This is a genomic window from Sedimentitalea todarodis, assembly GCF_032595355.1.
GTDB lineage: Bacteria > Pseudomonadota > Alphaproteobacteria > Rhodobacterales > Rhodobacteraceae > Sedimentitalea > Sedimentitalea todarodis.
This window is the reverse complement of the sequence record NZ_JASMWN010000021.1, coordinates 1-56,549: the sequence shown is the minus strand read 5'-3', so window position 1 is coordinate 56,549 and position 56,549 is coordinate 1. Positions and strand designations below refer to the sequence as shown.

The following is a 56,549-nucleotide window of genomic DNA, read 5'->3' as shown; positions in this document are numbered from 1 at the left end:
ACCGCAAAGCCAGCCAGGGCTGCGATAATTGAGGTCTCCGCCCTGTCAGGCTTTGCTCCCCTCAGCGCCCTTTGGTGACATTTCTACTTTGCAGATCGGGTGACATTTCTACTTGGTTGCAACATCAGCGCGTTTTTGGGCAAGTTCAGTTGCGGGTTGGAAACTCTACCTCACCCCATTGCGCCGTTTTTGCAGAGCCGCAACGCTTGCATCAAAGTCCAGCCTTCCTGCCTTGGCTCGACGGATCAGTTCGCGCATCAAACCGCCAGGATTGCGAACAGGGTAACTCGGGTGATCTCGCTGCGCATCAACCAATAGTAGGCAGAAAGCCAACCCGTGGTCGCCCAAGGTGCTCTGGCCCTCGTGCCAAACTGAAGTATGGATGTCGAGCATCGGCAGCAACGCCCAGGCCGCCTCGATGATGTCGCGCTCTTTGAGAGGTCGGTTTTGATCTCTGCTCGCGTCAAGCATCATGCGCAAGCCGTCGCCGGCAATGCGATATAGATTCTCTGGCGTCAGAGCGGGTGGCGCGGGGCAGGGAATTGATGATGGCGATTCACTCTGTGCGATTTCCGCGTGTCTTTCAGAGTTATCCACAGCGGGCGGCGTCTTTACAGTTTGAGTTTCTTCTCTGGTGTTTTGTGTAAAGGGCCGGAAGTTTTCCGCTGGCTGGTCGGAAGAAAGCCCACGTTTTTCAAGCCAGTCATCAAGGCTGCTGCACAGATCGGAACTGGCCTTCAAATGGGCGTTGAGCCGCTCCAGACCGAGACGGCTTAAAGCATCGCTGCGTGGCCATTTATCGAAACTGGCGAGAATCTTGACGATCTCAGGATCTTTGATAGCCGAGGAGGGCAGGGCGGCGATGCACCGTTTCATGTGACGCAAACGAAGGGACCGAAGATCCTTCAAAGCGCGCAAATGCCTCCGTTCCGCACGGAGCCGATCGCGAAGGGCTATGAACTCTTCCAGTCGCGCGATCAGCGGAGTCAGTATCAAGCCTAGGCCAGCGCGACCATAGCGGGCCCCATTCGCCGCGACACGTTTCACGATCAGCCCAAGCTTGGCCAGCGCGGCCTCATCCGTTCGCAACTGGCGCGACGTCTTGCCAAGTTCGACCGCTGCGAGATCTTGCGCGCCAAAAAACACCGGTTCACGATGGGGAGAGGTCCAGTCGGATGCGCGGGTGCGCCCGATGATGTAGTTCAGAACTGCCAAGCGCGCCGGGCGCAGGCCTATATGCGGGGCAACCTCTGAAATTAGCGCCATGACAGCACCTTTGGTCCAGCCTTCCGGCAGGGTGAGATGGGTTTGGATCACGTTCACTGTCTAGTCCTTGTGAATTGGAACAAGGCTGCAACAGGGCATCCGTGTCCCCGCGAGCGACACGTTTTTTCATTGCCTTGACTGTCGGGACTGCTAGAACGAGATCACAGTTTGATTTGATCTGACGGAACGCCAATTCCGTTGTTCTTTGAGCCCCTCGCTTGGTTGCCGCCTTGCGGGGGTTTCTTCTTTTTTATCGTTTGCCTGTGACTGTTTGAGATCAGTAGTTGACTTGTTCGAAGCCATAGGCGCCCTCAAAATCCTCCCAATCGACGAACACAGCACGGACCCAGATATCGGGGCAGTTCTGGCCGTATCGCTCGGCCCCTCGGAAGGCTGGAGGAAGGGCACTTATCGAGCTGTTTTGCCACCGGAATTGGCCGTCTTGATCATACGTGCCACGCCGCACAGAAGCATATCTGTTGCAATCGTCACGGCCCTCCCTCTGACGTGCCGTAACCTGAAAGACATCTATGGAGCGGACGAAATCAAAAGCAGGGTCCGTCACATCGATATCGGCGGCACGCCCGACAGCTTGGGCGAGCTGGAGCGTTTCTCGCTCTCGGGGCAGGGAGACTGCTTGACCAGGATTGAACCCCGCCAACCTGTAGAGGCGCTCAACCGGGTTCGGCGCCTCGAACTCAGCACGCATTGGACAACGCCAGATCTGCAGCGGTGGTTCGACTGGCCAGGGCGTGATCCGGCGGATGAACTCCGCGCGCGCACGGGCGCAGGGAACCGACGCAGGCCAACCGCCTGCGAGGCACAGGAGGATCGCACAATCGATCTGGTAGCCTTGTGCGGTGGCAGGTTTGGCAGCAAGCGGTGTAAGCCCGATCGCGATGATCGCGGCAGTTGACACAAGCCGCCTCATGACAGAGCGCCGCCGCTAACCTGTTGGCGTATAATCAGACTTATGTTAATTGTGTCATAATTGCTGACATATTTTGCGCGTCGTTTCATTGGAACATCTCCTGGTAAGCGTCAAGCACAAGACGGACTTCGGCCTGCGCGGAAGCTGATGCTGCGGCGAGGCAATTCAGATAGGTTTGTGCCTCATCGAAGTAGGTGTTGAACTCGGCTCTGATGTCGTCGCCGTACTCGTTCAGGAGCGCAGGCGAGGCCGCCAGCTCCGGCCGCAACGGCAACACGCAGTCCATCGCCAGCGTCTCGGCGGTTGCTGGGATCGCTAGGGCGATGAATGTGCTACATGCCAGCAACCGCGACATCTGGTGGTCTCCCGACAATCTGGGGGCGAATCGTGTGTCGGACCTATCACTGAAAAAATATCTTAATCAATCAAAAGATATCTATTGACCATCTAAAGGATTTTCCGCTACGTCGCCGCATATCTTGTGACATGCACTGTTTGAAGCGGTGCAAAAGCAGGTTACTTCCGTAGGAAATTCTTTCCTTCGGAGGCAAAATGGCAGGAACAAAATACCCCGTGATCCTAACATCGCACATGCAAGAGGCGATCGAGGGTGGGGCATGGATCGAGGTGGAATGCGTTGAAGCCCCGGAAAAGGGCGGCAACACGCATAGGGGTGGCTGGACGGTTTTCGTCTGCTCCAATGACGGTCAAGGCGGTGTGCACCGGTCGGTCTATGTGACCAACCGGGATCTTAAACCACGCGTCTTCAAGACCGCAGCAGGGCTCATGAGCTTCTGCCTGGAGCTCGACGCAAAGGTATTCAGCTGCCCTCTCCGAGAAGGTGAGAGAGGCACGTGGGAGTTTGAGACGACAAGGTATCCTACCAGCGGCTAGCCTCGTTCTCTGGGGGCTTTCAGGCCCTTCCACTTATGCACAATCCGTTATCGATCTCGATGCTCCAGACCGTGTTGGTCGACTGACCAGTAGCGTTCTCGACTTTGCAAGACCCCAACCCGAGCAAAGCGACGGTGTCGCACGCTCTGAGGTCGTCCCTCTCGATTCACCACGCCTGTCTCCGCCTCGGGTCCCATCGGGCCGCCCTTCGATCGAGACTATGATCCTTGATGTGGGGTCGGTTTACGTGGACCACCCGGCCCTGCGGAGAGCCGGGATGTCCTCTCGCGATTGGCTCGCATTCTTTCGCGCGAACATCGCTATTGAAAGCGCATTTGATCCAGGCGCGCGATCGCATGTCGGCGCAATCGGGCTTGGGCAGTTGATGCCGGACACTGCGCGCGTGCTTGGCGTCGATCCGCATGATCCTGAGCAAAACCTGCATGGATCCGCCCGCTACTTGCTGACACAACTTGATCGTTTCGGCACGCCGCAGCTTGCGCTTGCAGCCTATAATGCCGGCCCCGAAGCCGTGGCGCGCCATGGCGGGATTCCCCCCTACCGCGAAACCCAAGGCCATGTCCGCAAGGTCATGGCCGTCTATGCCCAATCCATCGGAGACCAGATATGAAACGCATCGACTATACCCGGGCGGCATTGGCCGCGTTGCTGATAGTGGCCGCCGCCCCGGCGCTCGCACAAGACCTTAGCCCGGTCTCTGACATGATCGACAACATCATCGACGCGGTGACGGGTCCGATCGGCCGTGGCCTCGGCGTGCTCGCTCTTGTGGGGTCCGGTGTCATGATGTTTTTCGGGCGTCTCAACTGGCCGATCTTCGTCGCCGTGTTTGTCGGCGTGGTGCTGATCTTTTCGGCCGAGACCATCATCGACGGCTTTGCGGCTCCTTGATCTGACCGGCCGCAGAGACCTTCATGCGCGACACGCCACTCTTTCTGGGGCTGACCAAGCCGCCACGGATATTCGGTCTCCCGATCGGATATTTCGTGGCGCTGGTCTTCGCATCCGTGATCCCTTTCATTCTGGTTGACGACATGCGGTTCCTGCTGGTTTTCCTCGCGGGCTACCCACCGCTTTGGCTGGTCGCAGACCGCAATCCACATCTGTTCCAGATTTTGAACGTGGTGATGTCGCGCACACCGCGAACGAGTGTGCGATCCCGCGATGGGGGCGATCTCTATGTCGCATGAGTTTCGGGGGTTGATTGCAAACAACGCTGTTCGGGATGCACTTGGGGACAAGGTCTTGAAAGCCGAGCGTCTTGGGCGGCACCTACCTTACATTGCTGCGGTGCGAGACAATGTCATCCTGACGCGGCAGGGTGATCTGATGGCGTCGGTCACGCTTGGCGGGATCGACAGCTTCACCAGCGATGACACCCGGATCGATGAGATCAGTGAAGGCTTTGCCCGGATCGTCAGTCAGTTGGGCGAGCGTTTCGGTTTCCACATCAGCAAGGTATCACGCCCGGATGTCGCGGACCTTGCTGCGCCTGACGGTATGCCTTTTGCAAATGCGGTAGACGCGGCGTGGCAGAGAAGCCTGCGCGCACGTGACCTGAAAGCCCGCACCTTGATGCTGACAGTATTGATGCGTCCGTCGATGCCGCAGGCATTCTCGAAGGTTCTGGGTGCCCTAGGCGGGGGCCGCGATTTCCAGAAAGACATCGATACGCGAATTGTTGCCCTAGAAGAGGCCATGACGCTGCTCATGGCGATGTATTCCGACGCAGGCGCAGCGCGCCTGACAGTCTCGAGCGGGGACTGGCTTGCAGTGTTGGCCGCGGTACACGGACAGAGCTACGGCAAGATCATCGCGGCCCCCGGGCAACTGTTGGCTGACACGATGAGCAATTTCGACGTCAGCTTTCAAGGCAAAACCATGCGGCTGGAAAGCGGCGACAGCGCACGATACGGCGCGATTTTCGGGATAAAATCCTATCCCAGTCGCACCTGGCCAACCATGCTTGACGCGTTGGAACTGCCCTATGACATCACGATCACCAACTCTTTCACGCCGCGGCGCGCCAATGAGATGGTTGAGCGCATTCAACGCACCTTTCGCCAGCGGGGTGCCTCCGACGATGCTGGTGTCAGCCTGACAGAGCAATTGATCGAAGCCGCCGACGCCGTGGCATCCGGCCGGTCGACCTTTGGGACACACCATGCATCCGTGCAGGTCTTCTGTGACAGCGCCGAGGAACTGGAACAGGCAGCTTCCGAGATCTGGCGGGCGGGGCAAGAGACCGGTGCCGTTCTGGTAAGGGAATCCTGGGCCGCAAAGGCGCTCTATTTCGCGCAAGCGCCGGGAAACTGGGCCTACCGGATCCGTGACGGGATCGTTTCGTCGCACAATTTCGCGGAACTTGCAGCGTTTCACAAGACAAGGCCGGGGCGCGGACCCGAGGCCAGCCCATGGGGCAAGACGATCACGGCCTTCCCGACCGTGACCTCCAGCCTCTACCGGTTCAACTTTCACGAAGCGGGGCGCCGGACCGATGAGCCAAGCGTCGGGCACACCCTTGTTCTGGGCCGCACCGGGTCCGGCAAGACACTCGGCACGGCTTTTCTCATGGCACAGGCCCGAAGAGTGGGTGCGCGAGTCATCGTTTTCGACAAGGATCAGGGGTTGGAGATGGCGATCCGCGCTTTGGGTGGCAGCTACAGCGAAATCAAGGTGGGCCAGCCCACCGGCTTTAACCCGATGACCACGGAGACCGATGCGCGGGGGGCCGCCTGGCTGACAGATTGGCTCGGCGACATTCTGGCCCGTCACCGTCCATTTGAGACGGTCCAGACCGCAGCACTGAACGAGGCGGTTCGTCAGATCGCCGCCGCGGAGCCGGGCCTCAGAACCTTCGACGGTTTGGCAAGTCTCGTGGCCTCCACCGATGATGATGGCGACCTGGTGTCCCGCGTGCGGGAATGGACAGAAGTCGGCCGGTACGGTTGGCTTTTCTCAAGGCCCAGTGCCCAGGCGATTGCCATTGGCGAGGATGTCCTTGGTCTCGACATGACCGAACTTCTGGACCAGGACGCAGAACGCTCCGCCCTGCTCGCCTATCTCTTCCGCCGTATCGAGCGCGTGATCGAGGATCGCAGACCAACAATCATTGTGATCGACGAGGCGTGGAAGATGTTGGCTGACGATATCTTCGTCAAGCGCCTCCATGACTGGCTGGTTACCATGCGCAAGCGCAACTGCGTGGTGATGATGTTGACCCAGACACCGGGCCATCTGGACCAAAGTTCGGTCGGCCAGATCATCGCGGAAAGTGTGGCAACCCAGATCCTGTTTCCCAATCCACGGGCAAATCCGGAGGATTACAGCATCCTGCGCCTGAACGCGCGCGAGGCGGATTTTCTTTCCAGCCCGACAGCCGGGTTGCGGCTGGCATTGATCCGTTCTGGCGCCGACAGCGTGTTCGTCAATACCGATCTCGCAGGCTTGGGCGGTCTGGTTACTGTTCTTGGTGGCGGCAAGACCGGCGAGGAAAAGGCGCCTGCTGATTGGCGCAAGAAAGAAGAATTCTGGAAGGACATGATGTGAAAGCACGATTTTTTCTGTTGGTCGCCATGACGGTCCTGAGCGCTTGCGAAGGTGCATCAACAGGCGTGCGATCGCCCTGTTTTGAGCGGCCCGTTATGGCGTTCTCGGCCCCTGCTCCCGACCTTGTTTCACGGAATGCGCATTGTGATTTCCAGAGCTTCTAGAATGGCGATTCCGTTGGCCTTGGGTCTTGGCTCGCTTGCCTCCGCGCAGGGCGTGCCAGTGATCGATGGCTCCAACCTTGCCCGCGCTGTGTCTCGCGTCGAAGAGCTCGCACGCGACGCCTTGCGGCAGGGCCAGAAGCGCGATGCCCGCGAGGAACAAGCGGATATCTATCAAGAGCAGCTTGAAGCCTATGAGCGTTTCCTTGCGGAGACCACCGGTGTCACCGACCTGAGTGGGTTCGAGGCTGGTGGGCCTGGCTGGGCGAGCGCTGCAGAGACTTACCCAGCCCAGGAAGATCATCCTGATGCCGATCGCCTCTTCGGTGAGCCAAGCGACGTGGAGCGCATGATCATCACGGTGGCGCGGCGCTATGAGGGTCATCCCGGTGTTGCGGCCGCCGGTCTGACGCCACTGACATGGCGTATCTTGTTTCAGTCACTGATCAAGCAGGAAAGTCGTTTCAACAATGCAGCCGTCTCCCACGTGGGTGCGCGCGGTTTTTGCCAGCTGATGCCGGGCACAGCATCGGATCTCGGTGTGAACCCGTATGATCCTTGGGAAAACCTGGACGGTGGCGCACGCTACATTCTCACGCAACTGAACCGCTTCGGTCGGATTGATCACGCTCTGGCGGCCTATAATGCAGGCCCCGGCCGTGTTCTCGAATATGGTGGTGTGCCTCCTTTCGAGGAAACCCAGACCTACGTCCGGCGCATCAACGGCTATTACAACGACTATCTTGGCACCATCACCGGCGTCGACATGACGGGGTCACTGGCGGGCTTCGATGGTGCCTCGGCCGCCTGGGGCAACTGGGCGGATGCCTCGGTCGGCTATGGCGCCTACATGGGCACCCAGATCGATCAGGCCATGACGAGGATCGCGGCGCTTTTGCGTGAAGATCCGCCCGATAACGCAAAAGAGGCGCTGGACCGCTCCACCTATATGCTTGCTGAACGGGCGCGGCTCATGGCGCTGACGCTGCGTCTGCGCGCGGCCCACGTGAAAGTCGAAGCGGCACAAGGTTTGACCGAGGCCGCCGATCACCTGGAGCAATCCACTTTCTGGAGGTATTCCGATGAGGGCTGACACCCGCATTGCCGCAATTATTGTCGCGGGCACGCTCATGGCGGCACACCCGCCCCCAGCCTTCGCTCAGGGTGTGCCTGTGATCGATGGATCGAACCTCGCGCAGAATATCGAGCAGCTGCAGGCCGCGCTGCGCGATGCGGAAAACCAGCTCCAGCAAATCGAGGAATTGCGTACCCAGATCGAGCGCCTCACTGATATTCAGGGCCTTCTTGATGACGTCCTGGGTTCAATTACCGGCCTGAATGAAATCGCAGCCCTCTACAACGATGTGGAGGACCTGCGTGCCCGTGCCCAGAAGATCACCGATCTATCGGGTTTCATGGACAGTCTGTCGCTCGGGGATTTTGACAGCCTGCTGGACGATCTGCTCGATGGCGACGTCACCATGGGTGAGCGCCGCGCCGCAGATGCCATGCGCGAGACCATGGCCAGTGCGGGGTTCACCTCGGAAAAGCTCACCGAGCTGAACGACGCCGGGAACCCGCAAGGCGCTGCCATAGCCGATCTGGCGGCTGCCAATGCCATGGTTATCGGGCAAGCCCAAATTTCCTACGAGGAAGCCGCCCAGAGCATCGAGCGTATCGATGGGCTGGTGGAAGCGATTGGCGAACAGGAAACGCTCAAGGAATCGATCGATCTCAACACGCGTATGGCCGCGGAGACGAATTACATGCTGGGCCAGATGTGGCGCCTGAATGCCGCCCAAGGCTTGGCGCAAGGTCAAAACGGCATTGATTTCGCGGCCGAGCAGGCCCGCACACGCTCCTTCTTTGATTTCTCCGGCGCCGAGGACTGACCCTTGAATACATCACTCAAAGCACTTGCAGTTTTCATCGCCCTAGCAGGCAGTGCCTGGGCGGAAGACTTGCAAGACCTGCCCGACGATACGTTGCTCGGGGAGGTCGTCACTGCCACCGAAAATGGGGAGGAAGAGCGCCTCCTCGATCTCATGCGCGAGGTACAGGCAAGAGGGCTCTTGATGTTCCCGAAGCCGCAAACCTGCACCTTCAGCTATCCGGACACTGAGTTTTTCGGCAACGAGATTTTTCGAGGAGCGGTTCGGTGGGGCTTCGGCACCGACCTGAGAGAGCTTGCAATGTCGCAGGGCTTCTGCGGCTGCATCTATGATCTCGGGTCGCTCGATGCGTTTACGCAGGAACGGATTGGCAAAGCGGCGCAGGATGCAACTACCAGCGATTTCAGCGTCTTTCGCAAATACCGTCGCAGCGATTGGTCAGATGTAAACGAGCGCTATCAGAACTTCCAATTGGAGCGGTGTGGTAGTTAAGGATGGCCATAATCGCTGAGGTTCTGGCATTGGTAGATGCCACTGTCGCGGGCGTGGCAGCTGACACGTATGCTGATACGGTTGCCGCAGTACGCCCGGTTGTACAGACCGCATCTGTGTTGGTGGTCGTTCTTGTAGGCGCAAATGTGGGTCTGCAAGCCGTGCCGCTCTCGGTTTCCACAATCGTGTCGGTAGGGCTGCGCATTGTGCTGGTCAATGTGTTTTTGATCTACGCAAACCTTTCTGTTCCGTACGATGCGCTGACAAATGCTCCTGCCGAACTTGGTGCAGGTATTCTCAACTCCCTCTCAGGTGGTGATGTCACAAACCTTTATGACGGCATAGACGATCTCTACTCCCAAGCCCTGAATGTCGGGCAGGCGATCAGCCAGAATGGAGGCTGGCTGGCCGGTGCCATGACCAGCGTGGTCATGTTTCTTGTGGCCGCCGCCATGGCGACGATCACCATCATCGTTCTGTCGGCCGCCAAGATCATGTTGGCGGTATTGATCGCCATCGCACCTGTGGTCGTGGCTTGCACATTATTAAAACAATCGGCGCCGCTGTTCGAGGCATGGGTCAAACTCGCCATCGGTTTTTCCTTTGTGCCGCTGTTAGTGGCTGCCATGGCTGGCTTCACCATAGCGACGGGTGAAGCTGTCGCACCTGATAGCCTCGACAGCGTCGAAACACTCGGGGACGCGATTTCGTTCGTCGTGGTGATGATGATCGGCGCTGGCCTGATGTTGCTCGTGCCAACTTTCGCGCAAGGGGTTGCCGCCACGAACATCGGCCTCGCCTCGATCGGTGCAAATGCCGCGCGGATGCCCGGGAACGCGTGGCGCAATACCGGTGCCGCGATCCGGGGCGGAGATGACATGCGACGGGGCTTCAATGCAGGACTTCAGGGACAAGGCGTCTCCGACCGATCGTCCAGCGCGGCCCGTGCCGGGAGCTATGCGGGCGGTGCGGTCAAGCTCGCCGGAAAGATGAAGAAGGGATAGTCATGAGTGATTTCGATATCGATTTGGTGATGGGTCCGCGCCGGGCAGCGCGCGCCGCATGGATCGTTGCGGGCTGTTCCTGCGCCGTATCCGTGCTGTTGGCCCTGACCATTACGGTTATGTTGCCCCTGCGCGAAACCGAAGTGTTTACCGTCCTCGTCGACAGCACGTCGGGTGCAGCAGAACGCATCTATCAGGTTCAGCCGACTGGTATCACCGATGAGGAAGCGATCAAGGAATCCCTGCTTGTCAGTTATATCAGCGACCGCGAAAGCTATTTCAGGAACGGCATTCAAGAACGGCTCGAAAGTGTCCAGCGGCGCTCCAGCGGGCCCGCCCGCGCCTCGCTGATAGAACTCTGGACCGCGGGGGCCGAGAATTATCCACCGCGCAGCTACGGCGCGAATGCGCAGGTCGATGTCCGCGTGCGGGCGATCACCTTCCTGCAGGACGAAGTGGCTCAGATCCGGTTCGACAAACGCCTCACCCGACCCAACCAGACCCCCGTCACGCAAACATTCATCGCCACCGTAGGGTTTGAATTTGCCCCCCGCCGCGAACGCTCCCTGACACGCGTTTGGGAAAATCCCCTTGGCTTCTCGGTGACCGCTTACCGGGTCGATGCCGAAACACTGACACGAGAATAGTTCATGAAAACCTTCATAATTGCCATCGCAACGGTCGGCGGGTTGCTCGGAACGCCCGCCTTGGCCGAGCGCGCACCGGTCACCATGGGTCAGGACGCCCGCGTTCGCCACGTGACCTTCAACCCTACGGATGTGATCCGGATCGACACCCACCTTCGGGTAAACACGTCAATCGAACTCGGTCCCGGCGAACGGATCAATCAAGTCCTGATCGGTGACTCCGCGTCCTATGAAGTGGAGGTTCTGTCAAACCGCAATACGATCTCGATCAAGCCTGTCGAGGCTCGGGCCACGACAAACCTGACGATCTTTACCAACCGCCGCGCTGTCGCCTTCTATCTGACAGAGGGACGCTCGCGGACACAGTCTTTCCGGGTCGTCGTAAACTTTCCCGACGAGCGCCCCGCCGGGCGCCAGCTTGCGGCTGGAGGCCGAGATACCGGCTATCAGTTCGCGGGCAGCGGTGCGATCCGCCCGGTGAGGGTCTGGAATGATGGGCGCTCGACCTTCTTTGAATTCCGGCCCGGCGTGCGGCCCTCGATCTTCGGCTTGAACGCCCAGGGCTACGAGATCACCCAGAACAGCCAGACGCAAGGTGCGGTCGTGCGGGTCACCGGCGTGCGGGACGCCTACACGATCCGCATGGGCGACGATCATATCTGCATTACCCGTGAGACTGGTGGGTTCACGACCGAGGCTGCTGCCGTGGCCGCCCTGCGTGGACGGGAGTTCTGATCATGAGCGACGAGAAAACCGGGGAAAAGGAATACAGCTTCGCACCCAAGCGGCGCGCATCTCTCGGGCTCAGGCTTGGTTTGGGTGCATTGCTTGTGGCAGGGACCGCCATCATTGCCTACCCGCTTGTGCAAGGCAGCGGCATCACTTCTGCCGTTGAAACATCGAAAGCCGACGACTTTCAGGATCAAGTTGACGGTGACGGGTTTGGCCGCATGACAGCCGACGCTGAACCGACCGAACAAAGATCAGAGCCGAGGTTCGATCCCGGACCAATCGAGGATGAACTCGCGGCGCAGCGCCAAGCTCTCGAGGAACAGAACGCCAAGCTTGCGAGCGACGTGGTCGCCCTACAAGCCCAGTTGGCAAGACTGGCCGAGGCCCCTGCCCCCGACAATTCCGCCGAGCTGGCCGAAGCGCTGCGCTCGGTCCAGGAACAGAACACGGCGCTCATCGCCCAGATGCAAAGCGAGATGGACACCCGGTTGGCAGAAGCCGATCTTGAAGCGCAAAAGCGTATCGCTGATGAGGTTGCCGCACGCGCGCGTGTTGCCGATGGCCGGATGGAGCAGTTGATGGAGCAAATGCTCGGACTGCAGCGCCAGAACGACGCCCTGCAACAGCAGATCGATGACGGTATGAGTGACGCTCTACGCGCGCAAACCGAGAGGGATCAGCTCGCCGCCGAGGAAGCCGCGCGGCGGGCTGAACTGGACCGTCGGCGTGCCGAGGCGGCGGCGCTGCGCGACACACAAATTCGGTCCGAAGGGGTGATCTTTGATGCGGGCGGCCAGACGGGCAGTCCGGCATCTGACCCTGAGAGGGGACCTGCGGTCGGAGATGCGGCGGCGCGCGCCTTCGTGTTGGACGGTGCCCAGCCCGTTCAAGTCGCAACAGCGGAGGTTATCGCCAATCCTTCCAATACGGTGCTGCAGGGCACGCTCATTCAAGCGTCACTGGAAACCGCCATCGAATCCACATTGCCCGGACAGATTACCGCCATCGTGAACTACCCGGTCTGGAGTTTCGATCAGTCCCGCGTTCTCATTCCCGAAGGCTCCCGCCTCTTCGGGACCTACAATTCGAATGTCTCTTTGGGCCAGGCCCGCATTCTGGTTGGCTGGTCACGCATCGTCACACCCGAGGGGCAATCGGTTCAGCTCGCCGCATTTGGCGCGGACGATCAGGGCCGCTCGGGCGTGACGGGCTCCGTGAACTCCCGCTTTGGGCTGCGCTTTGGCGCAGCCGCATTGCTCTCGATCATCGGCGCAGGACCGGCAATCGACGCATCCGAGGCCAGCTCCGAGACCAGATCAGAAATTGCCGAGGATGTCGCGGGCAGTTTTGCGCAGGCCACCGATGCGGTGATCGGCGAATTTGCCACCCTGCCTCCGGTTATCTCGGTCCAGCCGGGCGCTGCGATCAGTGTGATCGTCGACCGTGATCTTGAGTTCTATTAAGTGCGTTTCGGGTTCGACAAAACATTCAGGTGTCGAAACACGCGTTCGACCGAAGGGAGAGGCCGCGTGTCTCAAAGCAACACAAACCTGAAACGCACAGGCGGCCACCCATGAACCAGGCGGCAGAAAAAGCCAGTTTTCTTTCGACCTATCTAAAACCTCTGGCTGCACCGCTCGCCGATCCCTGCGTGGTCGAAATAGCGGTCAATCCCGATGGAAAGGTCTGGGTGGAAACCCGGGGGGCTGAGCATATGGTCGGCCTCGAAGGTGTGTTTTACTCCCCTTCCCAAGCTCGGGACCTTGCAACATCCATTGCCAGCGCCACCCACGGACAGATCAGCGAGAAAAAGCCGCTCGTCTCCGGCAAGATCGAGATGAACGGCAAGCCGATCCGGGCACAGGTCGTCTATCCACCGGTCGTGGATGGCGGGCCGTCGATCACCTTGCGCCGCTACAGTGAAGACCAACTCACCTTGGGCGACATCGGTCTGTTGCACGGTGCACTGGTGGATTTGGATGCCGAACGACAGGCAAAAGCCGAACGGGTGATCGCACTGACGCAGGCGGGGGATATTCGAGCCGCCATGAAACTCTGCATCGATGAGCGGTTGAACATCATGATCAGCGGCGGGACGTCCACGGGCAAAACGACTTTTGCCCGGGCACTTCTCGCGCTGGTGACCGAGGCGGAACGTATCGTGACCATCGAGGACGCATTCGAGCTCTTTCCTCCACAGCCCAATCGCGCGATGCTCAAGGCTGACCGTATCCCCTCAAGTGAACGCACCGCGGCCAAATTGCTGGAGACCTCTTTGCGCATGCGTCCTGACCGGATAATTCTTGGCGAATTGCGCGGCGATGAGTGCAAGACCTTCCTCGACGCGATCAACACCGGCCATTCCGGCTCTTTCACCACAATTCACGCCGATACCGCGCAGAAGGCGCTCGACCGCCTTGCCCTCATGGTCATGTCGGTGGGCATCAATATGAGTTTTGAGGAGGTAAGGCGCTATGCCGCCTCCAGCATCGATGTCGTGGTGCAGCTTGGTCGGAAAGACGGAAGACGTGGGGTCGAACAGGTGTGGGTGCCTGGTATCTTAAAATCAGAAGTGACCAGCTGAGGGATGTTTGGAAGGGTGCGCATTGAGCACTATCGGACGGTAACCTCTCCCGTCTTGTCACAACATGAACGCGTTTGCGCTTGATCGCATTGATTGCGATGATTACACTCCTCTCAGGAGGACATCATGGCAAGCATTACCATCCGGAACCTTGACGATGACGTGAAGCGCCGCCTTCGCATCCGCGCAGCCGAACATGGCCGTTCAATGGAAGAGGAGGCGCGCGAGATCTTGCGCCACGTCGTCGGCGAAGCGAAGCCCTCCCACGATCTTGCCGCGGCGATACGTGCGCGGGTCGCGCCTCTGGGCGGCGTTGATCTGGACCTTCCGCAGCGTGAGGCCATGCGTGAACCACCCGCGTTCGACCGGGCCTGACGCATGATCATCCTCGACACGAATGTCATCTCCGAGCTTTTGCGCCCGGCCCCGGAGCCCAAGGTCGAACACTGGTTGTCGGCTCAGGAAGGGCTCAACGTTTACCTGACCTCGATATCGGAGGCGGAACTGCGCTTTGGCCTCGCAATCATGGGGAACGGCAAGCACCGCGCCGCGCTGGTTGACGCCGTGGACCGCATCCTGCGCGAAGACCTGGCCGGGCGCATTCTGCCCTTCGACAGCAACGCCGCGCAGTCCTTCGCTACCATAGCAGCGGCACGACGGTCCGCCGGGCGACCGATCGCTCAGGCCGATTGCCAGATCGCTTCCATTGCCCACGCCTGCGGCGCCACCGTCGCCACGCGCAATACGCCTGACTTCGAGGGTTGCGAGATCGACCTGATCAACCCCTGGACAGCCGCATGAACGCCGTTGAAATCGAACAAGCTGTTTCCGAACTCGCCGAGCAGCCCTTTGATGCTGCCGAGTTCCCATATGCCTTCCTCATGGCCTTCGGCAACAAGGACACGACCATCAAGCGGCTGCGCACCGGCGCGTCGAACAAGTCCGACCTCGGCGGCGTCCTGCAGACCAACAACATCCACCTTGCGACCTGTGCGCCGGGCGATATCGCGGCAACGCTCACCGCCTTGCGCGACAGCCCAACCACCACCCGCGCTAAGGCCAAGTTCATCCTCGCTACCGATGGCATTGATCTGGAAGCCGAAGATATCACCACTGGCGAGACCATCGCCTGCCGCTACACCGATTTCCCCGACCATTTCGGCTTCTTCCTGCCGCTCGCCGGTATCTCCACCGTCAAGCAGATCCGCGAAAGCGCCTTTGACATCCGGGCGACCAGCCGCCTCAACCGGCTCTATATCGAGCTGATCAAGGACAACCCCGACTGGGGCAGCGCGGAAAAACGCCACGACATGAACCACTTCATGGCGCGGCTGATCTTCTGCTTCTTCGCCGAAGACACCGACATCTTCGTCAGCGACAACCTGTTCACCGCCACCATCGACCAGATGGCTAACCGCGACGGGTCGAACACGCATCAGGTCATCGGCGAAATCTTCCGCGCGATGAACACCGCCATCCCCAAACGGGCCGAGGCCAAGCTGCCCCGCTGGGCCGACACCTTTCCCTATGTGAACGGTGGGCTCTTCTCGGGGTCCACCGAAGCCCCGCGGTTTTCCAAGATCGCGCAGCGCTACCTGTCCCATATCGGCAGCCTCGACTGGACCCAGATCAACCCCGACATCTTCGGCTCCATGATCCAGGCCGTCGCGGATGAGGAGGAACGCTCGGTCCTCGGCATGCACTACACCTCCGTGCCGAACATCCTGAAGGTGCTGAACCCGCTCTTCCTAGATGACCTGCGGACGGAACTGGAGGCGGCGGGCGACAACGCGCGGAGGCTCTCCAATCTGCGTGCGCGCATGGCCAAGATCCGCGTCTTCGATCCCGCCTGCGGGTCGGGCAACTTCCTTGTCATCGCCTACAAGGAAATGCGCGCCATCGAGTATGAGATCAACAAGCGCCGGGGCGAGCCGCTGCGGCGCACCGACATTCCCCTGACCAACTATCGCGGGATCGAGCTGCGGGATTTCTCGGCCGAGATCGCGCGGCTGGCGTTGATCATCGCGGAATACCAATGCGACGTGACCTATCGCGGCCAGAAAGAGGCGCTGGCAGAATTCCTGCCTCTGGACGCGCAGAACTGGATCACCTGCGGCAACGCCCTGCGGCTGGATTGGCTGTCGGTCTGCCCGCCCACGGGGACGGGGGTGAAGTTTCAGGCCGATGACCTGTTCATGTCCCCGCTGGATCAGGCGCAGATCGACTTCGCGAATGAAGGGGGCGAGACCTATATCTGCGGGAATCCGCCCTATCTTGGGTCAACCTGGCAAAGCACCGAACAGAAAGAGGATTTGCAGCGCATTTTCGACGGGCGCACGAAAAGCTGGAAATCGCTCGACTATGTTGCAGGCTGGTTCATGAAGGCCGCCGATTACGGGCTGCACACGCCCACCGTGTCGGCCTTTGTGTCCACCAACTCGATCTGTCAGGGGCAGCAGGTGCCGATCCTGTGGCCGCTGATCTTCAAGACAGGGCACGAGATCGCCTTTGCCCATACGAACTTCAAATGGGCGAACCTGGCCAGCCATAATGCTGGCGTGACCGTGGTCATAGTTGGAATATCAAACCGCGCTGGTCACACCAGAAAGCTGTTTTCGTTAACTTCGGACGGTGAAACCGAAGTCAAAGAGTCCGGATTCCTGAACGCTTACTTGATCAATGGTGCAAACGTAATCGTAGAGAAGCGGTCAAAGCCACTATCCTCGCTGGCCGAAATGACATTCGGTAGTAAGCCTGTTGACGGGGGAAATTTGCTGTTTAGTTCAGACGAAGTTTCAAGCTTGGCTCTAACCCCAGAACAGCGGCGAAAATTTATTCGCCCCATTCTTGGTTCTGAAGAGTTTATTGCGGGGAAGCAGCGATACTGTCTTTGGATAAAGGATGCCGAGGCAGAACAGGCCAAAGAAATCCCTGCAATTGGGAAGCGACTTGAGGCTGTGCGCGCAATGCGCCTCGCCAGTACAAAGTCGGCAACACAGAAAGGGGCTAAGTGGCCCCATAGATTCGATGAACGTCGCCAAACGGGCGATGAGAAAGTGATCGCGATCGCAGCGATTAGTTCCGAGAACCGCGACTATCTCCCATGTGGACCTCTCCCTGATGGAACCATTATTTCCAACAAACTTTTTGCCCTCTACGACGCTCCGCTCTGGAACATGGCGCTGATCGCCTCGCGTCTGCATTGGGTCTGGATCGGCACGGTTTGCGTGCGGATGCGAACTGATTTCAGCTATTCCAACACCCTCGGCTGGAACACCTTCCCCGTCCCGAAACTGACCGAAAAGAACCGCGCCGACCTGACAGCGGCGGCAGAAGGCATCCTTCTGGCCCGCGAGGCGCATTTCCCCGCCACCATCGCCGACCTCTACGACCCCGAGAAAATGCCCGCCAACCTCCGCGCAGCGCATGACCACAACGACGAGGTTCTGGAACGCATCTATATCGGCCGCCGCTTCCGCAACGACACCGAACGGCTGGAAAAGCTGTTCGAGATGTATACGAAGATGACGACGAAGGTGAGCGTATGAGCAACTTCAATAGCATGACGCTGATGGCAGCGGGCGAGATGATTGCTGAAATGTCGACGCAAGCCGCGTTCTCATCTCTTATTTTAGGGTGGGGTGTAGAGGAATTCTGTGGCTCTGGATCGGTAGCATCGAAGGCCAATGATTTGGTTAGGTTCGCCAAAAGCAGTATGGGACAGCGTTCTGTTCCGACGGTCAATGGGAACTGCGACCTGCGTAGGGCGATGGTTGAACATGCAACTACCGCGTCCGATCGAGACAAACAAAACAAGCCTGACGTCTGGTTGCGTCTTGTTGCTGGTCTGAAAATGGATGGCTTCGAACTTGTGGAAGAAAGGGTTCCGGATCCGATGGGCGGAACTTCAATCTTCGACGATGCTCCAAGGATGATCAAAAAAATCGTCCTAAGGCGGATGCTACCTGAGGATGTGCCTGAGGCAGACTTTCGTGAAGCGACAAGCGAAGTTGAGGCTCTGCTTGATCGGCATGGGTTTAATGTGGCCAAGGGACACTTGGCGCAAGCAACTCAGAATTTTTCGCAAGGGAATTGGTCATCTGCAAACGCGATGATCCGAGATTTCTATCAGGAACTGCTGGACAAAATTGCGGAGTATTTTGGATGTGATCCTAAGGTTAGTGATGATGCGAAGAGGCAATATCTTGCAGATACAAAATCGGGACCATTCCTACTTCACGAATACAATGAGTGGGAGAACGACAGAGGCAAACCCGCATACGTATTGGGGTTGTGGGCAAGATTGCATCCGCACGGCAGCCATCCGGGTCTATCAGATGAAGAAGATTGTGCTTTTCGGTTTCAAATAATCCTGATCACAGCCCGCATATTTTTAAGACGTTTTGATAAGCGAGTGAAAGGTCAATGATCAAAGGTTTTTCCTCCATTTCGATTATTTATGCCACCAACGGTAGCCCGGCCAAGCCGAACGATCAGCGTCGGCGGGCAATACAGGAATGCGCCTACGAGAAACGCTGCCCAGGCGTGGTGGGTCAGAAAGTGGACACACTATGACCCTTGACCCTGTCATGAGCGCGGAACGCACCCGCAGGTTGGTGGACGATCTGCGTGCCAAACCAGCGGAAACCACATGGATCGAGTTCAAGGAAAACAATGCCGACGGGCCGTTGATCGGCAAGCTGATCTCGGCCTTGTCCAATGCCGCACGTCTGGCCGATCAGCACTTTGCCTATGTGGTTTGGGGGGTGCGAGACGGTGATCATGCGGTTGTCGGCACGAGTTTCGAGCCGACCGTGAAAAAGGAGAAGGGGCAGCCGCTCGAACTGTGGGTGGCCAACCACCTCCAGCCGGGCATCGAGTTCCGGTTCGAAGAGGTCGAACATGACGGGCAGCGCCTGATCCTGCTGACTATCCCCGCCGCCGCAACCGCTCCGGTAGAGTTTGACCGGACCGCCTATTTGCGCATCGGCAGTGCCACGCCGCGCCTGTCCGACCATCCGGAACGCCTGCGTGCCCTCTGGAGCAAGTTGCAGCCCTACGCTTGGGAGACAGGCGTCGCGGCGCAGTTCCTGTCCGGCGACGACGTTCTTGCGCGGCTGAATTACGCCAACTACTTCGATCTTACGGGCCAGCCCTTGCCGGATAACAGGCAGGGGATCTTCGACAAGCTATTGGCAGATCGTCTGATCCAGAAAGATGTAAGCGACCGCTGGAACATTACCAATCTGGGCGCAATCCTGTATGCCAAGAAACTTTCCGATTTCGGCCCCTCTGTAGAGCGCAAAGGCGTCCGTTTCGTGGCCTATGCTGGCACCGGACGTGCAGATGACGTGAGTCACCGCCAGGATGGCCAGCGCGGCTATGCAGCGGGTTTTCAGGGTTTGGTGGACTATATCGACGGTCTTCTGCCCCGCAACGAACTGATTGGTAAAGCGTTCCGCGAGGAGCGACCGCTTTACCCGTCGATAGCGATCCGCGAATTGATCGCCAACGCATTGATCCACCAAGACATGACAATCACCGGCGCAGGACCACTCATCGAGTTGTTCAGTGATCGAATGGAGATCACGAACCCGGGCGCCCCCTTGGTTAGCCCCGACCGGTTTTTGGACTCGCCGCCGCGTTCCCGAAATGAAGCCCTTGCGTCGTTGATGCGGCGGATGAAACTTTGCGAAGAACAAGGCACCGGCATCGACAAGGTGATCTCGGCGGTTGAGCTGCACCAGTTGCCTCCACCGGATTTCCGCATGGAGGGAGACGCCGTGCGCGTGGTTCTGTTTGCACCACGCCGATTTGCGGACATGACACCGGAAGAAGCCGTGCGAGCGTGTTACCAACATGCCGCGCTCAAATACGTAGGCGGTCAAAAGATGACGAACGCGACACTTCGGGAGCGGCTTGGCATCGACGACCAGAACGCTGCGCAGGCATCGCGGGTTATTCGCGCAACGCTGGATGCTGATCTGATCCGTCCTGCGGATGCTGAACGCCCTCGGGCCGGATATGTCCCCTCATGGGCGTGACAGGGACAACATTTGATCGGGTTTTGATTGTGCGTATGTGGGCTAGAGGGCGTAAATTGGAAAATAAATATAAATCATACTGTTACGATAGGCAGGGTGCGGTATCGCTACTTGATCGGGTTTTGATTGCCTGCCCCAAAGCGAATGATTCCGCGCCCCTCAGAAGGAAAACATCATGACGCAGCAGGTTCCTTCCGTCTCTGTCAATTACGCGGCCAATGGAAGCTCGACCAAATCGAACGAGCTTGGCATGCGCGAAATGCAAGAGGGTGCCTATGAGAAGCGGGGCGAGCAATACCTGCTGATCAAGTCGCCCCCGGCCTCGGGCAAGAGCCGCGCGCTGATGTTCATCGCGCTCGACAAGCTGCACAATCAGGGCCTGCGCCAGGCCATCGTCGTGGTGCCGGAAAAGTCCATCGGGTCCAGCTTCAACGACGAGCCGCTGAGCAAGTACGGCTTCTGGGCAGACTGGACCGTGCAACCGCGATGGAACCTATGCAACGCTCCCGGCGGGGATGACGGCAAGGTCGGCGCTGTCGGCAAGTTTCTGGCGAGCGACGACAAGATTCTGGTCTGCACCCACGCGACCTTTCGGTTCGCCGTGGACAAGTTCGGGATTGAAGCGTTTGATGATCGGCTCATCGCGGTAGACGAGTTTCACCACGTCTCTGCCAACCCTGATAACAAGCTGGGCACGCATCTGGGCGCACTGGTCGCGCGCGACAAGGTGCATCTGGTTGCGATGACCGGGTCCTATTTCCGCGGCGATGCCGAAGCCGTTCTGTCGCCCGAAGATGAGGCAAAGTTCGATACCTTCACCTATACCTACTATCAGCAGTTGAATGGTTACAAATACCTCAAGACGCTCGACATCGGGTATTTCTTCTATTCCGGGTCCTATGCGGACGACATCCTCAAGGTTTTGGATCCGACCGAGAAGACAATCCTTCACATCCCGAACGTGAACTCGCGCGAAAGCACTAAGGACAAGCATCGCGAGGTCGAGCATATCATTGACGCCCTGGGCGATTGGCAGGGAGCGGATCCCATCACAGGCTTTCAGCTGGTCAAGACGCCAGACGAACGAGTCTTACGCATCGCCGATCTGGTGGACGACGAGCCATCCAAGCGTGACAAGGTTTCCGCCGCGCTGAAAGACTCCACGCAGAAGAACAACCGCGATCATGTCGACATCATCATCGCCCTGGGTATGGCGAAAGAAGGGTTCGATTGGATCTGGTGCGAACACGCCCTGACGGTGGGTTATCGCGCCAGCCTGACGGAGATCGTGCAGATCATCGGCCGCGCCACCCGCGATGCCGAGGGCAAGACCCGAGCGCGGTTCACCAACCTTATCGCGGAGCCCGACGCCGCGGCCGAAGCCGTGACCGAGGCAGTCAACGATACACTGAAGGCGATCGCTGCAAGCCTGCTGATGGAGCAGGTGCTGGCCCCTCGTTTCAACTTCACGCCCAAGACCGTGAAAAGTGGCCCTGTCGAAGGGTTCGATTACGGCGAGGGCGGCTATGACCCCAACAAAGAGAACGTTGGCTTCAGCGAGGCCAGCGGGCAGTTCCAGATCGAAATCAAAGGTCTGGTCGAACCCAAGAGCAAGGAAGCCAAGCGCATCTGCCAGGAAGACCTCAACGAGGTGATCACCGCTTTCGTTCAAGACAAGACCACGATCGAACGCGGGCTCTTCGATGAGGAGCTGGTGCCCGAGGAACTGACGCAGGTTCGCATGGGCAAGATCGTGGGAGCAAGGTTCCCGGAGCTGGACGCCGAGGATCAGGAAGCCGTGCGCCAGCATGCAGTGGCCGCGCTGAACCTGACCCAGAAGGCGAAGGAGATCGCTCTGTCGAGCGGCGATGACACAGAAACAACCGGCAATACCGCCTTGATCGACGGGGTGCGCAAATTCGCAATGGACGTGCGCGAACTCGACATCGATCTGATTGATCGCATCAACCCGTTCGGCGAAGCCTACTCGATTCTGGCAAAGACGATGAGCGAGGAAAGCCTTCGGCAGGTCCAGGCCGTCATATCGGCGAAAAAGGTGCAACTGTCACCGGACGAGGCGCGAGATCTGGCGAAACGCGCCGTCAAGTTCAAGCAGGAGCGGGGCCGTCTGCCTTCCATCACATCGCCTGATCCGTGGGAGAAGAAAATGGCCGAAGGCGTCGCCTATCTCGCGCGCATGAAGCAGGAGGCTGCCAATGGCTAAGGGTTTCACGGACGAAGACGACGCCCTCCTTACTGAGCTTGGCGTCGAGGTCGAGGTCAAGAAGCAGCTCAGCCGCACACCACGCGAAGAACGCATCATCGCAGGTTTCGAGGAACTCTTGCGATTTGCAGATGAGCATGGCCGGCCTCCCCAGCACGGGGAGGATCGTGATATCTTTGAACGCCTCTATGCGGTGCGTCTTGACCAGATCCGTCAATTGCAGGAGTGTCGCGACTTGCTGGGCCCACTGGACGAGCACGGTCTCCTAACAGACACCCCTCCGCCTTCAGCGTCAGACTCCGATGACCTCGATGACGATGCCCTCCTCGCTGAACTGGGTGTGGAAGTGGCTAGATCACCCCTCACGGAATTGAAACATGTCCGGTCGACAGCCGAGAAAAAGGCTGCCGATGAAGTCGGAAACCGCGAGAAATGCGAGGATTTCGCGACGTTCAAACCCTTGTTCGAGCAGGTCCAGAAAGAACTGGATAGCGGCTTGCGCGAAACTCGCCCGTTCGAGATGAAAGCCGAGATCGAGAAGGGACGCTTCTTCATTGTCAGCGGTCAAAAGGCCTATGTCGCCGACAAGGGCGAGACCATCACCAACGAGCAAGGTCGCACGGATGCGCGTCTGCGGGTGATTTTCGACAACGGGACCGAGAGCAACATGCTGATGCGCTCGCTTCAGCGCGCGTTGAACAAGGACGACGCCGGACGGCGGATCACCGACCCATCGGCAGGGCCACTTTTTTCCGATCAGACAATCGATGGCGACGAGGCGAGCGGGACAATTTATGTGCTTCGCAGCAAGTCCGATCATCCACTTGTGGCCGAAAATCGCGACCTCGTACACAAGATCGGCGTCACCAATATGAGCGTTGAAAAGCGGATCGCTGGCGCACATCTGCAACCAACGTTTCTGATGGCGAACGTCGAGGTGGTTGCGACTTATGAACTCTACAACATCAATCGGACAAAACTGGAGAACCTGATCCATCGCATCTTCGAGCCCGCGCGGCTCGAGATTGAGATCATGGATCGCTTTGGTAGGCCCGTGATTCCGAGAGAGTGGTTTCTCGCGCCAATATTCGCGATAAAGGATGCAGTTGAACGGATCAAGGACGGGACGATTTCGGGCTATGTCTATGACCCGAAACAGGCGCGATTGGTATCTGTCTCATAGCTGGCGCATGGCAGAACAGCACAGCCACATTCGATTTCCAGATCATCCCCTCGCCTTTGCGTCCGAAGAGCGCGCCCGACCACCGAAACGTGTTTTCTTTGGCTTTGCCCTCGCGGCTTCTGCGTATCCCTGTAGCGCGCCTGTGTAGGTCTGCACCGCAGTCTCGAATTCCTTGTCGCCCATGGAGATCGCCGCGGGTGCTGCGGGTTCTGGTTGCTCGAGGGTGATTTTCTTCGGCCTGTTCGAGACTGGCGCTGCAGCAGGAGGATAGGGCAAGGCATGCCCCTGCCGTGCTTTGTCGATCTTCTCAAAATGCCGGTCCGCATAGTAACGGATGTGATCCGCCTTGATGGGATATTGCCCCTCGGGCAGGACAAGGACCTTGTCGAGCGGGAAACGCAGCAATTCAGCGGGGGATACCAGCGCCCGTTCTTCCGAGCGACGGCTGATATTTGCGCTTTCCGAGAGCTTGCGCACGGTTGCCTGTGATCTGGTCTTGCCCACGATCGTGCGCTTGCCCAGGGCTGCGGACAGCACGTCGGCGGTGCGATCATCCTGCGGGGTCATGTAAATCTGTACACCCGCACCGGCCTGTAGCGCACGACGGTCGGTTTCGCCGTAGATGCCCTCAAGACCGGGGATCGACTGCGAGATGATAAAGAGCCGCCCGCCATAGGAGCGGATCGTCTTTATGCTCTGCAAGACCAGGGGTTGTTTGCCCAGTTGGTCGAATTCATCCATCAGGAACATGACGGGATGTGCCTCGTCCGGTCCGGGATGCGCGCGCTGCAGACATGCGATGGCATCGGCGAACAGGAGCCGGATCAGGGGGGCCAGTGTTTTCAGGTGCTCCGGCTGCACGACAATATAGAGCGACTGTGGTTCTCGTCGGAACGTGCCGAAGTCGAAATCGCTTACCTGTGTCGCCCGGTCCACCGCCGGATCGAGCCAAAGCTCCAATCCGGCCCCGCGGATCACACTGACATAGGAATCGAGAATCTTGTCCACTTCGTCGGCCATGCTCAGGAAAATCTCTGCCACCACCGGGTTTGCGGTCTGCATCGCGGCCCGTTTGTAGAATTCCTTTTTATTGCCGCCGCCAGTCATGATCCGCAGCGCCTCACCGATCGTCGGCTTGCCGGTCTCGATGGCGTAGAGGCAAGACGCCACGAACAGGCTGCGTCCGGCCTGGAAAAAGCTCTGCGCGTTCACGCTTTCGACGATGAGGAATAAGTCCGCCATGGTGTTGACGGCGGTGTATTGCTGCTCGGGGCTGGGCAGATCGGCAATGCGCTGGAGAGGATTGAACCGGTGCGTGCGGGTCAGGGCGGGCCCGTTCTTGCCCTCGGGCTGAACGTAGTCATAGGGCGAAAAGTACCAGACCTGATTGTTCAGCGCCTTTTGGCGGTGGATGGATGTCTTCTCGAAATTCTCGCCCTTGACGTCGAGGATCACGGCGCTGCCCTGGAAGTGCAAAAGGTTCGGCAAAACGAAGCCTACCCCTTTGCCCCGGCCCGTTGGCGCGATCATCATTGCGTGCGGGAAGCGATCTGGCGTGGCAGACACGAAAGGCGCGCGGGACGCAGGTGACCCGAGCTTGCCGAACAGAAAGCCGTTCTGGGAAAGAGACGCCGACATACGGTTGCGGCGGAGCTCGGGACGCGACTGGAAATGTGCATCATCATAATCGGTGAGCGACCCGCGATGAACGGATGTCGCTCCTGTCGCCGCCAGAAGCAGGGCAGGAAGTGCCGTGATGAGCCACGCAGTATGTTCCACCGCAGGGTTTGCCTTGATCCGTGGATCAGACAGATTGAGCAGCCAAAGTTCGAAAATATCGAACCCACCCAGGTCTTCGCCAAATCGCGCCATCAGATAGAGCGTGGCGATCGCGGCACCGATCCAGGTGCCAACACCGAGACCGAGCAGGATGGCGATCGGATACCGCCAACGGCTTTCCATTGCATGCAGCATGTTTTGAATCCTCTAGAGGCCGTAGTCGCCACTGGTATCGTCCCGGTCGCGCCCCCGCTCCTCGGCGCGCTCGAAAGCTTCGATCCGGGTCCGGTAGGTGGCGGCGGGTTCGCTGTCGCGCCCGGCAATGTCATCATCCGCATCCACTGCGGCGATGGCCTTTAGCTCCGAGAACACGGCTTGTCGCAGACCAGGGTCTTCGATGCGGTCCATGAGCGGATCGATCCGGCCCGCTGCCAACTGATCCATATCCCCGTCGCGCAGGTCTTGCCGCAAGTCGGAGATCAGCTTGTCCAGCGTGGCGATGTCGGCAAGGCGGCTGCCCTGCCCCGCGTCGAGAATGTCCTGACGCGCCAGATCCGCCAAAAGATCACGATCCATGTGCAGCCCCGCAAAAACATCACGCGCGCGCGCCTGCAGGTCGCGTTCGAGCCCAAGCCAGTCCGAGCGCTCCTGTGCGTCCACTGGGCGTGAGGCTTCGAGTTGCGCCTCGCTGCGATGGGGTGCGGTGAAACGGGCAGCAACTTCTTCGATGCTGCTGCCCGCCTCCTCGAGCCGTGACTCCATCGGTGCCAGAACGCGCGCCAACTCCGCTCTGAAACGACCCAGTGCAGCATCGGCCTCGGCGACGAGCGGATTGCCCTCCTCTGCTGCCCGTGCAGCCAGCCCCGCTATCCCCTGCACACTGTAGGGATCGCGCTCGGGCGATACCGATGAAGAATGGTCCGCAAGAAAGTCGCGGCCCAGAAGCGTGCCCATTTCGCGGGCCTGCCCCGCAAAGAGCTGTTCCAGTTCGACCTTTTCGGCACCGGACGCCATGTCCTGAATGGCGCTCCACGCGGTGTCGGCTTCCGCTTGCAATGTCTCGCGGGCGGCGATCAGACGACCGATCACATCCGCTCCGGCAGCGGGGATATCAACCCCTTCGGCAAACCCTTCTTTCACCGGCATTCCTTTCATCAAGTTGGTGGCGGCAAGCTCTGCGCTCTCCGCGATGCGCCCCATCCATCCATCCGGATGGGTATCGGACGCCAGGCCCATCCCGGCAAGTTGCGCCAGCTGCCGATACCCCTCGGCGTGCCTGCGTATCTCGGCCTCGCGCAGAGCGCGGCTTTCAGGATCCAGCGGGGCAACCACTGGCTCCCGTCCCTCCTTGCGGGCCGCCTGCAAATCAGTGTCCCGCGGGGCGTTTTCCATGATGCCGCGCGACAGACGGGAAGAGGCGTTCAGCACCAGCCCGTGCTCGCCCGCGATCTGCGCATGCAGCTCGCGCATCATGTCATAGCTGATCTCGGAATGGCGGCTGATCGAGAGGAACTTGCCGTCCTCCATCCCGACCTTGTCGACAAGAACATGAGCATGCACATGATCTGTGTTGCAATGGAGGGCCGCCACATACCGATATCGATCCCGGTAATCCCCGCCGAACACCTCTTGCGCCCATTCGCGCGAGATGGCTTCCGCCAATTCCGCCTCGGTTCCCTTGGGAAAGGACAGGATGATGTGATCGGTGTGACCCCGTTTCGGCGCCCCGCACCAGGATGCACTCCAATCGGTAATGACATTTTCCATGCCGCGCTCGCCAAAGACACGATCGATGCCGATCTGGTTCGACCAGGCTGCGATCCGCGCCTCGTCGCGCAGGATGTATTTCATCTGTCGACGTAACTCTTTGGGCGAATGACACCCGCCCGTGCCGACCCGCTTCACCACGCTTTGCGGCACCCGCAGCGCGTTCCAGGACATTACCGCAACCGTCCCGCCGGACGCGCCACGCCGACGGCCCGGCGATACGCGCGCCTCGCCCGCCATGGCTGCAGACCGCCGCCCCACATGAGGCAGTATCTCGCCCAATACCGCCTGCTGGAGGGTGCGTGTTTCAGCCATCGCGCTACCCCTCCCCAACGTCCCGAAGATCGGACACCCGGACGAAGGCCCCGCGCAGCGAGGCCGCGCGCAAAGCCTGCACGGCCCGAGCAACCTCTTCGGCCCGGTCCGCAAGCCGACCGACCATTGCCGCGTCGCGCGCGTTCCACCGCAGCTTGCCCGCATGGGCAAGCTTCAGCATCTGCACAAGATTGCGCGCCAAGGCATTGAGCTGATTGGCCGACGCCTTGAGCGCCGTGACCTCGTCCCGGCGAAACGCGACAATGCCGGATGAGAGACGGATCATGTGCCGGAGCAAACCCGACGTGGTCATGCCCGTCTCAGCCACAAGCGCCTCGAATGCTTCGGCCTCACGGGCGGACACCCGAACCTGCAGCACGCGGCCCTTTGTGGTTCGATCCGTCACCACACCGCGCGCCCGCACGCGGGCGACAGTGGGCCGGGAGCAGCCAACACGCACGGCGATCTCCTCATCGCCAAGCCCTTGCGCGGCAAGCCGGAGAACCTCCTGTCGGGCTATGGTGGAGAGGCGTTTCGACATGGGCGGCAAGATTTATCATTAGATAGTTTTTGTAAACACGAAAACTCTAATGAGTCGCCGCACAAGTTTTGTCATACACAATACCGTTCCTGTCAACGTCCCTTCGGTCCGTTGTCGCACCTTCGGTGATCAGCAGGCAGGGCCTTGGCCATGCCTGCTGTAAACCCCACGCGACAACGAACAGACCGAAGGGACACCGCCTCCCCCGCGCCGCGATCCGGGACGTAGGCCCGGATCCTGAACAGGCGCGGGAATGACGTCGGCGCAGCCGACACGATATCCCTTCATTGGCGTTGAATGCTCAAAGGGGTTTTCCCGGAAGGAGAAGAAGACCTTGTGGGATTGGAACGCCTGCGCAGTACCGCGCGTATTACCTCGGCGCTGATACGGATAGTCGATGGTCAGGTGACCCGACACCTCGAAGGCTGATGGCAGCATTGGGAAATTGTCACAACGACGCGATGGAGAAAAGAATGGACGCTGCAATGAGGGTCGGCGTGAGTGACCTGCTGACCGATTGACCGAACGCGTACACAGATGATCGCCGAAACAGCACATCGCCACAGCAACTGCACATCTGTCCGACCCAAAGGTTGAACGCCTGTATCGCGCAAGGTCTGGACGCCATCCCGAGGCATCGCCATAACGGCACAAAACATACGTTATGGAGACATTGAATGCTTGTTGTGACGGCCATCTCCGCGAAGGGCGGATCGGGAAAGACAACTCTCATACAGATGCTTGCGTCCGCCATGCTCGCACGCGGCCGCCGTGTGCATGCCATGGATGCGGATGCTGACAAGCAAATCCTCGAATGGGAATCAAAAAGCGCGCGCGCCGACTTCGGTGATCTGCCACGCCTTCCATGGCCCACAGGCTTGACCGTGGCCGATGCCCCCGAGACCGTTGAAGGCCTTTACCACGCGCTGGACGGCTTTGAGGCTGAAGGTGTTGATCTGGTTCTGATCGACACCCGCCCCGGCGAACACCCCGACACCGAAACACTGGCGCTGGCCTGCGACATGATCCTGGTGCCGGCCGTGCCGGTACAATCGGATTTCGTGGCGGCCCTGAAAACCCTGACATGGGTAATGCGCATGATCGAGACCCTCGGACCGGATGACCCCGCCCCGCTGTTTTCCGCGGTATTGATGAACGCGGACAAACGCGCGATCGATTTCGTGACCGCAGGCGATGACTTTGAGCGTGATGCGGCAAGACGCAGGGTTCACCGGCAGGACCTTGAGGTCTTCGAGGTGATTTCAACCCTGCCGCTCCTACCAACGCCGGTGCCCCATCTCGCCGCGATCCAGCGCATGCCGTTGACCGGACCGCTGGGATACGTGCGGGACATTTATGAACAGGATCTTCGTCATCGGTTGCAGGCGGGGCATCTTTCCTCAGCCCTGACACTGTGCGGCGATGTCCTTTGCGACATCGAGGCCATGGTGGACTCCGCCAATGGCTAGGAAGATTCCAAGCCGGTCCGGGACCGCTGTCTCGAACGAAGACAGGCTGGCGCGATCGCGGCAGTTCGCCACGAGCACCACGAAATATGCCGCGTTCGATCAGAGTACGGCGGAAGCGGTCGCGACAGAAGGCCCAGCGGTAAAATCAGTGGTCAAGAATGAACCCCGGAAAGGGGAAAAGGCAGCCGCGGCTGAAACGGCGCGCATCAACTCGGGGGTATCCACCCAGCCGGTGGCGGATGATGCTTGCAGCACTCGCACCGAAGGGCAGTCTCGAACCTATTACGTGCGCATCGGAGCTGAGGATCAGGCACGGATTGAGGCGCTGGCAGAACGATCTGGCCTTGATCCGGACTACGTTCGGCGTGCCTTGATCAAAGCGGTTCGCGCCCGCATGCAAAACCTGCGCGACACCGCGACCTGGCATGAGGTTGCCTCCGCTGCACGACCACGCCTGGCCGAGTCCAAAGGCACTGGTGCCCCCTTCATGAAATCGATGATCAGGCTCGACGCCGCCCATATGGCGGCGTTGCAGACAAGCATTGATGACCCGCTCAACGTCTATGGGGTGACGCTGCTGTTATCCGCCTTCGGTAAGGCGCTGCTGCACTCCGAGATCGAAGAGCTCGCTCAAAAGATCAGCGGCATCGAAGCCCGGGCAGCGCGTCCTGATCCAGCGTAAAGGCATCGCGTGCGGTCACGACAGCAATCTGACCGCCCGCCTCGATCATATCGATGAGCTGTGCCCATTCGGCAGGATCAGCATCCCGTTGCGTTGCGATCCCGTCCTGCACTGAAAAGGCAGCCTGCTCTCCGGTCGCCGCGAGAAAGACAATGCGTTGTGGCGCTTTGTCATCGCTGGGACGCGACAAAAAGTACGCATGGCTCTCGTTTGGGTTGTAGACACGGTCAGGATCGCAAACTAAGAGCAAGGTCCCGTCGTTTGCAGTCGCAGCATAGGTCTCCAGACCTCGCGACAAGCCGATCTCCCACTCGGCAGCGACAGCCGATGAAGCCGCGCCCAGAAAGAGCGCAATATGTAGAGGCCTGTAAAGCAAGTTTGTAAACTCCGTTTTGTGTTGGCCAAGCATATATAGGGACAGGCAGATACCTGCCACCAGATTACTGCGGCTCCGACCAAATGGAGGTCAGGAGAAGAGCATGAAGAAGTATGCGGGATACCCCGTCGAAGTCATTTGGACGACGGTAAACGGTGAAGACGTCGAGGTCGGCGTCGTATTCCAATGGAGCTGCGGCATGCGCCGTACCAGATGGTCCGATGACTTTGATCAGGCGGACGGCGCGAACCTGAGGTACGAGCCCTATGAGGACGCGGGATAGACCGCCTCCAGCCCTAAAATGCTCGCAAGCGACCGGAGCAGGACACGATTGTGATCCGGGCCAATGACACCGAGAGAGGGAACACGCGGGGCAGAGATCGTTGCAAAGGCGACGACGGTTTGTAACGCTGCCAAAGAAGACCGATAGGAGACCCATGAGATGAAAGAGATTTTCAACGTTGGCGAGACAATCTTGCTGGACGGCGCGCCGCTTGCACTGGTGACCCCCGATGGCGTCAAGGCCTGGATCGAAGACGGCGTTCAGCACAGCTTTCGCTATGACCAAGTGCGCGATCCGCTGAGCGGCCAGATGAAATACCGCTGTCTCTACGAGAAGTACGGGTCGGATATGCCGTTCGTGCTGGTAGGCAACCCTGACAGTGAAGAAGGCGCGCATGTTATTCTTTTCGACCAGAAGCCAGACGCATAGCCCTTCGGAATCATATGCCAAGTGGCGAACACTAGAGCCCCTCGGCTTCGCCTGGCGGCAGCGTCCGCCTTGCAAGAGGGATGCAGACCCGTCAGAGCTGAAAGCGGATCGTGATGGCGACCATGTGACAAACGGCTTGGGGTGGCTCAGGATGAGACAGACCAAGACGTATTGGCACAGGAAGACAGCAAGGTCGGAATTCAGGGCGGAGCCTCAGCAGCCCGACCCCGCTTGCGGGGCTTGCCCATGTCGAAACCTTCACCATCACAGTCACGCACATCGCAGCATGGAAGCCTATTTCGCAGGTGCAGTATTGTGTTCGGCCCATAGCCGACATCCGAACCCTGTCGGTGCCGCCCGGCGATATACCTGAAAGCGGACACCCAACTCTTGCGGAACGGAAAACCACCCGATCCGTAAGACACGGCTGCCGCCGTCGGCGGATGCGTGCGGTTCAAGCTGTGCAAAGCGCCGTTCTCTCGGTATCGTTGGCCAAGGGCGTAAGGGATGTTCAATAGTGCAAATAAGTCGACTTAAAATATCAAACTTTCGCTCTATCAAAGAGGCAGAAATTCAGTTTGGTGCGGTTACAGTCCTTATAGGGACCAACAACGCCGGGAAATCGGCAATACTGGAAGCGATCCGCATCGCGCTGACCAGACGGTGGGGACAGCGCGGAACCGGATTCACTGAATATGATGTGCATCTATGCGACGGCAGGCCAGATCCAAAAGTCGGCGATCCAGTTGTTATCGAGGTCGAGCTCCAGGAGGCTGTAGCCAACGAGTGGCCCGAGGACCTCCAAGGCGAACTAGAAGACATCATCCAGCTCGACCCGGTAACCGGCCGTGCGTCGATCATCATGCGCGTCAGCTGCTCATGGGACGCGGCCGAAGAGAGTTTCGTTCCACGATGGGAATTCCTGAACGTCGACAGGAACCCACTCGCCGGGCGCGGCGCCCGCGCCGTCAATCTCCAGGAATTCTTCCAGTTTCTGCCTGTATTCTACCTTGAGGCGCTTCGCGACGTCACAGACGAATTTTCCTCAAGGAGCCAATTCTGGGGCAAGTTGCTTCGGACGGTGCAAATTCCCGAGCCTCTCGAACAGAGATCAAAGCGTATTTTCGATCTCTTGAATCGACGCCTACTCGATGCTGATCCGCTTCTGACCAATCTTGCCACCGGTCTTTCCCATATCAGTAGTGTCGCCGCCTCCGACGCACCGGGTCAAGCTGACTTACGGCTGTTGCCCCTCAATACATGGGATATCCTCTCGAAGGCGGAGGTCATCTATCAGACGGAGGGCGGCAAACCGTGGCTCCCGTTGGCGCGGCACGGTCAAGGTGTGCAGAGCCTTTCTGTGATGTTCCTCTTCAAAGCATTCGTTGAACTGATCCTTAGCGACCTGTATCGGCCTGAAAGCACGGCTGTCTTGGCGCTGGAGGAGCCGGAGACACATCTTCATCCGCAGGCGGCCCGCAGCCTTTGGCGTCATATCAGTGAACTGCCAGGCCAGAAGATCGTAACAACACATTCGCCGTACTTCCTTCAGCACGTTCCCTTCCGCGATATTCGCGTTGTCCGTGTCGAGGCCAACGGCACAACGGTGAGCTCACTCCCTCGGCAATTCCGCGCGCCCGTTCCGCATGTTCCTCAGATCGACGCCATCATCGCCGACTCTGGCGGAATCATCACCTATGACCGCAGCCTCAACGAACTCGTTTTATCCGGCACGTTGCCCGAAAACCAGTATCGCAATCTCCTCGTGGCCTATGCCGGACGCCCCGACACGCAGGGCATCCACGCTGCACTGCGAAAAGCATGCGATGCATCGCAGGAGTTTATCTCTGACGCAGAATTGGAGAAACTCGGGACATTTGCCCGGCGAATCCGCGGCGAAATTTTCTTCGCACGCCGATGGCTTCTCGTTGAAGGGCAATCCGAATACCAACTTGTTCATGGCATCGCCAAAGGCTTGGGCTATGATCTCGATGAACACGGCGTCGCCGTCATCGATTTTCAGAATAATGGCAGCCCGGAAATTTTTGCGGTACTTGCACGAGCGCTGGGTTATCCATGGCTTGCCGTCGTAGACGGAGACCACGCAGGGCATGATTACATCGCCAGGATCACCGCCAGAAATTTCTCTGCCGCAGAAATCGCACGACGTACCTACTCTTTGCCTGCCGGATTTCTTGAGCAGCAGCTCGTAGAAGATGGTCTGCAAAACGAACTAAAAGCGATCCTCGTCTCTTTTGGAAATGCAGCGGCGACGGACTTTGACAATGAAACGTTGATTTCGGCACTCGAGAACGACAAGAGTGGCTATGCTGCTGTTCTCGCGAAACAGTGCGCCGAGAACCAGGCGCTGGCTCAGCGCATGCCTGCACCGTTCCGCGATGCAATCCTGGCACTCAGAGGCCTCACATGACCGATTCCTCCCTCAGCGTCGCATTGTCAGAACTGACCGAGGCTCAAAGCGTTGCTGTCGCTTGGCGCGATGGCCCGATGTTCGTTCTCGCCGGCCCCGGCTCCGGTAAGACCCGAGTGTTGACAACACGTGTCGCCAAATTGCTCGCCGACACGCCGGATCGTTCGTTCCGCGTCCTGGCTCTAACCTTCACCAACAAGGCCGCTGACGAAATGTCCGCCCGCGTCACTGCACTGGTACCTGAACAGGAGCGCCGTGCTCTCATCGGGACCTTTCACTCGTTCTGCATGCAGATGCTGCAACAGCACGGCTCCCACATTGGCATCAACCCTGATTTTGCGATCTACTCGCTCGACGTAGATCGTCAGGAAATTCTGCGCGACGCGATCAAACAAGCGGGCCTGAGGCCAGACGACGTTCGGCTGCTGTCTACCATTGACAAGCTTAAGTCGCAGCTCATCCAGCCGGCAGGCTCGGCCCGATACTTTCGTGATCCGTCTGATGGCTCACGCGTGGAGCAGGTATACGCCGCTTACGAGGCGGCGCTCACCCAAGCCAACGCCCTAGATTTTGGTTCGCTCATCGCCCAAGCTCATCGGCTAGTCACAGCCTTCCCCGGCATTGCTGGACGCTATCGCAAGACCTATGCCTACTGGATGTTCGACGAGTTTCAGGACACTACCGACGGGCAGTACCGACTAATCCGCGCGCTTGCCGGCGAGGATTTCAGGAATGTCTTCGCCGTTGCCGACGATGACCAGATCATCTACCAGTGGAACGGTGCGAGCTACCAACAGATCCAGCGGTTCCGGGCCGACTTTTCCCCGCAGGAATTGCAGCTTCCTACAAACTACCGTTGTCCACCTGCAATTGTTTCTGTCGCCAACCGTCTTGTGGTCCACAATCTGCAGCGCACGACTGCCAAGCAGCCGCTGGAGGCGGGCAAAACCTCGCTGAAGTATCCCGATGAACAGCACATCTGCGTCCTACGCTATTCCACCGACGACGTGGAAGCCGCGTCGATTGCGGAAGGCATCGCCAAAATCGACCGCGCTCAATGGGGAGAGGTCGCGGTACTGGCCCGCACGCGCTACATGCTCGAAAAGCTTCAATCCGCCCTAACGCAAAAGCAGGTCAACGCGGTCATTTCTCAGCGCCGCGATGATTTCAGATCACCTCAATTCCTATGGCTCGCTGCCGTACTTCGCCAAGGGCTGCGTCCGCTTGATCGACGTGCGCTGGAAATCCTGACCGGCGCTTTCAATCGTTGGTTTGGCACTGACGCCCGTGTCGATCTCATCGTTACCGCCACCGAACTGACCGAACGCTCCCTGCTCGATGAATGGGCGGTAGCGGTCAAAGCCGGGCTTGGAGATGACGTCAATGGCAACGCTCTCGTCGACCTAGCTGCAACCTTCGCAAAGGAGCCCGCGCGGTTCAGGCAGTTTGTTGATGCAGTCCTCGCGATGATCCCGGCGCAGGACGATGAAGCCAGTGACATTGCAGAAGACCGGGCGGCTTGGTCCGATCTTGTGAGAAGTATCGGTAAAACCATCGGCCGCGATGCGCCGCTTGAACAGTTTCTTCAGGAACTGGCCATCCGCTCAAAGGAGGCCCCAGTCGGCAGCAATACCGTGACCCTTATGACGATCCACGGCGCCAAGGGGAAGGAATTCGATCATGTTTATGTGGTCGGACTGGCGGAGGACATCTTGCCGAGCTTTCAAAGCCTGAAAGCAGGCGAGAATAGCGCTGAAATGGAAGAGGAGCGGCGCAACTGCTTCGTGGCTATCACGCGTGCGCGAGAGTGGCTCTGCCTCTCCTATGCCGACAACTATCGGGGATGGAATAAGCAGCCGTCACGTTTTTTACTTGAGATGGGTTTCTCGTTGCCCGATCAACCATCGCAGTGAAGCTCTGATCAATTCAGCACCAAGTGGCTGGCACGCAGGACAATGATGACGACCCTAGGAATGTCCGCTCAGGTCATTGCACCAAGCCTCCGGCGCAGAAGCAGCGAACAACTGGAAGGTCCCACAAAGCCGCCCGTCACTCGGCCTTGCTGAACTCCCGCGCGAGAATTTCCCGCGCATGCGCGACCCCTTCTGGGGTCAGGCTCAGCGATTTCGCCTTGTTTTTGGGATCAAAAATCAGGCCTTTCTCGAAAAGCCGGTTGGTGATGGCCCAATCGATTCCCTTCCAGACCTGATCGCCGTAATGCAGCGTCAGGCTAAGGATCGCGAGAGCCGCATCATCGATCTTGTCAGTGTCGAGTGCCATCTCCCCCTCGTTTTCCTGTGTCTGCCCGCTTTTCGAACCGCGGCCGCGCATCATGCATAACCCCGCCGCTTCTTTATCGCCGCAAGTTTCATCAGCGCGGTTACGGCGCGCCCTTCATCTGGATGCTGCTCAATCATCATCTGCCCGCGCGCGCCAATGCGGCCCCATTCGCGCACCAAGCTGGCGCCCCCAAAGAGATCGAGCTGAATGCTCATGCGGTAAAACCGCCGCATGTTGCAGGCTGGATCGATCCGCCGCATCTGCAGGTCGGTCGGGAACACCTCAAGTTGAGCGACAGAGTGAGACATATCGTGATCCAGCAGGCTTTCTTCCAAAATATCAGGTGGAAGCCTGCTCTTCCACCTCGATTTCCCCGCGAGAGGAAAAGGGGGCTCATGCCCCCTTCTCGAACTTCATGACCGGGATGCCGAGCTTTTTGGCCTTGTCAGCAAGGTTCTCCTGGATGCCGGTGCCCGGAAAGACGAGAACACCCACGGGGAGCACATCCAGCATCGCGTCGTTGCGCTTGAAGGGCGCGGCCTTGGCGTGCTTGGTCCAATCGGGCTTGAAGGCCACCTGTGTAACGCCCCGGGCCTCGGCCCATTTGGCGGCGATGAGCTCTGCGCCCTTCGGGCTACCACCGTGCAAGAGCACCATATCGGGATACTTGGTGCGGACCTGATCGAGCTTGCCCCAGATCAGGCGGTGATCGTTGAAGTCGGTCCCGCCGGTGAGGGCGACCTTGGGGCCTGCGGGCAACATCACCTCGGTTTCTGCGCGGCGCTTGGCGGCCAGGAAGTCGCGGCTGTCGATGAGCGCCGCGGTCATGTGCTGACGGTTCACCATCGAGCCGGTGCGGGGCCGCCAGGTCGATCCAGTGTGATGGACGAACTCGGTGGCGGCGTGATCGCGCATCATGTCCATGCAGTTCCGACGTTCGATCAGGGTCAGGCCTTCGGCCGTCAGGCGTTCGAGTTCGGTGGATTTCACCTCGGAGCCGTCCTGCTCCCGCTGGAGGCGGCGCTGCACCTGCTCGTTCTCGTCGAGCGACCGCTCAATCCTCGCCGTGGCGCGGTGAAAGAGGTTGACCTGGCCCCAGAGCACCTCTTCGAGGTCGGGTTCCATGCGGGTGTCTTCCAGGGTCGCGACGAGGGCATCGAAAATGTCTGCGACGGCGACCGCAAGGCGCTGCCCATCGGGCATTGGGCGCGGATCGGGCTCATCAAAGGGGCGGTAGCCGTAAAGCTGCAACTCGTCGAGCGCATGGGCGGTCTGGGATGCGGTGTGGGCGGGTTCATACGTGTCGTCGTGAGTGTGGATCGTCATCAGTTTCTTGCCTCCGGGCCTGTCTCATCCGCGCGACAACCCGCGCGGCCTTCATGGGCTGCGAAAGCTGTCACTGGGGACGCCCCCTCACCCCGCCTTCGGGGCCGGAACGCATGTGGAGGAGGGCGGCAGGCAAGCTATTTGTTTCGCGATGCAAAGCGGGGGCTCGTCCCCCGCGGCGGAAATAGCTTGCCTGCCGCCCTTGATGGGGCGTCCCCTTTGACGGCCGCCTGCCCATCTCTTGAAGGCCGCTCGGGTGTCGGGTGGATGAGATTTACCCCGGAAGAGGCAAAGGTGATGATCCACACCCGCGACAGGACTGCAGGACCCCTACCCCGTGCCCCTGACCGCCCCCTGCGCGATGCTGCTCAGCCTGACAGGCGCTGCCGATCCTCAAGCCCGATCTGCCCTGCCAGATGCTGGCGCAGCGCCTCTTTGCCGTTCGCCCGGAGATCATCGTTGAAATCCCCGAGTTGTGGCTCGAGCACATGGCACCCAATCCCGACCTCTGTGGCTCTGGCGATCAACCTCTCTGCCGCGCGTTGCCCGGCCGGATCGCGGTCGATCGCGATGTAAAGGCGCTGCAATCCCTCCGGCAACAGGACCGCCCCGAGGTGACCGGATGAGAGCGCCGCCCAGACAGGCAGGCCAGGCACGGCTTCGACCAAGGACAGCATGGTCTCGATGCCTTCGCCGACCACGAGGATTTCATCATACGGGGTCAGCCTGACGGCATTGCCAAGGAGGTGACCCATGGCACGCCGCTGCGTCTCGACAGCCGCCTTCCCCTGTCCGTCAGGTGCCAGCCAGGTTCGATGCACGCCCTGCAAGGCCCCTGCCCCATCGGTGACCGCGGCGATCAGCGCCGGTCTGGGGATGCTGCTGGTCTGGCCCTCATCCCGATGCCAGCACTTCGGATGGAAGCGCAGCGCACTCGTCATGCCGCCTTGGGTCAGGCCCCGGGCGCGAAGGTAGGTATCAGCAAGTGTGCCTGCGACTGGCATAGAGGCTGCAAACAAACGCGCCGCCGCCGCTGGTGTGCCGCCGGGGGCCTGGGCCTTCTTCGGCACTGGCCTATCCGGGAGGACCGGCTGGGGACGGCCAAGATGCGCCCGGGCCTCGGCCAGAAGATCGGGAAAGCGCAAGATCCCGGTTCGCTCGCGAATGATGTCGAGAAGATCACCATGCAGTCCGACAGCCGCGTCCTGCCATTTGCCACGGGCTCCCGGTCCTGATGTGGGTCCAGTCAGCCGCACGAAGAGCGACCGGCCGGGGTTGTTCTGCAAATCGCCCACGATCCAGTAGGCCCCTTCCCGCCGTCCGGCGGGAAGGTAGGCGCGACACACGCCTTCGGCGTTTTCCGCGAGAGCGCGGATCACATCTTCGGTCTCGGAATACATGGCTCAACACCCTCCGCGTGCATGTAGTCCTGTCACAGGACAACGTGCAAGCAGACGATCCAGCACTTTGACCCCGCTCGCATCCGTCGGGCAGAAGAGGCGCAGCTTCCAGCTGATGATCTCCGAGAAGAACCCATCTGCCTTCAGCCGGTCCTTGGCGGCACCCAAAAAGCCCGACAGTTCTATCCGGTTGACGCCCATGACGCGCGAACGGTGCAGCTCCATCCCTTCGGCCAAGCGCACCACGGTCTTGCACTCCAGAACGAGGGCATGGACCTGCGCCGCCGTGAGCTTCGGCGCATCGGCGGCAAGTGTGTTCGCGACCCACGACGGCGAAACGCGGCGACCGATGATGCGCTGACCGTCATCGGTCTGCAGCCGGTAGACGCGGGTTTCATCCTGGGGGAGCTGCTTCCAGATCGGCAGCAAGAGGCCCGCCACGATATGCAGGGTGGTTTCCGAGAACTCCGGCACCTCGGCCAGTTCCGCGGTCCATGCGGCGGCGAAGGCCGTGCGGTCGGCTTCCAGCCAATGGGTGTCTTCCATGATCTTGGCAGGCACGGTGCTGGCCTCGGTCGGCCGGATCAGCCTGAGGCGCGGCTCGATAGTGCCGTCGTCCATCATTAGGCTGGTGGCGGGCGCCTGCACGGCAGACCGGCCCGAGCGGCTGTTGACCAGCAGGCGTGCCTTTGGATCGTCGAGCCAGTCGAGCGCATCCGCCAGTGACAGCGGTGTATTGCGCCGCTTCTCCGCGATGGTGAGAAGCTGGGTTTCCGCGCCGGAGCCGGGATGGGTGTAGATCACCCGGGCATCCGTGACGCGAAAGCTTTCGGCGCGCAGCGTCTCGAGCCCGAGGTCGTAGACCCCGGCCGCGATGGCCCCCTCGATCCGCTGGTCGAGCAACTCCTCGAAGGCCGAGAAGAGCACGGCCTGCATGTCGATCGTCAGCGCCAGCAGGCGATTGAGGAAGGTCGTGATCGGGGGCAGATCATCCTTCAGCCCATTCTCATCGGTCAGGCTGAGACCTGTGGCATCCTCGAAAGCGCCAAGTGAGCACCCCGCGACATCGCCGCGATAGATGCGGCGGTAAAGCTGGCGCAAGGCATCGCGGGCATAGGGAGACTCCAGATTGTCCTCGGGCCGGAACAGCCCCTGCCCGCCGGTTTGACGCTGGCCGCGCGTGATCGCCCCGAGCGTGTCGAGGCGACGCGCGATGGTGCTGAGGAAGCGTTTCTCTGCTTTCACATCGGTAGCAACGGGCCGGAACAGCGGTGGTTGCGCCTGGTTGGTGCGGTTGGTGCGGCCCAGTCCCTGAATGGCCGCATCGGCCTTCCAGCCCGGTTCCAGGAGGTAGTGGACCCGCAGGCGCTGGTTCTTCGCCCCGAGATCGGCGTGATAGCTGCGCCCCGTGCCGCCGGCATCCGAGAAGATCAGGATGCGCTTCTGGTCATCCATGAAGGCGGCGGTTTCTGCGAGGTTGGCAGAGCCCGCCCGGCTTTCCACGACCAAGCGGGCGGCAGAGCCCTCGCCTTTGCGCACGATGCGGCGCGAGCGGCCCGTCACTTCCGCCACGAGATCGGTGCCGAAGCGCTGGACGATCTGGTCCAGCGCGCCGGGCACCGGCGGCAGCGAGGCCAGATGCTCGATCAGCGCATCGCGCCTGCGCGCCGCCTCGCGGCATTCCACCGGCTGGCCGTCGCGCGTGACGGGCCGCGAGGACAGGTTGCCTTCGCTATCGGTGAACGGCTCATAGAGCTGCACCGGGAAGGAATGGGCGAGGTAGTCCAGGCAAGCCTCTCTTGGCGTGATATCCACCCGCACATCGTTCCACTCGTCCGTGGGGATGTCCGACAGGCGGCGCTCCATCAGCGCCTCGCCTGTCGAGACGATCTGGATGACGGCCGCGTGGCCCGCGGCGAGATCGGCGTCGATGGCAGCGATCAGGGTGGGGGTTTTCATGGAAGTGAGCAGATGGCCAAAGAAGCGCTGCTTGGCGGACTCGAACGCCGAGCGCGCGGCGGATTTGGCCTGGCGGTTCAGCGTACCGCCGGATTCGCTAGTAATGTTGGCCGCTTCCAGCGCCGCGGACAGGTTCCGATGTATGACTCCGAAGGCGAGCGCATATGCATCATAGATCCCGCGCTGCTCCGGCGTCAGCGCATGTTCCAACATCTCGTATTCGACGCCGTCATAGGACAGCGAGCGCGCCGTGTAGAGGCCAAGCGACCGCAGATCGCGGGCCAGGACCTCCATCGCGGCAACGCCGCCAGCTTCGATAGCTTGCACAAATTCCGCCCGCGTCGAAAACGGGAAGTCCTCGCCCCCCCAAAGCCCAAGCCGCTGCGCATAGGCGAGGTTATGCACCGAGGTTGCGCCGGTGGCTGAGACATAGACCACGCGTGCATTGGGCAGCTTGTGCTGCAGACGCAGGCCGGCCCTGCCCTGTTGCGACGCCGTGACATCGCCGCGCTCGCCTTTCGATCCGGCGGCATTGGCCATGGCATGGCTTTCGTCGAACAGGATCACCCCGTCGAAATCAGCCCCGAGCCAGTCAACGATCTGGTCGACGCGGGACTTTTTTGCGCCCCGCTCCTCGGAGCGCAGCGTGGCATAGGTTGTGAAGAGGATGCCCTCGGAAAGCGGGATGTCGCGGCCTTGTGCAAAACGCGACAGCGGCGTGACCAGCAGCCGCTCTTGGCCAAGGGCAGACCAGTCGCGCTGCGCATCCTCAAGCAGCTTGTCGCTTTTGGAGATCCAGAGCGCTTTGCGCCGACCCTGCGCCCAGTTGTCGAGCAGGATGCCGGCGGACTGGCGGCCCTTGCCCGCGCCCGTGCCATCGCCGAGGAAGAACCCGCGGCGGAAACGGATGGCGTCAGCGGCATCGTCCGGCGCGGCCGAGACCATGTCGCCGGTTTCATCGACAGTCCACGAGCCGGCGAGATACGCGCCATGCGCCTCGCCCGCGTAGATCACGGTCTCAAGCTGCGCGTCGGACAGCAGGCCACAGCACTTGACGGCGGCGGGCAGCTTAGGGCGATAGGTCGGTTTCGGGGGAGCGACCGAAGCCATGGCGGCAGATTGCACCAGCTTGGTCGGGTGCGGTTCCGCCCCGGGAATGTCGATCGCCTGCAGCCGGAAGGTCTCATAAATGGCATCCGACAGGCGCGCGCTGGTATCATCCTCGGTTGCATCGCGCAGGCTGTAAGCGAGGTCGGCGGCGGCAGTCGGCGCAGCGGTGTTGGTGGCGGGTGTTGCTGGCGTGGCGCGCGATGTGCTGATGGCTGCGCGCGTGGTGCGGGCAAGATTTCCCGGAAAGGGGGAAGAGGGGCCCTGCCGGGCTGGTGCGACCTGCGCCAGCGCGAGGCGCGGGGGGACGTGGGCGATAATCAGCGACAGCAGGCTGGCGACATCAGGCGAAATCGGGCGCGTCAGATCGGCTGTGATGCCGCCCGGCTCGCCGCCGCGGCAATTGTCGAAGACAGAGATACGGGTCTCGAAACTCGTGCCGTGCTTGGCGAAGGCCGCACCCGACACGGCACCTGTAAAAACCAGATGCGCGGTCTCGGTCAGGCGGGCGAAGGTTTCCGCCCAGGCAGGGGCGTCGGGCGCGAAACTCGCTCCCGTGATGGCAACCAGCCGTCCGCCGGGAGCCAGACGCGCAAGCGCGGAGCGCAGATGCCGGGCTGTCGCCTCGGTGGTGCGGGTATCGACATTGGCCACGACCGAGAACGGCGGGTTCATCAGGATGACGCTCGGGCGCAGGTCCGCGTCGAGATGATCGTCGATTTGCGCCGCGTCAAAGCCCGTGACAGGTCGACCCGGAAACAGGCGGCGCAGAAGATCGGCGCGGGTGTCGGCAAGCTCGTTCAGCGCGAGGCTGCCGCCCGCGATTTCTGCGAGGACCGCCAGAAGGCCCGTCCCAGCCGATGGCTCCAGCACCAGATCGCGCGCGGTGATCTGTGCTGCAGCCATTGCGGCCAGCCCCATAGGCAGCGGCGTCGAGAACTGCTGGAACCGCTCCATCTCCTCGGACCGCCGCGTATGGGTCGGCAAAAGTCCGGACACCTTGGCAAGGATCGGCAGCAGCGCTGCGGGTGATCCAGCCCGCGCCAACAGCGCGCGGCCAAACTTCCGCAGGAACAAGACCAGCGCTGCCTCACCCGCCTCATAGGCCAGTTTCCAATCCCATGCACCCTCCGCATCGGAGCCACTAAAGGCGCGCTCCATCTCAACGCGCAGGCGCAGCGCGTCGATCTGGAACCCCTGCGCCAGATCCGGCTGCAACGTTTCGGCCACAGCGAGGATCGCAGCGGCCGTATAGAGGGACGGGATGGGGGCGACAGGCGCAAGGGCGCGCTCGGTCGCAAAATGGGCGAGATGGGTCATCGGGAAACTCCGGAATGAGGGACAGGATCAGGCCCGGACACCCTCTTTCGGGCACCCTCAGGCCTGACCTTCCCCGGCCATCCTCTTCCTCTCAAAGCCCATGATTTCCGCAGGCGGCTTGCTTTTGTTCCTGTTATGTTCTATTTTACGAGCCAAGCTAAGAAGGGAGATCCCCGATGGAAAGCACCACTTACGCCCTGCCCGCGACGCCAAAGCAGATTGCCTATGCGCGGTCGCTAGCCCTGCGCAACCAGACGCTTCTGCCATGGGTAGTTCAGCAAGATCGGCGATCCTTGAGTGCCTGGATCGACGCACAAGCCAAGATGAACCCGGGCGCGCAGGACAGCCGCCCGACATCAAGGCAGGTCGCCTTCGCCGAACGCCTCGCCCGCATCAAGCGCCGCGCCGTGCCGGATGAGTGTTTCCGCGACAAGGGGCTGATGTCGAAGTGGATCGATGGGAACAAGTGAAGCTGGGCAGACCCTGCGGTGATCGAGACTACTTCAGCCGATCGACAACCGATGCCCCGCCCGACCTGGCAAGCGCGATCAGGCTGGACTGGATCTTGGATGTGAAGACGGAACTGAACGTGCCGATGGGCGTGCGGTCCTCCCAGACATAGGACCGCTCCAGAATATCGGTGTTGATCTCGTCCAGCATGACCCATTTGCGGACATGGGTCTCTAACCCCACGCGCTGCGACTCGATCTGTGGCACCTCGATAAACTTGCGCGAGGGCAAAGGCGGCTGCGTCGTGATCGGCAGGATGAACACCACGGTCTCGCTATCGGACTTGGCGACAGTGACGGCGATACAAACAGGTCGCGTCTTGCGGCCCTCGGTCTCGCCCGCCATCTGTTCGCGTTTCCACAGGAACGGATAGCGGAAAACCCCTCCCGCGCTCGGCTTAGTCATCCGCCTGCGTCAAGTCCCGCTCGAGCCCTTCTATCATAAGCGCCTTGAGATCCTCGGGCATCTCGTCGATCATGTGAGCCTGCTGCGTGGCGCCGCGCGCGAGCTGCTGGTACTGCTCCATGCTCATCAGCACGAACTTGGGCTTGCGATGCTTGGTGATCGCGATCGGCGAGCGAATGGCCGCGTCAAACAGGTCACTTGTGTGCCGCGTCAGGTCGGCCGCCTTGAACTCGGGAAGCTCATGCATGATTGGGGTCTCCATTTGTGCAGAATGTACATACATTCTGGATATTCTGCAAGAGATGGGTTGAGCCCTCCGATGTGTCATGCGAACCGCCGCCCCCCTGCGGTGAAGGTGTATTCATTGGCGATGATGCCGTCCTCTACGGACTCGTTCGAGGTAAGGTGGTCGTATTCGCTCTGAAGCTGGCGGTAGAGCCAGCGGGCGAGATCGCGCAGCGCCTCGGTCACGATCTCTTCGGCATCCTGGGTGGGCGGCTGCCAGGTCAGGCTGTCGCGGGTGACGTCCACGGACATGCAGTATTCGTGGTAGTAGCGGCCCCGATGGCTGACCTCGGCGGCGAGCTGGTAGAAGTTGCGCCGCTGGACGGCCTGCAGGCGGTCAGCGATGCCGTGCAGCGTCGCGTCCGTCGGGGCGTAGTCCCGGATGCGCGCGGTCGCGCCTTTGGCGTGGCCGAGGTATGCTTCAAAACAGGCCCCATCCCCCTGGCTCCAGAACCCTGAAAACCAGATGCAGGGTTTGGCCCGCGTCCCGCCGCCCATTAGCCGCACAGGCGTGGTTTTGAGCCGGACGCCGAGGATCTCGCAGATGCGCTCGAAATCTTCGTAGACCGCTTCCCACCAATCGTCGTGAGGCCCAAGCTCGCGATACCAGCTGCGCGCCTTTTCCTTGGCGACGTCGGAGAGTTCAGGGAACTGGTAGACTGTTGTGCAGATGACCTCAGGCATCGAAATCCACCCCGTTCAGCGCGGCGGCCAGCCATTCTTGCGTGCTGGTCCAGCCGATGGATTTGCGGGCACCGAGATCGATGATATGCGCACCGCCGCCGAAGGCGTCGAGGCGAGGCCGGGAACAGGTCAGCGCGTACTGGAACCCCCAGAGGCCGGTGAGGTCGAGGTCTTCTGCAAGGCGCAGCACGAAGCGGATAACCGCCTCGACATCGCCGTGCTCGTCGTCATGGATCCAGAGCGTGCTGCCCTCGGGCGCGTCCTGGCGCTCAAGAGTGAAGCCCGAGACCTCCGGGTCATCGGCGTCCTGATCCGCGGCACGCAGGTCATGAAACAGCGCGAGCGCGCGGGCGGCCTTGTCGGGGGTGCCGACGTCGAGCAGGCAAGAGAAATGGGTGAAGTAATCCGCCATGGGGACCTCCTGAGATTGAGAAACCCGGGCCTTGGGGCCGGGCGCTGGATTGGGATGAAGGGTTGGTTGGAAGCGATCAGCCGGCCGGATTGTCACCCGATGCCTGCCGCGCGGCATGCGCACAGAGCATCTGCCGGTAGAAGCGCTTGCGCGCCGTCCGGAAGCTGCGCACGGCGCGGGTGTCGGGGTGCAGTGCCCGGACCGCCGCGCGCAGAACTGTCTGAGGCGATGCCGTCGGCGGCAGACCGAGGCGCAAGTATGCGGGATCAGTCATATCAGCTGACCTCGACCACGGGCGAGGCGAGATGCGGATCGACCTGCGCCTCAATCCGCTCGGACCGGCCCATCCAGGGTTCGGGCCGGATGGCCTTCACCCAGTCGGCGAAGCTTGGGATGAAGCCGAGGTCTTCCTTGACATGCTGCTCGCCGACCCAGCGGGTCGGAATGATGCGCCCGGTCGAGAGGGTGAGGGTCGAGTCGAAGATCGTCTCGGCCATGAATATGCCCTCGGCATGGTGCCGCAGGGCCCGGTGCCGAAAATCGGCGGTGATCTCCTTGCTTTGGTCGAACCAGGCATGCACCGAGATGAAATCATCGACAGTTCCGCCCCATTTCTTCACCGAGGAGAGGGCGTGGTGATAAGGATGTGCCATCGCAGCCCCCTCAGAAGTCGTGGGTGGTGAGCTCGGACGAGGTGAAGCGCTCGTTGAACTCGAGATGGATGCAGCGGGCCGCGGCGTCGAAGCAGAACTCGCCGTAAGCGCCGTCGTTGTTTTCCCAACCGCCATGGGTATCGGAGAGGAAGTCGTAGGTGAGCTGCTCGACAACATCCTCCAGTGATAGGCTGCGCATCTCGACCTCGGGATCATCCCACGTCAGCGCGGCATAGGGGATTTCAGTCGCGGGGAAGTCGACAGCCGTCTCACCCGCCCAGGCGCCGATGCTTTCGATCTGGCCGCTGTCACCAGCACCGTCGAAGGTCACGGTGACATGGGTGATGCCGGCGGCCATGAGGCCATCGAACAGGCGGTCCTTGTTGCCCGGGCGCAGGGCGAGGGTCCGGGCGGTGCGTTCGGCATGTGCGGCAAGGATCGCCCCGAAATCGACGGTGGAAGGCCGCAGCGGTGCGGCCAGAGTGGGTTCAGTCTGGGTCATGGATATCTCCGTTCGGTGAGGACAGGTCAGACCCCCCGGGTGGCGCACTCCTCTGCCCCCCGAAGGCTCAAACCCTTCCCATCCCTCCTCTGTCTCTCGGGCGTCACGCCGCGAGCTGCAGCGCCCGGGCGACAAAGGCGCGCCAGAGCGGGTCGACAAGACGGGCATCCAGCAGATCGGCACGGTGACGCAGCCGCTGCGCCAATTCAGGCTCGTGCCAGTCAATGGCACGGCCAGCCTGGGCGCGAAGTTGAACCGCCTCGGTCACGACGGCCCGCGCCTCAAGAGCATTGGCGACAGGGTGGCACCAAGCCACAGCGCCATGACTGGCGGCCCCGGCAAGAACCAGGCGCTGGTCGCAATCAAGGATGGCCAGAAGCTGCGGCGCTGCATCGGGGCCGTTGTCCTCGGCAAGCTCAAACGTCCCCTGCATGGCATCAGCCAAGGTCGCAAAACGCTCAACGACCACGGGGGCAGCGGTGCCCGACATCAGGGCTGTCGGCGTCCGGTGCATCCGCGTCAGCGCGAAAGGCAGGCTGGGATCAGAAGCGACAGTCGGGCCATTTGGGACAGGACCCATCAGGCGCGCGCTCGGTTGGATCGGCAGGGGAAGGTCAAACATGGCAATATCTCCAACGGCGCGGGAAGCCTCTCTCCCCGCCTCATCCGTCAAAGACCAAACCGCCGCCCTCTTCCTCGAAGGGGCGACGGCAGCAGGTCTGGTGCCACGATCAGAGCTTGCCGAGGGCCCGCAGGCTCAGCTCCGTCCCGGCCCCGACGATGATGTGGTCGTGCAGCGTCAGGCCAAGATACTTGCAGCCCTTCTGGATCTCCTTGGTCATGCTGAGATCGGCCTCAGACGGCGTGGGATCGCCCGACGGGTGGTTGTGGATCAGGATCAGGGCGCTGGCGTTCAGCATCAGTGCCCGCTTGATCACCTCGCGCGGATAGACCGGGACGTGATCGACCGTGCCGATCGAGAGAAGCTCATCGGCGATGATGCGGTTCTTGCGGTCGAGATAGAGGACATGGAATCGCTCGATCGGCCCACGCACGGTCAGCGCGCAATAATCCATCAGCGCTTTCCAGCTCCCGATCACCGGGTTCTGGCTGAGATAGCGGCCAAGGATGTCGCGGGCCTCAAGGATGACGGTTTCTTCCTGGGGGGTCATGGGAGTTCTCGCTGAAATGCGCACACCGACGCCCCCTGCCCTTTCGGGGCAAAGCCAACGGCGTGCATGTTGAGAAATAGCTGCAGCGACCGCCCCGGTGTCGGGCGATCGCTGCATGGGTGCTTGGTCAGCCGACCCGGTCGAGGAGCTTCTTGGCGCGCCCTTCCATGTCGAGGCGTGCGTCCTGCTGGGTCTTGTCGCGCGCAAGCCGCGTGATGCCCTGCACAAAGTCGAAGATCGACTCCGGCGGGCGGCCCTCTTCCATCAGCACTTTCTCGATGATCTTGCCGGACTCCGCCTTCGAGAAGCCCCGCTTGCGCAGGAAATCCGCGCGATCATCATCGCTGCGCGCCACGATCTGCTGCCGCGCGGCCTTGATGCCGTTCACGAACCCCTGCGGCGAGGAATTGGCGAAGCGCGTCAGCGCCGGGGCCGCCTCATGGGCAAAGCGCGAGGCGGCGTATTTCGAATGGCGGATGCGGATCTCCTGAAAATCCTCGACGCCCCACAGATTCCTGTTTTGACACACCGCCCGCAGGTAGAAGCTCGCCATGCCGAGGGTCTTGGCACCAACTTCGGAGTTCCAGCAGTAGAAGCCCCGGAAGTAGAGATCGGGGGAGCCGTCAGGCAGCTTGCCGGCTTCGATCGGGTTGCGATCGTCGACCAGGAACAGGAAGACGTCGCGGTCCGAGGCATAGAGCGTGGTCGTGTCGCGGCTAATCTCGACATCGGGGTTGTAGACCCCGGTCGACCAATCGAGCACGCCTGGCACCTTCCAGCGCGTGTCGCCGGTGCCATTGCCCGCGATGCGCTGCACCGCCTCGACCAGCTCGAAATCGTGGATGCGGCCATAGTCGGGGCCGGTCACGGCGCGCAGTTCCGTGCGGCCGTCTTCCGTCTCGAAGGTCTTCACCTGCTCGGCGCGATGATTGGTCAGGCCATACTGCAGATTGATCCCCGCCAGCGGCGCGGGCAACTGCCGCAGATAGGACGCCGGAGCGCCGACGATACTGGCAAGTTGGCCAAACGCCCAATGCGTCGGCGCAACAGGTTCATGCGCTTTCGGCAGCATCAGGTGCAACCGCTCGGGGTTGTCGCGCGCAGCCTCGACCCGGATATCCGCCGTCTGTACCACCCGGCTGCGGCTGCGTTCCGACCGGCCCTTCACATTGGCCCAGAGATCGTCGAGCGACAGATACCGCTCGTCATCGGGCCGGTTGAACCATTCGGACGACACCCGCCCGTTCCGCTCACCCCGGCTCACATCCACTTTCCAGCCACCAGCCCGCGTCGGCTGTACCGGATCCAGAACTTCTACAACGCCCATCGGCATTCCTCCGTGACAGGCGCCGGGAGCCACTCTCCCAGCCCTCAACCCGTCACCGGGAAACCGGCACACCTCTCACTCTCGAAAGCTTGGCATGATCGGCCGCAATGCGGACGAAGTGATCTTTCGCTGCATTTGCGCCAATGACCGCACGCGGTTCTTTCGGAGTGACGCGGGCACTATGCACGACTTGTTGAGAATTCAGCAAGCAGAGAGCTTCTTAAGGATTTGGCGCTAGCGTAGGGAAATGGATTTTACACGAGTCGCCTAGATGCCCACTACGACAACATCGACAATGTTCTTTCTCGGCAATTTCGCGGACATGGACACCGACGAATCCGATTGGGACCTTGAAAATACCGGCACCGTACTGGGCAACCATGATGATTTGTCGCTGGTGGATGTTACCAACCATGACCAGGACGATGACGGTGCGATCTTTGATGATGACGATCCGGGCGCGACCTCTGATTTCATAAGCTACGATACGGGCAGCGGGCCAACCTCAGTCTCTGTAGATTCCTCCTCGCTCTACAACGCGGTTATCACTTTGGGTGATGGGTCAACTTCTAGCATTCAGGTTATCGTGGTGCAGGCCGCGAATGGGGATGTGTTCCTCGTTGATTTCAACACTGAACTCGACAACTTGAATGTGCAGTCAATCGAGTTAACCAGCCATGACAGTTCAAATTATGCTGGTTATTCAACATCGAGAAGTGTTGAGAATTCTGCAGTTGTTTGTTTTGCTGCCGGTACGCAGATTACCACGCCTGAAGGTGAGGTCGCAGTTGAAGATCTGCGCCCAGGTATGCTCGTCACGACAATGGATCATGGGGCGCAGCCAATCCTTTGGATCAACCGAACCAACCATTTGAAGCCGGGAAAACAGGCTTCGATTACACTCGAACCGGGGTGCCTTGGACCACGCACACCCGCGCGTAGGTTGCGCGTGTCACCACAGCACAGGATCTTGCTGCGTTCCGCCATAGTGGAGCGGATGTGTGATACGGCGGAGGTGCTGGTCGCTGCCAAACACCTGTTGCCCTTGGATGGCATCACACAATCGCTTGGTTTTTTGCCGGTACAATATCATCACTTCGCTTGCGCACGTCATGAGGTTGTCGTTGCCAACGGTGCCGAAGTTGAAACGTTCTTTACAGGCACACAAGCAATGAAAACCATTTCCGACATCGACTTGCGCCAAATGCGGCGTCAGATTGCCAAGGCACAATTTGAATCCCTTCGCGAACCGGCGCGGCCTTTTCTAGTAGGCAAGCGTCTGAAGCAAATGATTGCTCGCCATCAAAAAAACCGGCGCGATTTCGTAGAGCCAAGCCATATGCGCGACAGAGTTGGATAAAATGACCTAACGTTTGAAGCCATGACGAGCGCACGAAATTTCTCGCGATCCTCGATGATCAAGATGAAAAACCGGACATTCGGGCAAGATGCAGCATCAGACAGTATGGGCTCGAAGCTGCCTTGCGGCAGTGCCGCGAACCCGGCGGGTTGCCCCGCCGGGCCCGAGGGGGAGACCCCGTTCCTCAGAACGGGATCTCGTCGTCGCGGTCGACCAGCTCGGGGTTTTCGTTCTCGGCCGACTTCGGGCGGCTCAGGAAGTCGACCTTCTCGGCGATGATCTCGCAGCCGTAGCGGTCGTTGCCCATGCTGTCGATCCACTTGCTGTAGTGGATGCGGCCATGGACGAGGACCTTCATGCCCTTTTCGCAATGCTCGGCGACGGTCTTGCCGAGACCGTTGAAGCAGGTGATGCGGTGCCATTCCGTGTCCATGACCCGGTAGCCGTTCTCGTCGCGTAGGACGCGACCTTCCGAGAGGCGGGGACGCGAGGTGGCGAGGCTGAAGTTGGTGATGTTGGTGCCGCCCTGGGTGGAGCGGGTTTCGGGTTTCTGACCGATGTTGCCGGCGAGGATGACGATGTTCTGCATGATTAGCTCCTGTGTTTCCTGTCTTCGGGACCGTCCCTTCGACAAGACCCGGAAAAAGCCCGTCGGGTGACGCGTGCACGGTGGACAGCATGGACACCGGAAACCCCCAGAGGACCGGGGTGGAGCGGGCAGGACGCCATAGGCGGCCAACACGGCCCGGGCTGACGCGGGGTTGCGCGCAGGAGGCCGAACGGGATTAGGGGATTGTCAGTCGAAGGGATGGCCCAGAAGTCAGAGAGGCGCGGGGAGCCCATGCCAGACCCTGTCATCCTGCCAATCGGCACTGCCTGAACCCAAGCCCAGCACCCCACTAGCGGCCAAGATTATGGTTCAACCAACCCTCGTCACCTGCCCCCCAGCCTTCCGGGAGTTGCGGCGCCTTGCATCGACGGGCTATCGATACCGGATCATTCAGGACACGGACCGCACCAATGGCTGATTACGATCTCGAGGCACTGTCGCTCAGCGAGCTAAACAAAATGAAGAAGGACGTCGCCAAGGCGATCTCCACGTTCGAGGATCGGCAGAAGGCGGAAGCCCGCGCCAAGGTGGAAGCAGTCGCACGGGATCTGGGCTACTCCCTTGCCGAACTCGTGGGCACCAAAACGAAATCCTCGCGAGCGCCTGTCGTGGCGAAATACCGGCACCCTGAAAACCCGGCACTCACCTGGTCCGGCCGAGGGCGCAAACCGCAGTGGTTCGTGGAAGCACTGGAAGCGGGAAAGACCGCGAGCGACCTCGCCGTCAGTTAAAGGCTTGACCTACGCGATCGACCCTAAGCTGCCGCTGGTCGACCCAGCCAGGTACTGTGGTGCCGCCCGTCGAAGCGGTCATTCGCTGAACGTGCTAAATTGGACCCGCTGACCCGACTGCTTTTAAAAGCGAATATTCATCTGATCTTGTACAGCCGTCATCGCAAGTTGGTGGCCCACACGCCTGCAATCCGCTAATGATCTGGTAGAGTGTCATGGACACAGAAGGAATAGGTTACTCCAAGTGCAAGACCGTTATGCCGGAGATGTTGGCGACTTTGTAAAGCTTGGCCTGTTGAGGGCCCTATCCCCGGGACGGCAATTGGGCGTCGCGTGGTACCGGTACCCGGACGAGAGCCACAACGGGGATGGGCGGCACATCACCTATCTCGTTCAACCGCAACGGTACGAACACTTGGACCCGGTCCTGTTCAGCCATCTTCGAAACATTACGAGGGACGCGCGCTCGATCAACTCGTTGCTGCCGGTGATGGAGGGTGCGATTTCATCTGACGAGAACGTAGACAGTAGTATGGTAGCACCGCGTGAACGCCGCAACTGGCGCACCGCTTGGTTCCAGCGTGTGATGGAGAGGCTATCCACGTGCGATCTCGTATTCGCAGACCCGGATAATGGTATCATCGATGACGCCAATTGGCGAAGGGGGCGGGCGAAGTTCGGCAAGCAGATGCCCCTCGCAGAGGTGCAGGAGTTGGCCAAAGGTCGATGCGCTGTAATCTACCATCACAATACGCGGCGGCGCGGCGGCCATGACGCTGAGGTTGATCATTGGCTAGGCGAGGTCGGGACGCCGGGCTTGGCGGTGCGGGCGACCGCTTACAGTCCAAGGACATTCTTTGTGCTGAACCCCAACGAAGAGATCGAGGCCCGAATTGATGAGTTCTGCCAGCAATGGGCTGATTTGAAGGTACATCTGCATAGAGCGGGATAGCTTAGCGACGCACGATATCGGCCCCTTGCGTACCACGAATTGCGCAGATGGCACACAGGGGTACCAAGATCGGCATCGCCGATCACTCTGTGGGCGATAGGCCCGGAGGCGCACCTGCGCCGTGCCCAGGCCCTCGGGAAGTGAGGCCAAAGCCTCACCCGAAGGGATCGTACTCCGAGACGATCACGACCTCGTCGCCGTCGATTTCATCGGCGGGGACGGCGCCGAAGGTTCCATCCCCTGCCTGGAAGACGACGATCGAGACCATGAGCGTGGCGGCGAGGGAGGCGGCGAAGGCGTGTGCATCTTTGCGGGACATCTGTTTGGCTCCTGTCTTGGAGGCGGGGGACCATCCCCCGCGCGACAGGACCTCGAAGGCCCGAAGACTGGCTGACATCATCGGGTGCGTTCGGCTCGTCCGAATCCGCCCGGCGGCACGGGCTTGCCCGTAGTCCGACCCCTTGCGGGTTGATCTCGAAGACAGGATTCGGGCCAAGGAAGGGAATGGCGAGCGGGGGATGGTGCCCTGACGACTGGAGCCGGTTGTCCCGCTGATGCTTTTGCCTCCAGCCTCCCGGCCAAGATCTTGGTTGAAGACGTCCTTGCTTGGGGATGGCTCCTTTGGCGCCCCGCGAACTCAAAGGACAAGGTTGTGATGGTTGAGAGGCCCGCGATGTCGCGGGCCCCTCGGTTTCAGTTGGGCTCAGGCGGCCAGGTCCGCGCCCCCTGCCCTTTCGCCCTGTTCATCGCCGACGATTTCAAGCCGCGCGTTGCGGTATCCTTCCTTGACGATCCAGAGCTCGGCCGCAGTAAGGGACTCTGCCAGATGCAGCAGCTCCGTGTTGCCGCCGAAGTCGAGAAGCACGCGCACCTGCCCGGGCTTCGGCTCCTCGGCCACCTCGAAGACCAGGGCGCTGTCAGCCGAATGGCTGCGCATGATGGTGACGAGGATGACCCCGTCAGAGGCGAAATTGCCCTCATGCAGCGTGAAGGAGGCCGGTGCCGTCCAGGTCGCGTAAGGCCGGGGTGGCTCCTTTTTTACAAGACGGCCGACACCGTTCGAGCGCTCCCAGGCTGCCAGCTTCTTGGTGAAGCGTGCTGGCGGCTTGGGACTGCCGTCGGTGTAGCGAATGAGCGCCCCGAGGTGTGCAGTGTCGATGATGGTTGTTGCAGACATGATTCCTCATTCCGAATGCGAGTAATCGCACTCATCCTTCTGATATTGTTACGTTATATGGTGATTGGGGGCGGAATCTCCGCCCCCCGCTGGATCACGTTATTCCGCGGCCAGCATCGACGCGCCTTGAGCAGGCAGGTCACCCGTCAGGAATGCAGGAAGGTCAGCTTCACTGACGCTGTCGGCCAGTTCGGCATCAACATCCGGCCCCTGCCCTTCGGCACAGTCCTCACCGTTCAGCGCCACGAGATCGTTCCGGCGCAGGACCTCGGGCAACCAGCCGCTGCCCTTCAGCAAGCGCTCGGCCTCACTGGCCATCTCGCCCTTCTTCAGGTGATCGAGAAGCTGGGCAGTCCCCTCCCCTTTCGCCTCACGCACCGCCTCGAGGATGCGAGCCTTGGGCACGCGGTTGAGATAGGTGTCCACCGTCGGCTCCCAGCCCGCCTCGACCATATCGAGACCTGTGGCGCGCGCCACGAGATCGGCATGCTCCATACGCCGGGTCAGTCCGCCTGCAGAGATGCCTGCCCCGTAGGGGTTCACCTTCTCATGCAGCGCGTTGATCCCGAGGCTGAGGCAGTGCGCCAGCAGAGCCAGACGGCTGCCCTCGTCGAGGACCGTCAGATAATCCCAGAGTGCCGCATCATCGCCAAGCGGCAGATCGGCTTCCCATTCCGCATGACGCTCCTCGACCAGCTTGGCCACCACGCTGTCCTTCAGATCGGGCGCTTGCGCTGACATGTAGACCTGACGCACCGAGGCTTCGAGACAGCTTCCCGAAGCAGAGGAAGTGCGGAAGGTGTCCGTCACAAGCTTCAGCAGAAGCAGCGTCAGCGCGACATCCGGCGAGCGCCCGATCGCTTCACGCAGTGCCAGCGTCCGGTGGGCCGTCAACTCCATGACCAATCGCTCGGGCAGTGGCTTCAGCGCCCCGTCATCCTCATCCTCCGGCAGGTCGCCACCAATCGGCTGGCCACCCGACGTGATGACGGTTCCGCCATGAGCGGCACTGCCATGGCCATTGGTGAGATCACCATCAGCCCTCTGCCCCGCCAGCGCAGGATCAGCACCATCCTGGACCGCAGTCTCCTCAACGGGCTCATCCTCTGGACGCACGTAGCCGCGATAGACTGCCAGCGCGCCGTAGCGGTCGAGCGTGACGAACGCCCCAGCCCGCCCGATCTCCTCCGCGTCGAAGATCAATGGCCGGGTCTCGATCTTTTCCATCTCCGTTTCCAACACGCCAAGCCGCGTGTCGATCTCGTCGGGGATTTCATCCTGTCCCGCGTATTCGTCTTCCAGCGCCCGATACTCGGTGAGCAGCTTGGCATGAGCCGCTCCTTCGTCATCCGTCATTGGCGCCGGATCACCGGACAGGGACCGCAGGCCGTGGCTGTAGCCGTAGGGCAGGTCAAGCGCGACCTCGATCCATTTCCAGCCCTCAACCGCGACTGTCTCAGCCTCAGCCTGAAGCTTTTCTGTCACCAGCCGATCGAGCAGGGCAGGGTCCTCGAGCCAACCGCCGTCATCGCCCTGAAAGAGATCATGCAGCATCGTGCCGCCCGCCGCTTCATAGGTCTCAACACCCACGAAGACCGCGCGCCGGTCGGACGCCCGGACCGAGGCCTCGGTCAGCATGCGCCGGATCTGGAATGGCTCCTTGTTCCAGGAAGAATGGATCACATCCCAGACCTGAACCTGACGAGCGTGATCGGGGTTCACGGTGAAGGCCATGAGCTGCTCCAGCGTCATGCCATCCTCGGCATAGATCTCAAGCAGGGCAGGGGCGACGGAGGCAAGTTTGAGGCGCTGCTTCACGATCTGCGGCGTGACGAAGAAGGCGGCAGCAATCTCTGCATCGCTCTGACCCTTATCCCGCAGGGACACAAACGCGCGGAACTGATCGAGCGGGTGCAGGGCGACGCGCTGCATGTTCTCGGCCAAGGAATCGTCCTCGGCCAGGATGTCGGACGCAGCATCGCGCACGATGCAAGGAATGGGCGTCGTCTTCGCCAACCGCTTTTGCTTCACCAGCAAGGACAATGCCTGGAACCGGCGGCCCCCGGCCGGTATCTCGAACTTGCCGGTCTCGGTACCATCGTTAGCCAAGACGGGCCGCACGCTCAGGCTCTGCAAGAGGCCGCGGCGGCCAATGTCTTCGGCCAGTTCCTCGACGGACACGCCAGCCTTGATGCGCCGCACATTGGACTGGCTCAGCACCAGCTTGTCGAAAGGGATATCCCGTGAAGGGGACAGGGTGATTTTCTGGACAGCTTTGGTCATCAGATCTTCTCCACGACGGGCGCCGGAAGCCACTCTCCCGATCTCACTTCCCGTCACCCTCAAACCAACACTCCTTTCCCTCTCGCGGTTGTTCTTGACCGCGGTCAAGAAGTTCATGTGGGAGCAAGTTGTGTGCGTAGGATCCTTTCGAAATAGGCGTCAGGGTGTTTGATCGTGTCTGCTCGTGCTATCAGGTAGTCGAAGACGAGAAGCAGTTTTCCCGCGCCAGCTTTCTGGATCCCATGCCGCAGTTCGTCTTGGCTTATTCTAAGCAATCGACCGAGGTCGTATAGAATGCGGGTGAGGGCTTCTCCTGTACGCGGCGGTTCTGGGAAAAATCCCGCAACATGGGTGAAATCTTCCCATGCCATGCGTGCTGGGTCTCGGTTCATCGTCGG

57 protein-coding genes and 1 pseudogene (1 of these 58 running past the window's edge) are annotated in these 56,549 nt (G+C 60.5%); 31 read left to right on the top strand and 27 right to left on the bottom strand.

Annotation, left to right across the window (positions count from 1 at the left end; translation table 11 throughout):
* On the top strand, positions 1–32 hold the 3' portion of the coding sequence (locus tag QO231_RS20620; protein ID WP_316780993.1) for an ISNCY family transposase. 1,330 nt of this gene lie to the left of the window's left edge; the window shows 32 of its 1,362 coding nt (coding positions 1,331–1,362); the start codon falls outside the window, past its left edge; the stop codon is at positions 30–32.
* A gap of 133 nt (positions 33–165) precedes the next feature.
* Here QO231_RS20620 and repC read toward each other — a convergent pair whose 3' ends face one another.
* The 3 genes from repC to QO231_RS20605 all read right to left on the bottom strand — a co-directional run bounded on the left by repC (position 166) and on the right by QO231_RS20605 (position 2,552).
* Positions 166–1,323 carry a replication initiation protein RepC gene (repC, locus tag QO231_RS20615; RefSeq protein ID WP_316780990.1) on the bottom strand — a complete coding sequence of 386 codons (1,158 nt, stop codon included), beginning with the start codon at positions 1,321–1,323 and terminating at the stop codon, positions 166–168.
* A 220-nt stretch (positions 1,324–1,543) separates the two neighbouring features.
* Complete coding sequence (locus QO231_RS20610; RefSeq protein ID WP_238373421.1) at positions 1,544–2,197, bottom strand: hypothetical protein; 654 nt, start codon at positions 2,195–2,197, stop codon at positions 1,544–1,546.
* Positions 2,198–2,282: 85 nt separating this feature from the next.
* Positions 2,283–2,552 (bottom strand): hypothetical protein, encoded by a 270-nt coding sequence (locus tag QO231_RS20605; RefSeq protein ID WP_111550073.1) that lies wholly within the window; start codon positions 2,550–2,552, stop codon positions 2,283–2,285.
* Positions 2,553–2,749: 197 nt separating this feature from the next.
* Here QO231_RS20605 and QO231_RS20600 point away from each other — a divergent pair, with 197 nt between their 5' ends.
* The 20 genes from QO231_RS20600 to QO231_RS20505 all read left to right on the top strand — a co-directional run bounded on the left by QO231_RS20600 (position 2,750) and on the right by QO231_RS20505 (position 23,624).
* On the top strand, positions 2,750–3,091 hold the full coding sequence (locus tag QO231_RS20600; RefSeq protein WP_009819929.1) for a hypothetical protein: 342 nt from the start codon (positions 2,750–2,752) through the stop codon (positions 3,089–3,091).
* A gap of 82 nt (positions 3,092–3,173) precedes the next feature.
* On the top strand, positions 3,174–3,722 hold the full coding sequence (locus QO231_RS20595; RefSeq protein WP_394356658.1) for a lytic transglycosylase domain-containing protein: 549 nt from the start codon (positions 3,174–3,176) through the stop codon (positions 3,720–3,722).
* Positions 3,719–4,003: a TrbC/VirB2 family protein gene (locus QO231_RS20590; RefSeq protein ID WP_037239483.1), complete on the top strand. Its 285-nt coding sequence runs from the start codon at positions 3,719–3,721 to the stop codon at positions 4,001–4,003. The genes QO231_RS20595 and QO231_RS20590 overlap by 4 nt, the downstream gene beginning before the upstream one ends.
* Before the next feature lie 23 nt (positions 4,004–4,026).
* Complete coding sequence (locus QO231_RS20585; protein ID WP_238373091.1) at positions 4,027–4,302, top strand: type IV secretion system protein VirB3; 276 nt, start codon at positions 4,027–4,029, stop codon at positions 4,300–4,302.
* Positions 4,292–6,661, top strand: a complete 2,370-nt coding sequence (locus tag QO231_RS20580) for a VirB4 family type IV secretion/conjugal transfer ATPase (RefSeq protein ID WP_316780961.1) — start codon at positions 4,292–4,294, stop codon at positions 6,659–6,661. Before QO231_RS20585 ends, QO231_RS20580 begins: the two co-directional genes overlap by 11 nt.
* Positions 6,662–6,826: 165 nt before the next feature.
* A complete protein-coding gene (locus QO231_RS20575) occupies positions 6,827–7,915 on the top strand; it encodes a lytic transglycosylase domain-containing protein (RefSeq protein WP_316780958.1) in 1,089 nt (362 codons plus the stop codon).
* 79 nt (positions 7,916–7,994) lie between these two features.
* Entirely contained in the window at positions 7,995–8,714 is a 720-nt protein-coding gene (locus tag QO231_RS20570) for a type IV secretion system protein (protein ID WP_316780954.1), read from the top strand.
* A gap of 3 nt (positions 8,715–8,717) precedes the next feature.
* Positions 8,718–9,206, top strand: a complete 489-nt coding sequence (locus QO231_RS20565; RefSeq protein ID WP_072506894.1) for a hypothetical protein — start codon at positions 8,718–8,720, stop codon at positions 9,204–9,206.
* A 2-nt stretch (positions 9,207–9,208) separates the two neighbouring features.
* Complete coding sequence (locus QO231_RS20560) at positions 9,209–10,210, top strand: type IV secretion system protein (RefSeq protein WP_316780946.1); 1,002 nt, start codon at positions 9,209–9,211, stop codon at positions 10,208–10,210.
* A 2-nt stretch (positions 10,211–10,212) separates the two neighbouring features.
* Positions 10,213–10,857, top strand: a complete 645-nt coding sequence (locus tag QO231_RS20555) for a virB8 family protein (protein ID WP_111550067.1) — start codon at positions 10,213–10,215, stop codon at positions 10,855–10,857.
* Positions 10,858–10,860: 3 nt separating this feature from the next.
* On the top strand, positions 10,861–11,592 hold the full coding sequence (locus QO231_RS20550; RefSeq protein WP_316780941.1) for a TrbG/VirB9 family P-type conjugative transfer protein: 732 nt from the start codon (positions 10,861–10,863) through the stop codon (positions 11,590–11,592).
* A gap of 2 nt (positions 11,593–11,594) precedes the next feature.
* Positions 11,595–13,052 (top strand): TrbI/VirB10 family protein, encoded by a 1,458-nt coding sequence (locus QO231_RS20545; RefSeq protein ID WP_316780937.1) that lies wholly within the window; start codon positions 11,595–11,597, stop codon positions 13,050–13,052.
* Positions 13,053–13,162: 110 nt separating this feature from the next.
* Positions 13,163–14,173: a P-type DNA transfer ATPase VirB11 gene (gene virB11 / locus QO231_RS20540; RefSeq protein ID WP_316780934.1), complete on the top strand. Its 1,011-nt coding sequence runs from the start codon at positions 13,163–13,165 to the stop codon at positions 14,171–14,173.
* Positions 14,174–14,299: 126 nt separating this feature from the next.
* Positions 14,300–14,548, top strand: coding sequence for a FitA-like ribbon-helix-helix domain-containing protein (locus QO231_RS20535; protein WP_009819916.1), 249 nt, complete (start codon positions 14,300–14,302; stop codon positions 14,546–14,548).
* Between the two features lie 3 nt (positions 14,549–14,551).
* Positions 14,552–14,974: a type II toxin-antitoxin system VapC family toxin gene (locus QO231_RS20530; protein ID WP_068247303.1), complete on the top strand. Its 423-nt coding sequence runs from the start codon at positions 14,552–14,554 to the stop codon at positions 14,972–14,974.
* Positions 14,971–17,721 carry a class I SAM-dependent DNA methyltransferase gene (locus tag QO231_RS20525; protein WP_238373082.1) on the top strand — a complete coding sequence of 917 codons (2,751 nt, stop codon included), beginning with the start codon at positions 14,971–14,973 and terminating at the stop codon, positions 17,719–17,721. The genes QO231_RS20530 and QO231_RS20525 overlap by 4 nt, the downstream gene beginning before the upstream one ends.
* Positions 17,718–18,602, top strand: coding sequence for a hypothetical protein (locus tag QO231_RS20520; protein ID WP_316780921.1), 885 nt, complete (start codon positions 17,718–17,720; stop codon positions 18,600–18,602). Before QO231_RS20525 ends, QO231_RS20520 begins: the two co-directional genes overlap by 4 nt.
* 142 nt (positions 18,603–18,744) lie before the next feature.
* Positions 18,745–20,217 (top strand): ATP-binding protein, encoded by a 1,473-nt coding sequence (locus tag QO231_RS20515; protein ID WP_274563474.1) that lies wholly within the window; start codon positions 18,745–18,747, stop codon positions 20,215–20,217.
* Between the two features lie 175 nt (positions 20,218–20,392).
* Entirely contained in the window at positions 20,393–22,441 is a 2,049-nt protein-coding gene (locus QO231_RS20510; RefSeq protein ID WP_316780914.1) for a pseudomurein-binding repeat-containing protein, read from the top strand.
* Entirely contained in the window at positions 22,434–23,624 is a 1,191-nt protein-coding gene (locus QO231_RS20505; RefSeq protein WP_316780911.1) for a GIY-YIG nuclease family protein, read from the top strand. The genes QO231_RS20510 and QO231_RS20505 overlap by 8 nt, the downstream gene beginning before the upstream one ends.
* A gap of 42 nt (positions 23,625–23,666) precedes the next feature.
* Here QO231_RS20505 and QO231_RS20500 read toward each other — a convergent pair whose 3' ends face one another.
* The 3 genes from QO231_RS20500 to QO231_RS20490 are packed head-to-tail and all read right to left on the bottom strand — an operon-like array spanning position 23,667 to position 28,026.
* On the bottom strand, positions 23,667–25,598 hold the full coding sequence (locus tag QO231_RS20500; RefSeq protein ID WP_316780908.1) for a type IV secretory system conjugative DNA transfer family protein: 1,932 nt from the start codon (positions 25,596–25,598) through the stop codon (positions 23,667–23,669).
* Between the two features lie 12 nt (positions 25,599–25,610).
* Positions 25,611–27,485, bottom strand: coding sequence for a relaxase/mobilization nuclease domain-containing protein (locus QO231_RS20495; protein ID WP_316780905.1), 1,875 nt, complete (start codon positions 27,483–27,485; stop codon positions 25,611–25,613).
* Between the two features lie 4 nt (positions 27,486–27,489).
* A complete protein-coding gene (locus tag QO231_RS20490) occupies positions 27,490–28,026 on the bottom strand; it encodes a helix-turn-helix domain-containing protein (protein ID WP_316780903.1) in 537 nt (178 codons plus the stop codon).
* A gap of 677 nt (positions 28,027–28,703) precedes the next feature.
* On the opposite strand from QO231_RS20490, the gene QO231_RS20485 reads away from it, so the two are divergent.
* Both QO231_RS20485 and QO231_RS20480 read left to right on the top strand, forming a co-directional pair.
* Complete coding sequence (locus QO231_RS20485; RefSeq protein ID WP_316780899.1) at positions 28,704–29,495, top strand: nucleotide-binding protein; 792 nt, start codon at positions 28,704–28,706, stop codon at positions 29,493–29,495.
* Positions 29,488–30,177 carry a hypothetical protein gene (locus tag QO231_RS20480; RefSeq protein WP_316780896.1) on the top strand — a complete coding sequence of 230 codons (690 nt, stop codon included), beginning with the start codon at positions 29,488–29,490 and terminating at the stop codon, positions 30,175–30,177. Before QO231_RS20485 ends, QO231_RS20480 begins: the two co-directional genes overlap by 8 nt.
* On the opposite strand, the gene QO231_RS20475 is transcribed toward QO231_RS20480, so the two are convergent.
* A complete protein-coding gene (locus QO231_RS20475) occupies positions 30,134–30,475 on the bottom strand; it encodes a hypothetical protein (protein ID WP_316780894.1) in 342 nt (113 codons plus the stop codon). The two genes, QO231_RS20480 and QO231_RS20475, sit on opposite strands and share 44 nt — an antisense overlap.
* A gap of 181 nt (positions 30,476–30,656) precedes the next feature.
* On the opposite strand from QO231_RS20475, the gene QO231_RS20470 reads away from it, so the two are divergent.
* The 4 genes from QO231_RS20470 (at position 30,657) to QO231_RS20455 (ending at position 35,609) form a co-directional block, all read left to right on the top strand.
* Positions 30,657–30,836 carry a hypothetical protein gene (locus QO231_RS20470; protein ID WP_068247264.1) on the top strand — a complete coding sequence of 60 codons (180 nt, stop codon included), beginning with the start codon at positions 30,657–30,659 and terminating at the stop codon, positions 30,834–30,836.
* A gap of 159 nt (positions 30,837–30,995) precedes the next feature.
* On the top strand, positions 30,996–31,265 hold the full coding sequence (locus tag QO231_RS20465; RefSeq protein WP_009819899.1) for a hypothetical protein: 270 nt from the start codon (positions 30,996–30,998) through the stop codon (positions 31,263–31,265).
* A gap of 517 nt (positions 31,266–31,782) precedes the next feature.
* Positions 31,783–33,696, top strand: a complete 1,914-nt coding sequence (locus QO231_RS20460) for an ATP-dependent nuclease (RefSeq protein ID WP_316780883.1) — start codon at positions 31,783–31,785, stop codon at positions 33,694–33,696.
* A complete protein-coding gene (locus QO231_RS20455) occupies positions 33,693–35,609 on the top strand; it encodes an ATP-dependent helicase (RefSeq protein ID WP_316780880.1) in 1,917 nt (638 codons plus the stop codon). Before QO231_RS20460 ends, QO231_RS20455 begins: the two co-directional genes overlap by 4 nt.
* Positions 35,610–35,745: 136 nt before the next feature.
* On the opposite strand, the gene QO231_RS20450 is transcribed toward QO231_RS20455, so the two are convergent.
* From QO231_RS20450 to QO231_RS20430, 5 genes are all read right to left on the bottom strand, one after another.
* A complete protein-coding gene (locus tag QO231_RS20450) occupies positions 35,746–35,976 on the bottom strand; it encodes a DUF6429 family protein (RefSeq protein ID WP_067296651.1) in 231 nt (76 codons plus the stop codon).
* A gap of 50 nt (positions 35,977–36,026) precedes the next feature.
* The gene (locus QO231_RS20445; protein WP_299616613.1) at positions 36,027–36,284 is read right to left on the bottom strand and encodes a WGR domain-containing protein; all 258 of its coding nucleotides are present in this window, start codon (positions 36,282–36,284) and stop codon (positions 36,027–36,029) included.
* Between the two features lie 85 nt (positions 36,285–36,369).
* Positions 36,370–37,302 carry a DUF2493 domain-containing protein gene (locus QO231_RS20440; protein WP_316780870.1) on the bottom strand — a complete coding sequence of 311 codons (933 nt, stop codon included), beginning with the start codon at positions 37,300–37,302 and terminating at the stop codon, positions 36,370–36,372.
* Positions 37,303–37,670: 368 nt separating this feature from the next.
* A complete protein-coding gene (locus tag QO231_RS20435) occupies positions 37,671–38,702 on the bottom strand; it encodes a DUF7146 domain-containing protein (protein ID WP_316780867.1) in 1,032 nt (343 codons plus the stop codon).
* A gap of 3 nt (positions 38,703–38,705) precedes the next feature.
* Positions 38,706–43,088 carry a bifunctional class I SAM-dependent methyltransferase/DEAD/DEAH box helicase gene (locus QO231_RS20430; protein ID WP_316780864.1) on the bottom strand — a complete coding sequence of 1,461 codons (4,383 nt, stop codon included), beginning with the start codon at positions 43,086–43,088 and terminating at the stop codon, positions 38,706–38,708.
* Between the two features lie 176 nt (positions 43,089–43,264).
* On the opposite strand from QO231_RS20430, the gene QO231_RS20425 reads away from it, so the two are divergent.
* A complete protein-coding gene (locus QO231_RS20425; RefSeq protein WP_316780861.1) occupies positions 43,265–43,558 on the top strand; it encodes a hypothetical protein in 294 nt (97 codons plus the stop codon).
* Between the two features lie 28 nt (positions 43,559–43,586).
* Here the strand turns inward: QO231_RS20425 and QO231_RS20420 are convergent, their stop codons facing one another.
* From QO231_RS20420 to QO231_RS20375, 10 genes are all read right to left on the bottom strand, one after another.
* A complete protein-coding gene (locus tag QO231_RS20420) occupies positions 43,587–44,003 on the bottom strand; it encodes a hypothetical protein (protein WP_316780858.1) in 417 nt (138 codons plus the stop codon).
* Positions 43,996–44,250, bottom strand: a complete 255-nt coding sequence (locus QO231_RS20415) for a type II toxin-antitoxin system prevent-host-death family antitoxin (protein WP_316780855.1) — start codon at positions 44,248–44,250, stop codon at positions 43,996–43,998. Before QO231_RS20415 ends, QO231_RS20420 begins: the two co-directional genes overlap by 8 nt.
* 77 nt (positions 44,251–44,327) lie before the next feature.
* Positions 44,328–44,972, bottom strand: coding sequence for an antitoxin of toxin-antitoxin stability system (locus QO231_RS20410; RefSeq protein ID WP_316780853.1), 645 nt, complete (start codon positions 44,970–44,972; stop codon positions 44,328–44,330).
* Complete coding sequence (locus QO231_RS20405; protein ID WP_316780851.1) at positions 44,965–45,384, bottom strand: hypothetical protein; 420 nt, start codon at positions 45,382–45,384, stop codon at positions 44,965–44,967. The genes QO231_RS20410 and QO231_RS20405 overlap by 8 nt, the downstream gene beginning before the upstream one ends.
* A 76-nt stretch (positions 45,385–45,460) precedes the next feature.
* The gene (locus QO231_RS20400; RefSeq protein WP_316780848.1) at positions 45,461–45,658 is read right to left on the bottom strand and encodes a hypothetical protein; all 198 of its coding nucleotides are present in this window, start codon (positions 45,656–45,658) and stop codon (positions 45,461–45,463) included.
* A 1-nt stretch (position 45,659) separates the two neighbouring features.
* The gene (locus QO231_RS20395; RefSeq protein WP_316780846.1) at positions 45,660–46,037 is read right to left on the bottom strand and encodes a DUF6915 family protein; all 378 of its coding nucleotides are present in this window, start codon (positions 46,035–46,037) and stop codon (positions 45,660–45,662) included.
* 10 nt (positions 46,038–46,047) lie between these two features.
* Positions 46,048–46,539 carry a DUF6878 family protein gene (locus QO231_RS20390; protein WP_316780843.1) on the bottom strand — a complete coding sequence of 164 codons (492 nt, stop codon included), beginning with the start codon at positions 46,537–46,539 and terminating at the stop codon, positions 46,048–46,050.
* Positions 46,540–46,642: 103 nt separating this feature from the next.
* Complete coding sequence (locus QO231_RS20385) at positions 46,643–47,161, bottom strand: DNA repair protein RadC (protein WP_316780841.1); 519 nt, start codon at positions 47,159–47,161, stop codon at positions 46,643–46,645.
* 109 nt (positions 47,162–47,270) lie between these two features.
* Positions 47,271–47,711, bottom strand: coding sequence for a JAB domain-containing protein (locus QO231_RS20380; protein ID WP_316780838.1), 441 nt, complete (start codon positions 47,709–47,711; stop codon positions 47,271–47,273).
* Positions 47,712–47,838: 127 nt separating this feature from the next.
* Complete coding sequence (locus QO231_RS20375) at positions 47,839–49,038, bottom strand: DUF932 domain-containing protein (RefSeq protein WP_316780834.1); 1,200 nt, start codon at positions 49,036–49,038, stop codon at positions 47,839–47,841.
* Between the two features lie 271 nt (positions 49,039–49,309).
* Here QO231_RS20375 and QO231_RS20370 point away from each other — a divergent pair, with 271 nt between their 5' ends.
* The gene (locus QO231_RS20370; RefSeq protein WP_316780831.1) at positions 49,310–50,398 is read left to right on the top strand and encodes a Hint domain-containing protein; all 1,089 of its coding nucleotides are present in this window, start codon (positions 49,310–49,312) and stop codon (positions 50,396–50,398) included.
* Between the two features lie 184 nt (positions 50,399–50,582).
* Here QO231_RS20370 and QO231_RS20365 read toward each other — a convergent pair whose 3' ends face one another.
* Positions 50,583–50,987, bottom strand: coding sequence for a single-stranded DNA-binding protein (locus tag QO231_RS20365; protein WP_316780827.1), 405 nt, complete (start codon positions 50,985–50,987; stop codon positions 50,583–50,585).
* 431 nt (positions 50,988–51,418) lie between these two features.
* Between QO231_RS20365 and QO231_RS20360 the strand changes: the two genes are divergently transcribed.
* Complete coding sequence (locus QO231_RS20360; RefSeq protein ID WP_316780825.1) at positions 51,419–51,739, top strand: H-NS histone family protein; 321 nt, start codon at positions 51,419–51,421, stop codon at positions 51,737–51,739.
* A 244-nt stretch (positions 51,740–51,983) separates the two neighbouring features.
* Positions 51,984–52,691 (top strand): hypothetical protein, encoded by a 708-nt coding sequence (locus tag QO231_RS20355; RefSeq protein WP_316780822.1) that lies wholly within the window; start codon positions 51,984–51,986, stop codon positions 52,689–52,691.
* Between the two features lie 154 nt (positions 52,692–52,845).
* Here QO231_RS20355 and QO231_RS20350 read toward each other — a convergent pair whose 3' ends face one another.
* The 4 genes and pseudogenes from QO231_RS20350 to QO231_RS20335 form a co-directional block, all read right to left on the bottom strand.
* Positions 52,846–53,010 carry a hypothetical protein gene (locus QO231_RS20350; RefSeq protein ID WP_007803240.1) on the bottom strand — a complete coding sequence of 55 codons (165 nt, stop codon included), beginning with the start codon at positions 53,008–53,010 and terminating at the stop codon, positions 52,846–52,848.
* A gap of 384 nt (positions 53,011–53,394) precedes the next feature.
* Positions 53,395–53,868, bottom strand: a complete 474-nt coding sequence (locus tag QO231_RS20345) for a hypothetical protein (protein WP_316780787.1) — start codon at positions 53,866–53,868, stop codon at positions 53,395–53,397.
* Positions 53,869–53,967: 99 nt separating this feature from the next.
* Positions 53,968–56,151 carry a ParB/RepB/Spo0J family partition protein gene (locus QO231_RS20340; RefSeq protein WP_316780783.1) on the bottom strand — a complete coding sequence of 728 codons (2,184 nt, stop codon included), beginning with the start codon at positions 56,149–56,151 and terminating at the stop codon, positions 53,968–53,970.
* 113 nt (positions 56,152–56,264) lie between these two features.
* Positions 56,265–56,549 (bottom strand): annotated as a pseudogene (locus tag QO231_RS20335) (hypothetical protein); the annotation flags it as partial.

Bases quoted from the DNA above. Each gene is read 5' to 3' on its own strand.
- QO231_RS20610 (WP_238373421.1), bottom strand. From the start codon at position 2,197: ATGAGGCGGCTTGTGTCAACTGCCGCGATCATCGCGATCGGGCTTACA.
- QO231_RS20605 (WP_111550073.1), bottom strand. From the start codon at position 2,552: ATGTCGCGGTTGCTGGCATGTAGCACATTCATCGCCCTAGCGATCCCA.
- QO231_RS20600 (WP_009819929.1), top strand. From the start codon at position 2,750: ATGGCAGGAACAAAATACCCCGTGATCCTAACATCGCACATGCAAGAG.
- QO231_RS20590 (WP_037239483.1), top strand. From the start codon at position 3,719: ATGAAACGCATCGACTATACCCGGGCGGCATTGGCCGCGTTGCTGATA.
- QO231_RS20585 (WP_238373091.1), top strand. From the start codon at position 4,027: ATGCGCGACACGCCACTCTTTCTGGGGCTGACCAAGCCGCCACGGATA.
- QO231_RS20580 (WP_316780961.1), top strand. From the start codon at position 4,292: ATGTCGCATGAGTTTCGGGGGTTGATTGCAAACAACGCTGTTCGGGAT.
- QO231_RS20575 (WP_316780958.1), top strand. From the start codon at position 6,827: ATGGCGATTCCGTTGGCCTTGGGTCTTGGCTCGCTTGCCTCCGCGCAG.
- QO231_RS20560 (WP_316780946.1), top strand. From the start codon at position 9,209: ATGGCCATAATCGCTGAGGTTCTGGCATTGGTAGATGCCACTGTCGCG.
- QO231_RS20555 (WP_111550067.1), top strand. From the start codon at position 10,213: ATGAGTGATTTCGATATCGATTTGGTGATGGGTCCGCGCCGGGCAGCG.
- QO231_RS20550 (WP_316780941.1), top strand. From the start codon at position 10,861: ATGAAAACCTTCATAATTGCCATCGCAACGGTCGGCGGGTTGCTCGGA.
- QO231_RS20545 (WP_316780937.1), top strand. From the start codon at position 11,595: ATGAGCGACGAGAAAACCGGGGAAAAGGAATACAGCTTCGCACCCAAG.
- virB11 (WP_316780934.1), top strand. From the start codon at position 13,163: ATGAACCAGGCGGCAGAAAAAGCCAGTTTTCTTTCGACCTATCTAAAA.
- QO231_RS20535 (WP_009819916.1), top strand. From the start codon at position 14,300: ATGGCAAGCATTACCATCCGGAACCTTGACGATGACGTGAAGCGCCGC.
- QO231_RS20530 (WP_068247303.1), top strand. From the start codon at position 14,552: ATGATCATCCTCGACACGAATGTCATCTCCGAGCTTTTGCGCCCGGCC.
- QO231_RS20525 (WP_238373082.1), top strand. From the start codon at position 14,971: ATGAACGCCGTTGAAATCGAACAAGCTGTTTCCGAACTCGCCGAGCAG.
- QO231_RS20520 (WP_316780921.1), top strand. From the start codon at position 17,718: ATGAGCAACTTCAATAGCATGACGCTGATGGCAGCGGGCGAGATGATT.
- QO231_RS20515 (WP_274563474.1), top strand. From the start codon at position 18,745: ATGACCCTTGACCCTGTCATGAGCGCGGAACGCACCCGCAGGTTGGTG.
- QO231_RS20510 (WP_316780914.1), top strand. From the start codon at position 20,393: ATGACGCAGCAGGTTCCTTCCGTCTCTGTCAATTACGCGGCCAATGGA.
- QO231_RS20505 (WP_316780911.1), top strand. From the start codon at position 22,434: ATGGCTAAGGGTTTCACGGACGAAGACGACGCCCTCCTTACTGAGCTT.
- QO231_RS20500 (WP_316780908.1), bottom strand. From the start codon at position 25,598: ATGCTGCATGCAATGGAAAGCCGTTGGCGGTATCCGATCGCCATCCTG.
- QO231_RS20495 (WP_316780905.1), bottom strand. From the start codon at position 27,485: ATGGCTGAAACACGCACCCTCCAGCAGGCGGTATTGGGCGAGATACTG.
- QO231_RS20490 (WP_316780903.1), bottom strand. From the start codon at position 28,026: ATGTCGAAACGCCTCTCCACCATAGCCCGACAGGAGGTTCTCCGGCTT.
- QO231_RS20485 (WP_316780899.1), top strand. From the start codon at position 28,704: ATGCTTGTTGTGACGGCCATCTCCGCGAAGGGCGGATCGGGAAAGACA.
- QO231_RS20480 (WP_316780896.1), top strand. From the start codon at position 29,488: ATGGCTAGGAAGATTCCAAGCCGGTCCGGGACCGCTGTCTCGAACGAA.
- QO231_RS20470 (WP_068247264.1), top strand. From the start codon at position 30,657: ATGAAGAAGTATGCGGGATACCCCGTCGAAGTCATTTGGACGACGGTA.
- QO231_RS20465 (WP_009819899.1), top strand. From the start codon at position 30,996: ATGAAAGAGATTTTCAACGTTGGCGAGACAATCTTGCTGGACGGCGCG.
- QO231_RS20455 (WP_316780880.1), top strand. From the start codon at position 33,693: ATGACCGATTCCTCCCTCAGCGTCGCATTGTCAGAACTGACCGAGGCT.
- QO231_RS20450 (WP_067296651.1), bottom strand. From the start codon at position 35,976: ATGGCACTCGACACTGACAAGATCGATGATGCGGCTCTCGCGATCCTT.
- QO231_RS20445 (WP_299616613.1), bottom strand. From the start codon at position 36,284: ATGTCTCACTCTGTCGCTCAACTTGAGGTGTTCCCGACCGACCTGCAG.
- QO231_RS20440 (WP_316780870.1), bottom strand. From the start codon at position 37,302: ATGACGATCCACACTCACGACGACACGTATGAACCCGCCCACACCGCA.
- QO231_RS20435 (WP_316780867.1), bottom strand. From the start codon at position 38,702: ATGTATTCCGAGACCGAAGATGTGATCCGCGCTCTCGCGGAAAACGCC.
- QO231_RS20430 (WP_316780864.1), bottom strand. From the start codon at position 43,088: ATGACCCATCTCGCCCATTTTGCGACCGAGCGCGCCCTTGCGCCTGTC.
- QO231_RS20425 (WP_316780861.1), top strand. From the start codon at position 43,265: ATGGAAAGCACCACTTACGCCCTGCCCGCGACGCCAAAGCAGATTGCC.
- QO231_RS20420 (WP_316780858.1), bottom strand. From the start codon at position 44,003: ATGACTAAGCCGAGCGCGGGAGGGGTTTTCCGCTATCCGTTCCTGTGG.
- QO231_RS20415 (WP_316780855.1), bottom strand. From the start codon at position 44,250: ATGCATGAGCTTCCCGAGTTCAAGGCGGCCGACCTGACGCGGCACACA.
- QO231_RS20410 (WP_316780853.1), bottom strand. From the start codon at position 44,972: ATGCCTGAGGTCATCTGCACAACAGTCTACCAGTTCCCTGAACTCTCC.
- QO231_RS20405 (WP_316780851.1), bottom strand. From the start codon at position 45,384: ATGGCGGATTACTTCACCCATTTCTCTTGCCTGCTCGACGTCGGCACC.
- QO231_RS20400 (WP_316780848.1), bottom strand. From the start codon at position 45,658: ATGACTGATCCCGCATACTTGCGCCTCGGTCTGCCGCCGACGGCATCG.
- QO231_RS20395 (WP_316780846.1), bottom strand. From the start codon at position 46,037: ATGGCACATCCTTATCACCACGCCCTCTCCTCGGTGAAGAAATGGGGC.
- QO231_RS20390 (WP_316780843.1), bottom strand. From the start codon at position 46,539: ATGACCCAGACTGAACCCACTCTGGCCGCACCGCTGCGGCCTTCCACC.
- QO231_RS20385 (WP_316780841.1), bottom strand. From the start codon at position 47,161: ATGTTTGACCTTCCCCTGCCGATCCAACCGAGCGCGCGCCTGATGGGT.
- QO231_RS20380 (WP_316780838.1), bottom strand. From the start codon at position 47,711: ATGACCCCCCAGGAAGAAACCGTCATCCTTGAGGCCCGCGACATCCTT.
- QO231_RS20375 (WP_316780834.1), bottom strand. From the start codon at position 49,038: ATGGGCGTTGTAGAAGTTCTGGATCCGGTACAGCCGACGCGGGCTGGT.
- QO231_RS20370 (WP_316780831.1), top strand. From the start codon at position 49,310: ATGCCCACTACGACAACATCGACAATGTTCTTTCTCGGCAATTTCGCG.
- QO231_RS20365 (WP_316780827.1), bottom strand. From the start codon at position 50,987: ATGCAGAACATCGTCATCCTCGCCGGCAACATCGGTCAGAAACCCGAA.
- QO231_RS20360 (WP_316780825.1), top strand. From the start codon at position 51,419: ATGGCTGATTACGATCTCGAGGCACTGTCGCTCAGCGAGCTAAACAAA.
- QO231_RS20350 (WP_007803240.1), bottom strand. From the start codon at position 53,010: ATGTCCCGCAAAGATGCACACGCCTTCGCCGCCTCCCTCGCCGCCACG.
- QO231_RS20345 (WP_316780787.1), bottom strand. From the start codon at position 53,868: ATGTCTGCAACAACCATCATCGACACTGCACACCTCGGGGCGCTCATT.
- QO231_RS20340 (WP_316780783.1), bottom strand. From the start codon at position 56,151: ATGACCAAAGCTGTCCAGAAAATCACCCTGTCCCCTTCACGGGATATC.